Origin of the sequence: Dapis hubbardiae BLCC-M172, from assembly GCF_050016015.1 — a bacterium.
Lineage (GTDB): Bacteria > Cyanobacteriota > Cyanobacteriia > Cyanobacteriales > Microcoleaceae > Trichodesmium.
Window position 1 is genome coordinate 1 of record NZ_JBNHEQ010000141.1, and the last position, 48,727, is coordinate 48,727.

32 protein-coding genes are annotated in these 48,727 nt (G+C 39.3%); 16 read left to right on the forward strand and 16 right to left on the reverse strand.

Translation table 11 applies throughout. The annotated features are described in order from the left end of the window. Window positions 1-375: 375 nt before the first annotated feature. A complete protein-coding gene (locus ACP6PK_RS12275; RefSeq protein ID WP_426559843.1) occupies window positions 376-4,869 on the reverse strand; it encodes an nSTAND1 domain-containing NTPase in 4,494 nt (1,497 codons plus the stop codon). Window positions 4,870-5,449: 580 nt separating this feature from the next. Then, on the reverse strand, window positions 5,450-6,451 hold the full coding sequence (locus tag ACP6PK_RS12280) for a helix-turn-helix domain-containing protein (protein WP_426559844.1): 1,002 nt from the start codon (window positions 6,449-6,451) through the stop codon (window positions 5,450-5,452). A 497-nt stretch (window positions 6,452-6,948) separates the two neighbouring features. Here ACP6PK_RS12280 and ACP6PK_RS12285 point away from each other — a divergent pair, with 497 nt between their 5' ends. The 8 genes from ACP6PK_RS12285 (at window position 6,949) to ACP6PK_RS12320 (ending at window position 20,257) form a co-directional block, all read left to right on the forward strand. Continuing rightward, window positions 6,949-8,643 (forward strand): arylsulfatase, encoded by a 1,695-nt coding sequence (locus ACP6PK_RS12285; protein ID WP_426559845.1) that lies wholly within the window; start codon window positions 6,949-6,951, stop codon window positions 8,641-8,643. 252 nt (window positions 8,644-8,895) lie between these two features. Further along, entirely contained in the window at window positions 8,896-11,439 is a 2,544-nt protein-coding gene (locus tag ACP6PK_RS12290; RefSeq protein ID WP_426559846.1) for an arylsulfatase, read from the forward strand. 383 nt (window positions 11,440-11,822) lie between these two features. After that, window positions 11,823-12,566, forward strand: a complete 744-nt coding sequence (locus tag ACP6PK_RS12295; protein ID WP_426559847.1) for a class I SAM-dependent methyltransferase — start codon at window positions 11,823-11,825, stop codon at window positions 12,564-12,566. A 3-nt stretch (window positions 12,567-12,569) separates the two neighbouring features. Then, window positions 12,570-12,692, forward strand: coding sequence for a hypothetical protein (locus ACP6PK_RS12300; protein WP_426559848.1), 123 nt, complete (start codon window positions 12,570-12,572; stop codon window positions 12,690-12,692). Beyond that, entirely contained in the window at window positions 12,689-13,702 is a 1,014-nt protein-coding gene (locus tag ACP6PK_RS12305) for a formylglycine-generating enzyme family protein (RefSeq protein ID WP_426559849.1), read from the forward strand. Before ACP6PK_RS12300 ends, ACP6PK_RS12305 begins: the two co-directional genes overlap by 4 nt. Before the next feature lie 838 nt (window positions 13,703-14,540). Continuing rightward, window positions 14,541-16,373, forward strand: coding sequence for a pyridoxal phosphate-dependent decarboxylase family protein (locus ACP6PK_RS12310; RefSeq protein WP_426559868.1), 1,833 nt, complete (start codon window positions 14,541-14,543; stop codon window positions 16,371-16,373). Between the two features lie 108 nt (window positions 16,374-16,481). Continuing rightward, entirely contained in the window at window positions 16,482-17,879 is a 1,398-nt protein-coding gene (locus tag ACP6PK_RS12315) for an alpha-amylase family glycosyl hydrolase (protein WP_426559850.1), read from the forward strand. A gap of 242 nt (window positions 17,880-18,121) precedes the next feature. Beyond that, window positions 18,122-20,257: a bifunctional metallophosphatase/5'-nucleotidase gene (locus ACP6PK_RS12320; protein ID WP_426559851.1), complete on the forward strand. Its 2,136-nt coding sequence runs from the start codon at window positions 18,122-18,124 to the stop codon at window positions 20,255-20,257. An 823-nt stretch (window positions 20,258-21,080) separates the two neighbouring features. Here ACP6PK_RS12320 and ACP6PK_RS12325 read toward each other — a convergent pair. The 3 genes from ACP6PK_RS12325 to ACP6PK_RS12335 all read right to left on the reverse strand — a co-directional run bounded on the left by ACP6PK_RS12325 (window position 21,081) and on the right by ACP6PK_RS12335 (window position 25,807). Beyond that, window positions 21,081-21,239, reverse strand: a complete 159-nt coding sequence (locus ACP6PK_RS12325; RefSeq protein WP_094678002.1) for a YqaE/Pmp3 family membrane protein — start codon at window positions 21,237-21,239, stop codon at window positions 21,081-21,083. Between the two features lie 232 nt (window positions 21,240-21,471). After that, window positions 21,472-22,653, reverse strand: coding sequence for a DUF4336 domain-containing protein (locus ACP6PK_RS12330; protein ID WP_426559852.1), 1,182 nt, complete (start codon window positions 22,651-22,653; stop codon window positions 21,472-21,474). Window positions 22,654-23,431: 778 nt separating this feature from the next. Next, window positions 23,432-25,807, reverse strand: a complete 2,376-nt coding sequence (locus ACP6PK_RS12335; RefSeq protein WP_426559853.1) for a CBS domain-containing protein — start codon at window positions 25,805-25,807, stop codon at window positions 23,432-23,434. Window positions 25,808-26,323: 516 nt separating this feature from the next. Between ACP6PK_RS12335 and ACP6PK_RS12340 the strand changes: the two genes are divergently transcribed. The 3 genes from ACP6PK_RS12340 (at window position 26,324) to ACP6PK_RS12350 (ending at window position 30,103) form a co-directional block, all read left to right on the forward strand. After that, window positions 26,324-27,418, forward strand: coding sequence for a PstS family phosphate ABC transporter substrate-binding protein (locus ACP6PK_RS12340; RefSeq protein ID WP_426559854.1), 1,095 nt, complete (start codon window positions 26,324-26,326; stop codon window positions 27,416-27,418). 800 nt (window positions 27,419-28,218) lie between these two features. Then, window positions 28,219-28,413 carry a hypothetical protein gene (locus ACP6PK_RS12345; RefSeq protein ID WP_094673104.1) on the forward strand — a complete coding sequence of 65 codons (195 nt, stop codon included), beginning with the start codon at window positions 28,219-28,221 and terminating at the stop codon, window positions 28,411-28,413. A gap of 646 nt (window positions 28,414-29,059) precedes the next feature. Beyond that, window positions 29,060-30,103 carry a nitrilase-related carbon-nitrogen hydrolase gene (locus ACP6PK_RS12350; protein ID WP_426559855.1) on the forward strand — a complete coding sequence of 348 codons (1,044 nt, stop codon included), beginning with the start codon at window positions 29,060-29,062 and terminating at the stop codon, window positions 30,101-30,103. A 572-nt stretch (window positions 30,104-30,675) separates the two neighbouring features. Here ACP6PK_RS12350 and ACP6PK_RS12355 read toward each other — a convergent pair. Then, window positions 30,676-31,494, reverse strand: coding sequence for a class I SAM-dependent methyltransferase (locus ACP6PK_RS12355; protein ID WP_426559856.1), 819 nt, complete (start codon window positions 31,492-31,494; stop codon window positions 30,676-30,678). Window positions 31,495-32,175: 681 nt separating this feature from the next. Between ACP6PK_RS12355 and ACP6PK_RS12360 the strand changes: the two genes are divergently transcribed. Further along, window positions 32,176-33,591, forward strand: coding sequence for an aldehyde dehydrogenase family protein (locus tag ACP6PK_RS12360; protein ID WP_426559857.1), 1,416 nt, complete (start codon window positions 32,176-32,178; stop codon window positions 33,589-33,591). 242 nt (window positions 33,592-33,833) lie between these two features. On the opposite strand, the gene ACP6PK_RS12365 is transcribed toward ACP6PK_RS12360, so the two are convergent. The 4 genes from ACP6PK_RS12365 to ACP6PK_RS12380 form a co-directional block, all read right to left on the reverse strand. Continuing rightward, the gene (locus tag ACP6PK_RS12365; protein ID WP_426559858.1) at window positions 33,834-34,175 is read right to left on the reverse strand and encodes a XisI protein; all 342 of its coding nucleotides are present in this window, start codon (window positions 34,173-34,175) and stop codon (window positions 33,834-33,836) included. After that, window positions 34,163-34,579: a XisH family protein gene (locus ACP6PK_RS12370; RefSeq protein WP_426559859.1), complete on the reverse strand. Its 417-nt coding sequence runs from the start codon at window positions 34,577-34,579 to the stop codon at window positions 34,163-34,165. Before ACP6PK_RS12370 ends, ACP6PK_RS12365 begins: the two co-directional genes overlap by 13 nt. Before the next feature lie 378 nt (window positions 34,580-34,957). Further along, the gene (locus ACP6PK_RS12375; RefSeq protein WP_426559860.1) at window positions 34,958-36,313 is read right to left on the reverse strand and encodes an FAD-binding oxidoreductase; all 1,356 of its coding nucleotides are present in this window, start codon (window positions 36,311-36,313) and stop codon (window positions 34,958-34,960) included. Between the two features lie 573 nt (window positions 36,314-36,886). Further along, entirely contained in the window at window positions 36,887-38,215 is a 1,329-nt protein-coding gene (locus ACP6PK_RS12380) for a cytosine deaminase (protein WP_426559861.1), read from the reverse strand. A 211-nt stretch (window positions 38,216-38,426) separates the two neighbouring features. Here ACP6PK_RS12380 and ACP6PK_RS12385 point away from each other — a divergent pair, with 211 nt between their 5' ends. Next, complete coding sequence (locus ACP6PK_RS12385) at window positions 38,427-39,185, forward strand: DUF561 domain-containing protein (protein WP_426559862.1); 759 nt, start codon at window positions 38,427-38,429, stop codon at window positions 39,183-39,185. A gap of 155 nt (window positions 39,186-39,340) precedes the next feature. Here the strand turns inward: ACP6PK_RS12385 and ACP6PK_RS12390 are convergent, their stop codons facing one another. From ACP6PK_RS12390 to ACP6PK_RS12400, 3 genes are all read right to left on the reverse strand, one after another. Next, window positions 39,341-39,574, reverse strand: coding sequence for a hypothetical protein (locus tag ACP6PK_RS12390; RefSeq protein ID WP_094676187.1), 234 nt, complete (start codon window positions 39,572-39,574; stop codon window positions 39,341-39,343). Between the two features lie 144 nt (window positions 39,575-39,718). After that, entirely contained in the window at window positions 39,719-40,090 is a 372-nt protein-coding gene (locus tag ACP6PK_RS12395; RefSeq protein ID WP_094676189.1) for a hypothetical protein, read from the reverse strand. Window positions 40,091-40,436: 346 nt separating this feature from the next. Further along, window positions 40,437-41,258 (reverse strand): YaaW family protein, encoded by an 822-nt coding sequence (locus ACP6PK_RS12400; protein WP_094675355.1) that lies wholly within the window; start codon window positions 41,256-41,258, stop codon window positions 40,437-40,439. Window positions 41,259-41,388: 130 nt separating this feature from the next. Between ACP6PK_RS12400 and ACP6PK_RS12405 the strand changes: the two genes are divergently transcribed. Next, window positions 41,389-42,465 carry an NAD(P)/FAD-dependent oxidoreductase gene (locus ACP6PK_RS12405; protein WP_426559863.1) on the forward strand — a complete coding sequence of 359 codons (1,077 nt, stop codon included), beginning with the start codon at window positions 41,389-41,391 and terminating at the stop codon, window positions 42,463-42,465. 312 nt (window positions 42,466-42,777) lie between these two features. Here the strand turns inward: ACP6PK_RS12405 and ACP6PK_RS12410 are convergent, their stop codons facing one another. Beyond that, window positions 42,778-42,954 (reverse strand): Dna2/Cas4 domain-containing protein, encoded by a 177-nt coding sequence (locus ACP6PK_RS12410; RefSeq protein ID WP_426559869.1) that lies wholly within the window; start codon window positions 42,952-42,954, stop codon window positions 42,778-42,780. Window positions 42,955-42,971: 17 nt separating this feature from the next. On the opposite strand from ACP6PK_RS12410, the gene ACP6PK_RS12415 reads away from it, so the two are divergent. Then, window positions 42,972-43,124, forward strand: coding sequence for a hypothetical protein (locus ACP6PK_RS12415; RefSeq protein WP_426559864.1), 153 nt, complete (start codon window positions 42,972-42,974; stop codon window positions 43,122-43,124). A 255-nt stretch (window positions 43,125-43,379) separates the two neighbouring features. Here the strand turns inward: ACP6PK_RS12415 and ACP6PK_RS12420 are convergent, their stop codons facing one another. Further along, window positions 43,380-45,014: an aminotransferase class I/II-fold pyridoxal phosphate-dependent enzyme gene (locus ACP6PK_RS12420; protein ID WP_426559865.1), complete on the reverse strand. Its 1,635-nt coding sequence runs from the start codon at window positions 45,012-45,014 to the stop codon at window positions 43,380-43,382. Between the two features lie 811 nt (window positions 45,015-45,825). Further along, window positions 45,826-47,667 carry a fatty acyl-AMP ligase gene (locus ACP6PK_RS12425; protein WP_426559866.1) on the reverse strand — a complete coding sequence of 614 codons (1,842 nt, stop codon included), beginning with the start codon at window positions 47,665-47,667 and terminating at the stop codon, window positions 45,826-45,828. A 380-nt stretch (window positions 47,668-48,047) separates the two neighbouring features. Between ACP6PK_RS12425 and ACP6PK_RS12430 the strand changes: the two genes are divergently transcribed. Then, entirely contained in the window at window positions 48,048-48,524 is a 477-nt protein-coding gene (locus ACP6PK_RS12430; RefSeq protein ID WP_426559867.1) for an MEKHLA domain-containing protein, read from the forward strand. The last annotated feature ends 203 nt before the right edge of the window (window positions 48,525-48,727 follow it).

The window sequence follows — 48,727 nt, forward strand, 5'->3', positions numbered from 1 at the left end:
TCATAAAGAGAGTTTGGGATTTGTTTGGGCTTGAAATTTGCTAAAGTCCCGATAAATTCCAAATCATCACCTAGCTCGACGAGGTTTTGTGCGAGGGATAACATGATATTGATTACCTCCTGTAACAATTTTTCAGGACTTACGCAGAACCGCTATATTTAGTGGGGCGAATGCCATTCGCCCCTACAAATGCTGTATAATATCAAATCCGCTTGCTTTGGAGAATAAGGTTCTATCATTAGTATTGGCAAAAACTCCTAGTTTGTTGGATTTGGAGACCAAACCCCTACGGTCTTGAATTCTACCCATACTACGGGATTTGATATCACCTTCAACTTCAGTTGTCGGTACTGATAACTGATAACTGATAACTGACTAAAACCCTTCACAAATACCCCGATCGCCTTCTTTAACATCAGAACTACTCTGCAAATAATCGTGAACAACATCACAACCCCGCCCCAACAAATTCTCTAAATCAAAATTCCACAACATCCCCACCCTATCCCTACCAACAGCACCAAGCATTTTACCATCTGGACTAAAACTAACATCCATCACCCCTTCCCGAATAGCTGCTAAACTCACCAACTCTTTCCCATCAAGATTCCAAATTTTCACCGTACCGTCATCGCTACCAGTCGCAATTATTTTGCCGTCAAGAGTAAAGCTCAGACTATTCACCGCTCCCTGATGACCTCTGATAATTCCCACTACTTCACCTTTAGGAGTTAATAACTTCACCGTATTATCAGAACAAGTGGCAGCGATAATCTTCCCATCTGCACTAAAACTAATCTTTCTCACCACACTACACAACCCCTCAATCTTTTGTAATTCCTTACCCTCCAGATTCCATATTTTCAAAACTACCTGACTCTCACCACCAAAACCAGCAGCAGCGATAGCCTGACCATCAGGACGAAATGTCACTGTTCTGAGGTCATCAATACCCCCTGGAATAGTCAGCAGTTGTTGACCGCGAAGATTCCATAATTTAATCGTCTTATCCAAGCTAGCAGTAGCCAACATCTTACCATCAGGACTATAACTAATACTATAAATCTGATCCTGATGTCCGGTGAGAGTCGCATTTCCTAAACCAGCTAAATTCCAAACAATACCTGTTCCATCAGCACTTGCAGAAGCTACAGTTTCACCATCAGGACTAAAACTCAAACTAGAAATACCGCGCTGATGTCCTTTGAGAGTTGCTAACTCCTCCCCTTCCCGACTCCAAATTTTCACAGTATTATCATAACTACCAGTAGCTATCTTCTCACTATCTTTGCTCAAACTGATAGCTGTGATATAACTGGTATGTCCTCTAAGAGTAGGCAGCTTTTGTTCTTGCAGACTCCAAAGTTTAATTGTATTGTCAGCACTAGCAGAAGCAATAGTCTTGCCATCATTACTAAAACTGAGACTACTAACCCAGGTGCCATGACCTTTGAGAGTTGCTATTTCTCGACCGTAATTAGTCCATAGTTTAATCTCTCCATCAGAACTTCCTGAAGCAATAGTCTTACCATCCACACTAAAATTAACGCTGACAACCGGACTTTTATGCCCCTTCAAAGTACCTATTTCTTTGCCATCCATACCCCATACTTTAACAGTATTATCCCAACTAGCAGTAGCAATATTTTTACCATCCGGACTCACACTAACGCTCAACACTCTCTCTTTGTGACCTTTGAGAATAGCTAATTGTTTTCCTTGAGCATTCCATAACTTCACGGTTTTGTCTTCACCCGCAGATGCTAATACTTTACCATAACTAACGCTATAAATTTTATCTTGATTAGCTTTAATAGAAACAAGTTGCTTTCCCTGAATATTCCACAATTTAATCGTGCCATCAACACCACCAGAAACAATAGTCTTGTCATCCGGACTAAAATTGACACTATTAACTGCTCCCCGGTGTCCTTTAATTGTCCTCAAGAGTTTACCATCCCGACTCCAGAGTTTAATGCTACCATCTTGACTACCAGAAGCTAATACTTTACCATTATTGCTGAAACTCACACTGTAAACTGCTCCCTGATGTCCGCTCAAAGTAGCAATTTCTTCACCGTAGTTAGTCCATAGTTTGATTGTACTATCATCACTAGCAGAAGCAATAATTTCTCCATCTTTGCTCAAACTGATGCTATTAATAGGTTGTGTATGTTCTGCTATAGTTCGGCGCTTGCTCACGCCATAAACAGTTTTTTGCAGCGCTATCAAAACTCCCATTCTTACATCTGCTGCCACTTTTGAAGCATCGTGTAATTTTTTGCCAGCTTTAATAGCAGTAAGTAAAGCATCAAAACGTTGATTAGCAGTAAACTGATTTTCTGCTGACAAACTCAAGGCATTAAGTTCGGCATTTAATTTATCTTTTTCTGCCAGTCGCCAACTAATTAAGGAAAACCCACTTAAACAACCTAATACTATAATTAATCCTACTATACTTCTGATGCGAAAATTGTTTTGAAAACGTTTGCGGTTAATACTTTTTTCGAGAAATTCTTTGGCTAATACAGACACAAAAGCACTCTCAGTATCACTCTCTAATAAATTTTCAGCTAAAGTTAACTTACGCCCATTTAGCAAGTATTTATCTGATTTATCTTTTTTCAGCCATCGTTGAGCATCCGCTTCCATGCCTGGTTTTTGTTTAATTGCTTCCCTGTTTGACTCTACCCAAAAATTTAACTGATACCAATTATTAATAATTGTCTTATGAGCTAATTCTACTACTGTTACTGTTTGATTACTATTTTGATAATTTGTGAATTTAGTAATTAATATTAATCTGGCTTTGACTAATTTTTTCAGCACCTTACTGACAACTGCTAATGATTGTTGAGGTGTAATTAAATCTGTTTTCAATACTTGTTTGCAGCTTACTGTCTCTTCATTAATTTGCACAAGTTTGAGAAATATCTGCTTTGCTACCTGACGCTCTCTAGCATTAAAAGAGTGATAAATTGCATAAGCTTGTTTTTCTAGACAACCTTTGACTCCACCTAAATTAATATATTGAGTCAGACTAAACTGATCTGTTCGGCGCTGTCGCCATAGTTCTGTTAAAGTATATTGTAAGAGTGGTAAACTACCATAATTTTCCGTATCAATAATCATTTGTTCAACTAATTCTGGTTCTATTTCTATCCCTACTTGTTTTGCTGGTTCGGCGATCGCTTGTTCCAATTCTAGTCTAGTCATCGGCGTTACTGTGACTAAATGGGATTGAATTTGTCTAGCTAAACCAGAATATTCCTGTTCAAAGCATTTACCTAAAAATTCGGCTCCCATAGTAATAATTAATAGCAACCCAGTAGCGTTAGAGTTAGCTTGGTAACTTCTATCTATTGCTCCCATCAAACATTCAAAAAATTGCTGTCTTTCTATTTTGTCTGAACACAGGGTAAAAACTTCCTCAAACTGATCTACTACCATAACTATTCGAGATGCTTGAGTATTTTGCAGCACTTGTCTAAACCCACTAGCACCTTGATTAATTAATTCTTCAATTTCTATGGGGGAATGAATGACGCGCTCTATGTTAGTCTTTTCTCTTCCTTGCTCTAGGTTTTCATTGCCAGAATTTTTACTTGTTGGCGGTGGTGTTGCAGATGATTTTCTACGGGTTCGTTTGATTTTGTGTGTAGGTGGTGGAGGCGGTGGAGAAATTGATAATTTGGGCGATCGCTTTATTTGTTGTTCTTCCTGGCCAGAAGTTGATGATAATTCTGTAGTAGTAGTTGCTTCTGTTGCAAGAGTTAATAATGTCTGTAATTGATAATCTACAAATGCTGCTGCTAAATTTTTTAAAGGATGTTCTCCTGGTTTAATAATTAATATCGGCCAAGTATTACTACCTGATAATCTTTGCCCTAATTTCAGTTGATATAATAATCCGGCTTTGACAATACTTGATTTACCAATTCCACTGGCTCCAACTACTGCTAAGAAATTCCGAGAGCGAACTTTTTCTAAAAGTAGATTTACTAAAGTTTTTCTACCATAAAAATATTTGAAGTCTTTATCATTAAATTCAAATGGAGCTAATCCTTTATAAGGGCAAACTCCCGCTGTTAAATCGGTATTTTCTGTACTTTCTTTTTCCCCAGTCAAGATAATTTCATTTCCAGAATTATGAAATACTGGAGGCTGAATTGAAAGATTTAACTTTTGATTGAGATAGTCTATTAAACTATAATTTGTCACCCAACCATTAGGATTATTTTCTGGATCTAATGCTTCTAATAAATAATTTGTGAGAAAACTATGTTCTGAATTTGTTTGTATTGTAGTTGCTTCTGCCGGTTGAGAAACAAAAATAAAACATCTATCATTATCGGTTGATTCTAAATTACTCAGAGCCGTTTGTAAGAAATCAATTTCTTTTTCCTGATAGTAACAATCTAACCAGATTATTTGTTGTTTAACCGGAGATTTTTGTAATAATTGACTTAACCAATGTAGCGAAATTCCCCATTTTCCCTTTTCAGGGTTAGTATCGCTAGTGCCTAAAAATCCTTCTTGTACCCCCCCTTCTTCATCTAATAAACTATTTCCTACAAAAAATAATAAAGCAGTTTCAGGGATATTATTTGTGGGATTAAATAATTTAGAAATAGCTTCTTTTAAAAGATTTATAGAACTATTTTTAGTCTTGGGATAAGGATCTACTTGCCCATAACCCTCCATTTTAACTTCTGGAAAGCGCTGCATATTAAAATTGCCAGAAGTCTCTAATAATTGAGCGATCGCTTCTGCATCTGCTGCTGGTTTAATTAGGTGTCGGGGGTGGCCAGAGCCATCTCTGAGTAAAGGATAGTGATTGATGCCTACTACTAATGCTTCTCGGTTCATGCACGGTAGCCCATTTTAGTTAATAATTGGCCAATTTATTATAATAGCAATTTTATCAAAAAAATTGGGTCTAAAACCCCGCCAATGTTTTTGGAGAGTTACTCTAATCCCCGTGACAAAAATAACTTCTGTAGGGGCGAATGGCCATTCGCCCCTACTTCCCCTCCTGGGAGGGGTGGGGGTGGGTTGACTTCTGACTTCGTTAAGTTAGACTGCACAAAATTATCAAATTCACGATCGGGACTCTAGTTCCTTATATCAAATCCGGATAATTACTATAGCCTACGTCATTGCTACTGGAACAGAGTGGAAGGTTTGCGCAGCATTCCGGAACGGATAGCAATCTCCCAAATCAATGAGATTGCTTCCTATCGTCGCAATGACAATTGTTAAACCGGATTCTATATTACAACCTATTTAGGATTGCTATATCTAGTAGATAATATTAGCGATCGCCTCCTATGTCTTCTTTACCGAAAAATCAAGGTATAAAGCCTCTCCCCATAGGAGAAACAAAAAAAAATTTCCTTTTATTCAATCCTATCCGTTTTAGGGAGAGGTAATTATCAATTATCCATTATCAATTATTGAACAACGTCTCTGAAGGTAACTCCCCAAACATGGCTTTGTAATCTTTAGTAAAATGACTTCGATGGTAGAACCCAAATTGATTGGCGAGGGAAGCTATAACACAACTTTCTGGAGCGCTTGCTTTCAGGTGTTGTCGTACTGCATTGAGTCGTCGCACTTTGAGATAGCGCATCGGACTCATGCCAAATAAATCCTGAAAACCATAGGATAAGGCAGAAGTGCTAGACTCTAAATCTTCAGCTAGCTGTTTTAAAGTTAGCGGTTTTTCTAAGTGCGCTAACATTTTTTTCCCTGCTTGAGCAATCAATTTTTCTCTTCGAGAAGGTTTGAGGAAACCCTTGGAATTCCGCTGAATGGGAATCTGACTAATTACCAAAGGAACGAAATCATCAGCAACGAGTTTCTCAATATGAGGTTTTTGTAACCAATTTGGTTTGTATCGTGCTAACCAAAATAGTTGTTTCAGATAATCTTTAATTTCTTTCATCCCAGTTGGGAGCAAATTCACATGATTTTTACTCAGAAAATTATCGTCTAGATCGTGGCGTTGTAGTTTCTGTGCATAAGTATGAAAAGTTTTCAAAGGGATACAAACCTCTGTCATCGCTCCACCTTGAGAGGATACGAAGTCAGTTTCCTTTCCATTAAAAGCAAAAAGAGTCCTTTGAGACTCGATCGGGTGACGCAAGGCATGAACTTCCCCTTTATTCTCAGACCAGATTATGGAAAAATTGCAGTATTCTTTCAATTTCTCACCAAAAGCTTGAGTCCCTTGATTCGCATGAATATATGTGAAATATATATCACCAACCTGAATTGAGAAAAAACTAGCTTGAAGAGAACCAGGAGTGAGTTGTATTATTTCGTACCGTCGATAGGCAACAAACTCTTTTAAACCATCTACATCTGTAAAGAATTTGGAGACAATCTTCAGATTGCTTGTCCTAGGATCGTCTTTAGTTTGGGTAATTTTACTCTTGTTTATATCCATCAACAAACTCCTTTTTACTGCAAGAAAACAATCGAATAAATCATAAGTAAAACTTATTTTTTTTTTTGAATTAATTTATAAATTTATATTATTTAAAAAGTTGGAATTTTTGGTTATTCAAACATCTAGATTACTACTAAACTAATCTTCAAGTCTTCGGATTACTCCGTTGTACTACGGAGTGGGTATGACCCATCCTAAATTCGATATCAATACAAGGGTGTTTAACTAACTAAAGGTTACTCAAGCGCCAGAAAATGCTCAAAGCTGATAGCTGGCTTTTGATTCCTTTAACTGTGAAATAAGTTTTTGAAGCTAAGTAGGTTAAGTGAAAAAAATTACAAGTACGTCATTGCGACAGTCGCGGAGCGGAAGGTTTGCGGAGCATTCCGGAACGGATAGCAATCTCAAGGGTTCCAACTACTTTAACATTTTGTTACATAGTGACGTTTATTTACGCCTACCTACTTAAAAATTAATTTAAGGAGATTATTTTTGTGATTCGTTCCATGAAAATGGGCATCGCTATAGTGATGTCCCTATTGCTTATGGTGTCAGGGATATTACCTTGGTTCCCCATAAGCCCGGCTTTTGCCGTTACAGAAAAACCCAACATCCTCGTCATCATGGGTGATGACATTGGTTGGACAAATATTAGTGCCTATGAAAAAGGCATTGTGGGTTACGACACCCCTAATATTGATCGTATTGCCAACGAAGGCGTGCTGTTTACCGACTACTACGCGGAACAAAGCTGTACTGCGGGTAGGGCGGCATTTATCACCGGACAAAGTGGTTTACGGACAGGTTTGCTCAAGGTCGGGTTTGCGGGGGCACCCTTTGGCCTCCAGGACGAAGACCCCACCCTGGCAGAAATGTTAGGGGATTTGGGCTATGTCACGGCTCAATATGGTAAAAACCACCTGGGCGATGGCAACAAATACTTACCCACCGTTCACGGGTTTGATGAGTTTTTTGGTAATCTCTACCACCTTAATGCAGAGGAAGAACCCGAAAACCCAGACTATCCCGGTGGCCCTGATGGCAAGTTTGCGACGTTATTGGGACCACGGGGTGTTCTTGACTGCCAAGCGTCGGAAGCTTATTCCACAGAGCCGATTCTCGACGCCAATGGAGTGCCGTTGCCTGATGGACCCCTCAAGAAAATAGAAAAAGCCCGCTTCGGCGAATTGGGCTATCAGTCTTGCAAAGATACTGGCCCACTGAACATTGAACGGATGAAGACGGTCGATCGCGAATTCCTCAATCGTGCCAAAGAGTTCATCACCAACGCTGCCACTAACAATGAACCCTTCTTCACCTGGTTTAACTCTACCCGGATGCACTTCTATACTCACATCAGCGATGAAGTGGAAGGCATCAGTGGTCAAGGGTTCTATGCTGATGGGATGTTGGAACACGACGGCCATGTGGGTGAGTTGTTGAACTTGCTCGATACCTTGGGTATTGCTGATAACACGATTGTCATTTATACCACCGATAACGGCCCCCACTATAACCAATGGCCCGATGGAGGTCTAAGTCCCTTCCGTGGCGAGAAAAACACCAACTGGGAAGCGGGCTATCGAGTTGCCGCTATGGTTCGCTGGCCGGGACATATTCCTGCTGGAACTGTCTCCCACGAGATTTTCTCTCACCTGGATTGGGTACCTACCCTGATGGCAGCGGCCGGCGAGGATAATTACAAGATTAAACTTTTGCGGGACTGTCCCCAGGATATAGCCACAAATCGTTGCCACACCTTCCTAGATGGGTACAACCAACTGCCCTACCTCCTAGATCCAGAGAATAAACAGGGACGGCGACCCGGCTTCATTTACTTTAATGATGAGGGTCAACTGCCAGGAGTTCGGATTGGCGATTGGAAGATTGTTTACAAGGAACAACGGTCCCATTATTACGATGTCTGGTGGGAACCTTTTGTGAACTTACGTCTGCCTAAGATATTCAATCTTCGCCGTGACCCTTATGAGCGAGCAGACACCGATTCCAACAACTATCGAGACTGGTATTCTCGTCATCAGTATTTTCTGTTGCCAGCCCAAGCACTGGTGCAACAGTATCTGAAAAGCTTTGAGGAGTATCCGCCTAGTCAGCCTCCTTTTAGTACGAGTCTCGATCCTCTCATTGAAGAAATCACGAATCAAATTAACCTTGGCAGCGGTGACTAATAACTTGGTTGTTCTGTGATTGCCGATCGTTTGGTGCGTTATGGCTTCGCCTAACGCACCCGACAGAACTTGCGAGATTTTCTTAGCCCTTTGACAAACCATTGGTTAATGAACTATTGCGTTTCTAATTCAGCCAAGGCTGTAGGGTTCCAATCGAGCGATCGGGACTCTACAGCCCATCCCAAGGCTACCCAGATTGTGTTTTGGGATGTGGCCTGAGATTGTGTTAACCCCTTTTATGAGGTTTTATCTATGTTTTTCAACGGTCTTTTGCACCGAATTTTGAGAGGCGTCGTGGTTTTTGCGATGACCACCTCTCTCCTATTGGGGACCATTGCTCCCCCTGTATTAGCCCAAACTGCTGATGGCACTTCCCTACCCTTTCCTCCTGTGCCTTCCGCTAGTACCGCCAATGAGACTCTACAAGAGTCCACGCCTATGATCCGACGGGAAGAACCGAACTATTTACCCGACGATGCCCCCAATATCTTAGTTATTCTCCTGGATGATGTGGGATTTGGGCAAGCTGAAGCCTTTGGTGGTGAGATTCATGCCCCCACCATTCAACGCTTGTGGGATGACGGAATTGCCTACAACACCTTCCATACCACTTCCATCTGTTCTCCCACTCGTGCTGCCCTTTTGACCGGGCGCAATCACCACCGAGTCCACTCCGGCACCATTGCAGAACGAGCAACAGATTGGGATGGTTATTTGGGCATCATTCCCAAGACTACGGCTACACTGCCGGAAGTATTGCGGGAATATGGTTACAATACCGCAGCCTTTGGTAAATGGCACAACACACCAGCGAATGAAACAACCACTATGGGACCATTCGATCGCTGGCCAACCGGACATGGCTTTGACTATTTCTACGGCTTTGTCGCTGGAGAAACCTCCCAGTATGAGCCACGGCTGTTTGAAAATACAACCGCGATCGAACCCCCCCACTACTTCGACAAAGAGGAAACACAGCCTTATCACTTGAGTGAAGATTTGGCAAATCAGGCTGTTAGCTGGCTGCGCCAACGCCAAGCGTATACTCCCGACAAGCCCTTCTTTCTCTACTGGGCTCCTGGTGCTGCCCACGGTCCCCATCACATCTTCAGCGAGTTAGCCGATGAATATAAGGGTAAGTTTGACGATGGCTGGGATGCCTTGCGTAAGCGCACATTTAAGCGCCAGAAAAATTTAGACTGGCTTCCCCAATTATCAAAGTTTGACGTCGATACCCCTCGACCTGAAGGTATGGACTCTTGGGATGAAATTCCAGAAGAGCAAAAAGAGTTCCAAATCCGCTTGATGGAGCTTTACGCCGCCTTTGTAGAAGATGTGGATACCCAAGCAGGCAAGATCGTTGACGAACTGGAAGCCGAAGGCATTCGAGACAACACCCTAATCTTTTACATTTGGGGAGACAACGGTGCCAGTGCCGAAGGTCAAAAGGGCAGTATCAGCGAACTGCTAGCCCAGAACCAGATTCCCAATACTGTAGAAGAGCAACTCGATGCCCTCAGTCGTGATTTTGGCACTCCAGAAGATCCGTCTGGTCTCTCTGCCCTGGGGAGTGCTAAAACCGACAATATGTATAATGCAGCTTGGGCTTGGGCTGGCGATGCACCGTTCCGCTTTACCAAGCTGATTGCCTCTCACTTCGGTGGGACTCGCAATCCCCTAGTGGTTTCTTGGCCCGCTAAGATTACCCCTGACTCCACCGCCCGTTCGCAGTTCCATCACGTCAACGACATTGCGCCGACCATTTACGACATTCTGGATATTACCCCACCGGAAGAGTTCTATGGTTTTATCCAGGAACCACTTGATGGCACTAGCATGGCCTATACCTTTAACGATCCTGATGCACCAGGTGAAAAGGAGATCCAGTATTTTGAGAATAACGGCAGTCGTGGTATCTATTTCGATGGCTGGTATGCCTGCACGTTTGGTCCTCTGACTCCTTGGACTACCGGCGACAGTGAAGATTTAGAAGCCTGGGATTCTCGTAAAGATGAGTGGGAATTATACGACTTGACGAAGGACTTCACACAAAAGAAAAATCTTGCAGCCAAACAGCCAGAGATTCTGGAGATGATGAAGCAACTGTTCTTGCAAGAAGCAGAAGAAAATAAGGTCTTTCCCATTGGCGGCGGTCTCTGGACTCGCATCCATCCTGAAGATCGGATCGGAACTCCTTACACGAGTTGGACGTTTGATACCACCACGACTCGGATGCCTGAGTTTACCGCACCAGGTCTGGGGCGTCAAAGCAACTTGGTGACGATCGATGTTGATCTAAACGATAACGATTCCGGTGTACTCTATGCTCTCGGTGGTGCGAGTGGCGGTTTGACCTTGTTTATGGAGGACGGAAAGCTCAAGTACGAGTACAACATGATGTTGTTGGATCGGTACAAAGCTGAATCCGAAGAAAAGATCCCAGCCGGTTATCACACCATTAAAGTGAAAACTACCTTCACTAGCCTGGAACCTCTTGCTCCAGCCAATGTGGTGATTAAGGTTGATGGAACTAAAGTTGCTAGTACAAAGGTTAAGCGCACGGTGCCTGCTGCTTTTACCGCTAGTGAGAGCTTTGATGTTGGGACAGATTTGGGTTCTCCTGTTTCGCTGGATTACGCCGATGAAGTTCCCTTCCCCTTCACTGGCACCTTGAATAAACTGACAGTTAAGTTGCTGGAACCCGAGGAACCCGAGGAACCTGAAACCAAAGTGGGGAATCAAGAATTTTGGGACTCAATCATTCAGCAGGTTGAGAAACGTTATTCAAGCAAATAGCGAGCTTTGGATTTCAAGCTGACAGAGACTTTAATGTTGCTGTCAATTTAGAAAACTATCTGAATAAGTAGCTTGAGTTTCAAGCGATTTTAAGCCTGTGGAGAAGAAGGGACGTTGCCAAACGTCCGTACACAGACTGTGGTCAGTGGTCTTCTGTGTTAGCGTAGCTTTGCGTTAGCAAGACAGGAAGTAGGGGCGAATAGCCATTCGCTCCTACAAAGCTCATGCAATCATTCATGGGTAAGTTTGGGTCAGTTTAGTAGAAAGGAAAGGAAAGAAAAGAAAAAGTACAGCTAGTGCGGATTAAGTGACCCAATTGGGTGAGCAATGCTCACCCTAATTACTCAGAAGAATAAACCTTACAAACTAGGACTAACAAAAATATGTCAACTATGAATCAAGCTTCTTCAAATACTATTAGAAAGCAGAATGAGTACATAGAACTTGCTCAATTCTATGATTTATTGATGGAAGCAGGTTATTACGATTATCAAGCCTTTGTTAACTCACTGGCACTTATCTTAGGAAGCAGAACAAAAATCCTAGATGTGGGTGTCGGAACTGGTTTACTTACTGAACAAATGCTGAAAGTCTACTCCTACGATATCACAGGAGTAGACTTTTCTGAAGAAATGCTTGTCAAAGCTCGGCGTAGGTTGTCAGATTACAATGTCAAGTTATTAAATTTAGACATTAGAGATTATCCAGAAAATGAGTCTTTCCAATCTATCATTTCTAGTGGTGGTGCTATCTGTATTTCACACCAAGATAATCAAGAGTATCGATTATATAGTTACTGCGATGATAAGTCAGATCATCTTAGCCTACTGCGTAAACTTTACAATCTCTTAGAAGACAATGGATTACTAATTATTTCAATTCAGGGAGAACACAAGAACTATTCAAAAGCAATATCAGAAGATATTACTTACTCTCAATCAATCAACCATTCAGGTGACTATATGACAAAGTGGTATACATTTTCCAATGAGGAAAAAATACTTTCACGTCAATCTGTAAAATTGGTAGTCTTCGATGAAATAGAAATGATTAATTCATTTACTGAAGTCGGGTTTAAGTCTCTAGGGGTTGATACATCCAATAAGTTCTACGTTTTCCAAAGGTAAAAGTTGTCTCTCGTCTCTCCAGCACGGAGAGATGGTTATCGACATTTAGTATCACCTCAAATCAATGAAGTTTCTCTGCTCAAAGCTATTCTCTACCTCAGCGAAATAATTCTGCGACTCAAATGATGAATAATTCTCAAAATTATATTCAAAAATTCCTAATTGTTCTCAGTGCTTTTATTCTTGCCATTACTCTTTTTAGTCCGAGTGCATTTGCCGTACCCTCTTCAACTTGTCCCTCAAATATGGTTCTCATTCCCGGAGGAGATTTCAAAATGGGGTCCGATAAACCAGAATTTATCGAAGAATTACCTGTTGAAGATGTTAGTATCAGTTCATTTTGCATTGATTCCCACGAAATTACCAACGCCGAATTTACCAAATTTGTTGAAGATACAGGTTACGTTACCATTGCCGAACGTCCTCTATCAAAAGAACAATTTCCTGACTTACCTGATGAACAGCGATCGCCTGGTTCCCTTGTTTTTGAACCTCCCGCAGAAGGGATTCAACAAGTCGCTTATCTGAGTTGGTGGCATTGGGTTGTGGGCGCAAACTGGCAACATCCCTACGGTCTGGATAGTAATATTAAAGGGAAAGAAAAACATCCCGTTGTTCATATTGCCTACGAAGACGCCTTAGCCTACGCCAAGTGGGCAGGAAAACAACTTCCCACTGAAGCTCAATGGGAATACGCCGCCAGAGGTGGTTTAAAAGATTCTACCTACACCTGGGGTCAAGAATATTCTGCCAAAAAAGCGAACACCTGGCAAGGAATTTTTCCCTTTCTCAATACCAAAGCGGATGGCTACTTGGGAACTGCTCCTGTTGGTTCGTTCAAGGCAAATGGTTACGGTTTGTATGACATGACGGGTAACGTTTGGGAATGGACAGCCGACTGGTATCAGGTAGAACGAAAGAATATGGCTCATAGCGTTAACCCAGAAGGTCCCAGCCAAGCCGAAAGTTTTGACCCCAAAAAACCTGCCGAGGGTGCGGTACACGTCATTAAAGGTGGTTCTCACCTCTGTGCTAAAAATTATTGCAGTCGATACCGTCCGGCTGCACGGGAGTCTCAGTCACCGGATACGGGAACCACTCACATTGGTTTTCGCCTGATCAAAAATTTGGGCTAAGTAAATAATTAAGAATTAATAATGAATAATTAATAATTAAACGATTTAGCTTGGATAGTCCAGTAGGGTGCGTTAGATAAAATCCGGATAATTAATATACCCAAGTCATTGCGAGTGGAACGGAGTGGAAGATTTGCGGAGCATTCCGGAACGGATAGCAATCTCGCCTCATCCATGAGATTGCTTCCTATCGTCGCAATGACTACTTTTCAACCGGATTTTATATTAGACAGCTACAATCCTTTTACAGACTTTTAACTATCTGTCGCAGGGCACTAACCTATATCAGTCCAGTACAACAATTCTAATAGGTGGGTTACGCTAACGCTAACCTACCCTATTGTCGTGTCAATAAAGTAGATGTAGGTTGGGTTGTTCGCGTTAGCGTTGCGCAGCATGGGACGTTTGCGGAACATTTCCAAGGTCAAAACCCAACAACAATCTTTCTAATAGGTGGGTTACGCTGACGCTTTTCATGTCGGCAACTACCGAAACCCACCCTACTGGCGCTGACGTGACACAGCTAAAATAGTGGAATAGATTTTTGGCAAAAGTACAAAACTAAAATTTTTCTAAAGAATCATTTTAGCGAAACAATTCACTATATATTAATCAATATGAATTGATTCGATTCATATCAGGATTGCTCTAGCATAGATTTTCGATTTCAATCCTTCACAATATTAGGAGTCAAATAATGGTTTCCAAATTTTCTGCGTTTTGGAATAAAGATGGTAGTACCCAACCCGATGCACCCCGTTGGGCTAATTTACGCGCCGAGATGCGCAGCGCTTTCCCTACTTACTATTCCACAGGAGCCTCAGACCCCTTTGCAGATATGGTTCACCAAGCTATTCGTTATCTTGACCGACTCAAGCCACCCCAGTCTACCTCCCCTACAGGTACACCGGGCTATCTAGGAAACGATCCGACTGGTCCCCATTATGGTAGAGTGACTGAAGCGCGTCTGGGGGAAAACATGGCTTCGGTGGAAGATGTGCTTGAGGAGGCAGCAGAACTATTTCGAGGAATGCCCAACTGGAATCATCCCCTGGTAATGCCTAACGTTATTCCTCCCGCCAATACTGCTGCGATTATTGCTGCCATGATGACTCAGGTTTTCAGTCCCAATATTATTGAGGGGGAATATGCGTGGGATGTAGAAAAGACTGAAATGGAGACCTCTGCAATATTGGCCGATCTGATTGGTTGGCCGACGGATGAAGCGGGCGGTCTGTTCACTTTTGGCGGTTCTGGTTGCTATTTTTATGGCATCAAATACGCCCTGACGAGTTGTTTGGGCATGAATTCCCGTTGTAATGGCATTCGCACCGATGCCAAGGTGTTGGTGTCTCAACAGGGTCACTACTGCAAACAGAACTCCACGGACTGGACAGGTCTTGGCATGGAGAACTACATCGAAATCGACACCGATGACGTGACGAATGCGATGGATTTTGACCACCTAGAAGAAGTAGTGCGAGTCCTCCATTCCTCAGGTACACCTATCGCTGCTATTGTCTGCACAATGGGTACAACAGATGCTTTTGCGGTAGACCCCATTGACAAAGTAAGGGAATTGGTAGATGAACTATATCCCCTAGAAAAACATCCTGACGGAGTAGGACGACCCCTAATTTATGCTGATGCGGTGATTGGCTGGTCTTGGCTGATGTTCAAAGGATATGACTTTGCAGAGAATCCCTTGGGCTTTGCACCAGCAGTTTTGGCGCAGATTCAGAAAAACTATAACGCGATTAGCAAAGTTGTCCACGCTGATGCTATTGGCTGTGATTTCCACAAAACTGGTTGGTCAACCTATAATTGTAGCGTGGTTATGGTTCGCAGTTTGCATAAATTCCAAGAACTTCTAAGTCGTCCTGGTTCGGCTTATCTTCAGGCGCGTACTTGCTACAACCCCGGTCTCTACACCCTGGAAGTTTCCCGCTCCGGTTCCTATTCAATGGCAGCTTGGGCAACTCTGAAATACATGGGTTATGAAGGATTCCGCTCAGTTCTGGGAGGCATTTTGGAAATCCAACATTACCTGCGCCATGAGGTTATTGCTAACGAGCAAAGCGTGGTCTGTGTCAACACAGCAGATTCAGGTTTCGTGACTCTGTTCCGGGTTTACAAAAAGGGAGTGGATGCTAAAGCTCAATACGAAAAAGAACTGAACGATCCGGCAGCTAAGGAAGAACTGGAAGCCAATAATGAATTGCAGAAAAATATAGCCGATATGCTGTGGCAGTGGCATCGCGACGGTCAGTTGCACGAGGGAGGTTATGCACCTTACATTAGCTATACCAGTGGTTTCCGGCCAACAGATTATGACAATGATGAAATAGAACCTGGTTTCATTTATGCTGTAAAAGCCTATCCGATGAATGTCAACATTACCCCGGAAGTGATGGATGAACTGATTCGGTTGGTATTGGTGGCGCGGGATGCCATTGAAGCAGGCACAGTTCCCGAACCCAAGGATGATGCCGGAAATTGTCCGTTGCCTTACTCTGACTTCTCGAATATTAAACCTCTTGTATGTGCTTCCGATGAAGAAGATGCTGGTGGTTCCACCTCAGACAATCTTCTCTCTGGTATTGGGCGTCAGTCTCGCAAGGCGTTGAAGCGACTCTGGAAACGCCGTCGTAACAAAAAGTGTGATTCTTAATCGTAATCAAAGTTAAGTTTTGATGCTGGAGACGAAATTGTTCTCCACCTTAAATTTGGACTACTTGTGGCTTCACTTAATCAAAAGTAGAAAAACGAATCAAACGTTATGAGTACAAAAAAACCTTTGGCTTTCAGTTCTCTTGTTACCTTGTTTTGTACCTGCTTCCTAGCAGTAATTATTGGACTAACCTCCAATGCTGCTCCTGCCAAAGCAGATGTTATCTACCATGCTTTCGACGAATGTTTTGCCAACGTCACAGCAAAACTGCCTGAAGTTGAAGCAGCAGGATATAACTATATTCAAATTTCCCCTCCCAATCAAACACCAGGACGGGAAGATGATGCCTGCACTTCAGACAAATATTGGTACTTTCAGTATCAGCCATTTGATTACGTTCTAGAGGGAAATCTAGGTTCGGAGCAAGATTTAAAGGATTTGATTGACGCTGCTCACGAACGGGGAATTAAAGTTATTGCTGATGTGGTATTTAATCACATGGCTAATTATCGTTTCTATAAAGATGTTGCACCTTTCCCTGAAGCATATCCGCTCTACCCAAAAAAGGAATATTTCCGCGAGGCAAAATGTATCGGCGACTATAATAATCCCTACGAAGTTGAAAATAATTGGTTATGCAGTCCTAATGATCAGGAAGGATTGCCAGATTTGAGGACAGACTTACCTTATGTGCAACAGCAACAGCATGAGTATATGCAAAAACTGATGGATATGGGAATTGACGGTTTCCGCTTTGATGCTGTCAAACATATTTCTGTTGAAGATTTAGAGAAGATCGTCGAAGTTATCCCTGAAGATAAGTTTTACTATGGTGAAGCTATTGGGCGCAACTATGACGAAAGCATGAAATATATTCCAGTGTTTCCCAAAGTAACAGATTTTCAACTGGTTAATACCTTGAAAGATGCTTTTAGTTATGGAGGAGACTTACGTTCTTTAGTTAATCCAGCAGATAGTCAACGTGCATTACCAGGTGATGATGCTGTCACATTTGCTCGGAACCATGATACCTGGGCACCAAGACAGTTTGATAATTGGAAATTTGACAAGGACGATTTAGTTTTAGCAACAGCTTACGTTTTAGGGAGAAAAGAAGGAACCCCCTTGATTTTAACTTTTGATGCTTTTGAACCTACAATTGTTGCTGGCACAAAATTTCACGAAGAAATGATAGCAGAACCACAATATTATCGCAATGGTAAGGAAATTGCTGACAGTGCAGATAGTCCGAATTTACTATTTGTTGAGCGTGGAGACAAAGGTTTAGCCATTATTAATAAAGCTGGCGAAACATTTGATGTTACAGCAGCCAAAATGCCAGGTTTAGGAGTAGGTTGTTACAACGAGCTACAATACGACTTTGAAATGTGTGTAGACTACGGTGATGACGGTCAAAAGTACATTAACAAATGGGGTTCTCCTAATCGCGGTGGGATTGAAATCGGTCCCCGTACCGCATTATTTTTTGTCAAAAATGAGGCTTAAGGAACTTCTGGTGCGTTAAGCTTTAAATAGTTATAATTAAACTTCGTAGAATTGCTCTAGCAATTTCTATAGCTCGGGCTAGAGCAATTCTACAAACAAAAACTTTAGATTAGTCCAGAAAGTGAGCGATCGCCTCCGGCACCAGCGGAGCCGATCGCTTCCTAACTAGAGGCCATCGCCAAAAAACTAAACCTCTGGACGATATTTCCAGAGTTCATGTTCTTATTTAGAGGTTTTTCTCAATGATTTTGAATCGTATTTGGAAGCATTTGTGGAATAAGGTAGTGGCTGTTACGATCGCCACCGCTTTCTTTTTGAGTGTCGCTGTCCCTCCGGCGACAGCATGGAGCCTATCCGACCTATTCAAAGGCTTTGGTTGGTTTAACAAATCCGAACCTGCTGCTACAACCTTTAGCCTACAACTACTCCACGCCTCAGACTTTGAAGCTGGCCTGGAAGCCTTGGAGGACGCGCCCCGTTTTTCTGCTGTGCTTAATGCGCTCAAAGATGACTACCCCAATACCCTTTTCCTTTCCTCTGGGGATAACTACATCCCCAGTCCGTTTCTGTTTGCAGGTGGCGACCCAAGCCTGAGCGACACCCCCGTGGGCAAAGCTGGCATCGGCCACGCCAATATCGAAATCCACAACCAACTGGGCGTCCAAGCCTCCACTTTTGGCAACCACGATTTCGATCTGGGCACGAAAGAAGTTAGCAATATCATTCAACCTTCCGGCGAATACCGTGGGGCGTTATTTCCTTATCTGAGCGCGAACTTAAATTTCGGTACAGATGCAGACTTGGCGGACAAGGTGACGGAAAACGGACAAGAGATTAGCACGCTTTCAGCCGGACAATTAGCAGGGACAGCGATCGCTGCCCTTGGCGACGAAAAGATCGGTATCGTTGGTGCAACCACACCTTTATTGCCAGTGATAGCTTCCTCCGGCGACGTTACCGTACTCCCAGCAAATGAGAATGACTACGACGCCTTGGCTGCTGACATTCAGAATGCTGTAGACGAGCTGACGGCAACAGGCATCAACAAAGTAATTCTTTTAGCCCACATGCAACAGTTGAATATTGAGCGCGACGAACTTGCTCCTCGCCTGCGAAATGTGGATATCATCGTTGCGGGCGGTTCCCATACGTTGCTCTCTGATGAAACAGACCGCCTCCGCGCTGGAGATACCAGTGCTGGTCCCTATCCCATCCTCAAAACCGATGCCGACGGAAACCCAATTGCCGTAGTCAACACCAAAGCCAACTACACTTATGTCGCTCGTCTGGTGGTAGACTTCGATGGCGATGGTATCCTCGTCCCCGAAAGCATCGATTCAAGTGTCAGCGGAGCTTACGCTACTGACGAAGAAGGGGTTGCAGCTATTGGTGGTACTCCAGATCCAGAAATTGTTGCTATTACTGATGCTCTCAATGGGGTTATCGCAAGTCAGGATGGTAACGTTTTTGGTAATACAACAGTTTTCCTCCGGGGCGATCGCTCATTTGTCCGCACCGAAGAAACCAACCTGGGCAATCTGACCTCCGATGCAGACCTGGCTTATGCCAAAACGATAGACCCCACAACACGGATTGCTTTGAAAAATGGGGGCAGCATCCGTTCTAACATCGGCATCATTAACGCTGCTAGTGGTAGCACCAACCCCAATGACTTTGAACTGTTGCCCCCAGAAGCAAATCCGGAGGCAGGTAAAACAGAAGGACAAGTTTCAGAACTGGACATCAACAACTCTCTCCGCTTCAACAACGGACTCACCCTGATTACCCTAACAGCAGAACAACTCTTACAGACTATTGAACATGGGGTTTCAGGGACGGCTCCCGGTGCAACGCCCGGTCAATTCCCCCAAGTAGGCGGTCTGAAGTTTAGCTTCGATTACGAACGTCCTGCTGGCGATCGGGTAATCTCTTTAGTCGTTTTGGGCGATGGCGAATCTGATGTGGTTGCTCAAGATGGCGAAGTTGTTGGAGATCCCAGTCGCACTTTCCGGGCAATTACCGTTAACTATCTCGCTGATGGTGGCGACAGCTATCCTTACCCCAGTTTTTTGAGTGCCGATCCGGTTTTGTTTAATCGTGTCGATCTCTTGGGCGAACCGGATAGCGATGGAGACGGGGATTTTGAACCCGAAGAAGACCTCAACAAAAATGGGGTGAGGGATGAGGCTATTGCAGAACCTTTCGATGGGGTTGCCGACTTTGCTCCTTTCGGTACTGAGCAGGATTCACTGGCAGAATACTTCCATCAAGTTTTTCCTACAGCAGACATGGCTTTTCAGCAAGCGGACGGAAATCCTGCCTCTGATGAGCGTATTCAGAACCTGGCATTTCGGGAAGATACGGTGATTTCTCAATAGAGGAATTTTTGCGGGATCTTATACTAAATCCGGTTTATAGAGTACCCTTTTGTGGAGATGGGGAGATGGGGAGATGGGGGGATGTTAGAGAGGATTTTGAAAAAGGTACTTTTAATAACCGGATTTGGTATTACAGTGCTTTTCCTGCAAGATAGACCAAAAAGTAGGGAAGTTGCATACAAATTCCCTACAGGGTTTTGGTAATGACGATGTGGTTTATTGATATGAAAACTGCTTTCATTAATTGATAATTGATAATTACCTCTGGTTAAAACCGCTACGGAATTGAAGATAAGGAAATATTATTTCTTCTCAAGGGGAGATTGGATATGGCGAGGTCTCCCGAAGAGTGCAGAGCCGCGTTTCATGTCGCGCAGCCTTTCATGTCGGCTCAAGCGCCGAAAACGCAATTCAAGTCGCTCCGCGTTAACGAAGTTTTGCGTAAGCTAAACGCCATCCCATCCTAAGGTCATGCTGCCTCTGAAAGAGGAACTGCCTCTGAAAGAGGAGCTTCGCTAACGCTAACGCTAACGACCGCTTTTTTCCCCTATCCAAGGGGAGGCTTTAAACCATAATTATTTAATTATTAATTATTAATTATTAATTATTAATAATTCGGTAATAAACTGGGTTTATGGAAAATAAATGTCAGTGTAGTAATAAATTTCATATAAACCCGGTTTCTATCGTTTATTTAAACGATACTACTAGATTTAATATGTATCTCGTCTAAAGCCCAACTACTAACCTAATTATAAGTATTCAAACGAACATGATATAAAGCAGAAATACCTGAATATTACACCTTATACATAATAACTATTTATCTTTTAGCAATAACCCAAACAGCATGAACAATTCCTGGGATATAACCTAGTAAAGTCAAAAGAATATTCAACCAAAATTGACCGCCAAAACCTACTTGTAGAAATACGCCAAGCGGTGGTAAAAAAATCGCACAAATTAAACGAACAATATCCATGTTAATCTCCTTAAGAAAATGTTTCTATAGTATACTATTATATAGCACAGAACCATCCTGGTAAGGTAAAAAATTTCTTAGTTTTACGGAGTAGGCAGTAGGGAGTAAAGAGTAGTAATATCAAATCAGCTTAATTCGGTATAAAAAATGTTCCATCTTTGACATAGCTCCAAATCTTTCTCAATCTCCCCATTTCCCCACACTCCCAGTTTGATTCCATGCTACAACTTTTTTAACGCAAAATCCCTCTTTTCTTCAATCCTTCATCTAATTGTCTCAAAAACTGTAAATCTCTCTCTGGTAAATACCCGCCACTATCCTTTTCTAAAAAACTAAACGCTTGCCTAAACTCATACCCACTTGTCTGAATAGGTGCATCAAAATGACAGGAAATAATCTGGCGAAAATTCCAACTTGCCACCTTTTCAACCCACTCCATCACCTGCTGTGGATCGCGATTTAAAATCAGAGTTTGCAATATAGGCGCTACTAACAACCGCCCCTCCTGTCGTAATTCTGTAAAAGAACGCTGCCAGTAAGACTTCCACCGCCACGGTAACAAACCAAAATATGCACGCTTCGAGCGATCGCCTGCTTTCCCCACATTCTTCAAAACTTCCCCTGTAGGAACTACATCTAAAGCATCCACCTGAAAATACAATGCAAACAAACATATTTTTTGCCACCCAATACGTCTATTTGTGGGAGTATCTTCTACCAGATCAAACACATCATCTTTAGCATGAAATAATAAAGGATAGGGATCTAAATTCAAAATCTCCGGGGGTTCAGCAGGTACAGATAAAACAGTATCAACCGCCAGTAAAGTTTGGGATGGACTATGCCAAAATGCTACTTCTGCAAAAGGTCTGAAACCAATATCAAGGGGTCCGAGAGTCGCGTAGTCAAATTCTGCTGCAAAAGGTGCATCTGCACTATTAGTCGGGAGTAGGTAGGTACGGTTTCTTGGTAAACCCAACCAACTCAGGGGTAAATTTAGAGGAAAACTCCATTGGTTGGGTGTGACAAAAACTTCCGCCGTGGGAAATTTTCTCGCAAAGGGTCCTACATATACTTTATGTTCTAAGCCAGAAATAGTTGGTAAAATAATGCAGCGAACTTCTCCATATTTTTCTACCAATTCATTGACAAGTCTGACACATTCTCGTGTTGGTGCTATTGGGGCATAGACAAACAAACCACCTCCAATCATTCTGACTATTGTCATCCTAATTGGCACAGTGACATAGAAGATACCCTGGAGTTGGTCAAAAGTCCAGATTGTATCTTTAACTATTTCTTTTCTTAATGTCCGTCGTTGACCATAAGGGTATAAGGGTAAAATTGGCCATAGTGGCCATGACCAATCCCTGGAGTTAGAATTCTGCTGTTGTATTTGTTTGTCTGAACGCACCTTTTATGCAGTTATTTACTACATTTATTGACATACCCCCGACGTTGCCCTTACGGGACAACGCGGGATTCTTCAGTCTGGGAAACCCTGACCGCTGTTTACGCTGTTTAGACAGAGGTGATGTCCTCCCCCTGCGTGTGATCATGCTAGATATTATAATGGCTGTGTATATAATTGTCAATGGTGATAGCAACTAGGACTATAGGAAAACCGTAAACCCTAGCCCGGCTTTCCCATACGACGCTCCCCTACGGGAGAGCGCGGGACTTCCCGCCGGGGAAGTTAATTTATCAAGACTTAGGCATCCAAACAAGAAATTGGGTTTAGTACGCAAAGAAACCGGGTTTTTAGGATAAATCGTTGCTTTTATAGAAGCCCTAACAGTATCTCCAGAAAATAGGTTCAATTCGAGAAGGAATTGATAAAAAATGGGTAATAATTGATTTGATGATGGAATGAGTGGCAGATATCTAATACACCCCATCTCCCCATCTCCCCCACTCCCCCGCTCCCCTACTCCCCTAGTCTCAATCTATAATTTTAAATAGATCCCAAATGGGTTCTATAGGCGCTACGCATTAAGGCTCTTGACATTTCTAAATCTTGTTTGCGCAGCATGACCTAGGAAAACCCTTTGACAGTTTACTATTCCCTATTCCCTATTCCCGACTCAAGTAGCGCTATAACAATAAACATTGAGGAAAAAACCCGGTTTCTGGGTTCGCCTGCGTAAGTCCTGAAATTCTTACTTTTGACTTTTGACTTTTGACTTTTGACTTCATATAGGCATTTCTACTGTAAAAGTTGTCCAACCATTAGTGCTAGTGACAAATAAATTGCCATTTAACTGTTCTACTAATTTTTTGACTAGAGCTAAACCTAAACCTGTACCACCTTGTTTCCAAGGATCGGCATTAGGAACTCGATAAAATTTATTGAAGATTTTAGGTAACTCGGATTCGGGAATTTTTGATGGATTACTAACTATAAATTTGATGGGAGTTGGAGTTTCTGAGAGGCTTTTTTTGTTGTTTTTTTTCTGATTAAATTCTATTGAAAATTTGATTTCTCCACCATCTTCAGTATATTTGCAAGCATTATTCAGAAGTTCTGCTAAAATCCTGGCCAAACTATTATTATTAGAACGGATTTTAGGTAGTTGTTTAGGATATTTAGTCTTGAGAATTTGTTGCCTTTCTTTTACCCGCGATTTAAAAGGTTCCATAATCGAAGGCAGCCAAGTTGTTAAGTCTATTGTATCTAAAGCAATAGATTCAGAACCTGCTTCTAGGCGCTGTAAATCTAATAAATCGGTGATTAATTCAATTTCTCTTTTGCACTCTGTATCTAAAACATTCAAATATCTTTCACCCTTTTCTGGGAGAGGAAATACTTTCAGCAGATGAATAGCCATTTTCATATTTGAGAGAGGTGTTCTCAATTCGTGGGAAACGGTGCTTAAAAAATCATCTTTGAGAATATTAAGTTGCTGTAATTCTTTGACTTTTTGTTCCAATTCAGCAGTACGCTCTTGTACTTGTCTTTCTAAGTCTGTGTTGAGGGTTTGTACTTGTTGATAAAGTTGAGCTTGTTGGATCGCGATCGCTAACTTGGTTGCTAATTGCTGCAATAAATCAATTTCAGATGGTTGCCACTCTCGAATTCCAGAATATTCTTGGGTACACATAATTCCCCATAATTGCCTATCTTGAGAAATGGGTACTATCAAGAAAGATTTTACCTGCTTTTGCTGCAAACTTGTAATTTGTTCTATAGCTAAATCTGTTTGCTCAATATCTGCAACTGCCTGAATCTTATTTTTATTTACTTTTAATTTTGACATTAAACATTCAGATGAAGCTCGATCGCCCATCCAAGAATTGCAATTACGATCTATTGACTCAGCAACTATCTTGGTGACTTTTGCGGATTTTACTTGAAATAAAACTACTCGATCTGCTTTCAAAAATTGTTGCACTTCTGTAACTGCTGCATTAATTATTTCATTGAGATTTAGAGATTGATGAATCCTGAGAGCAATTTTTGCCAGGAGGCGATCGCGCTCCAACTGTTCCTGTATTTCTGCTGTTCGTGCCTGAACTTCTTTTTCTAATTCTGTGTTTCGATTATGTAACAGATTAAATTTTTCGGCTTGTAGTTGATTAACGTCTTTTCGTAATTCTCTGACTAACCCAAACATTACTGTGGGGTCTAATACTTGTAGTAAACTTGTCTGATTCACTGTTCCCAGTAACTCTCCTTGTTGGCTGCACACTATCAAGATTTGCACTTGTGCTTGCAACATTTTTTTATGAGCATTCCATAGAGAATCAGTTGGTTGCAGAAAATTAATTTGAGTTTTCATTACCTTTTTTACAGGTATTTTTGCCAAATCTATATCCAGAAAATATGCTTGGGCAATCTCATCATTAGCAATTATACCAATCGGTTTTTCGATACTTTGTCCTTGAACTTTTTTCTTCTGTGTAATAATTACACTATTCACTTTATTTTCTGCCATCAATTGACTTACTTTCAACAATGATGCTGTTCCTGAGATTGTCACTGTAACACTATCATTTTTGACTTCATTTACTCGTTTTAATCTCAGAATGTTAGAAGGTTGCAGAACCTGACGAATTTTTTCTGGTGTAACAACACCAACTATTTGACCTTGACTATCTAGCACTGGTAGATGACTAACTTTATGTTTTCGGAACAAAGACAAAGCTGTAAATAAATCTTCATCGTCTGATTCTTTGAGAGTAATAACATTAGATGTCATTACCTCGCCTATCTGCACATCTTCTGATAAATTTTGTAGATTCTTAAGTTTATCGGCAGCAATTAATTTGACAAGATCGCTGGCAGTAAATATGCCTAATAAAGAAGGTTTTGAATTATGCTTTTGTTCTTCCTCAACAGGTATATTTTTTACTACTAAAACACTTGTTGCTTTTTCTTGGTTTAATAATATTGATTGCTCGACCTGCTCATTTTCAGATGTATTCACATTGGGCAAAGCAGAACTCTTATGTAACTTACTCATTAGTTTTAGTACATTTACCAGAGGAGTTTCTGGAGTCACTGTTAAGGGATGACGGTCAATAGCTTGTTGTAGAGGTGATGAATACATACTAGATTGAGCAATCATAATTATATTTCCTAATTTTCTTAGCTAAGAGTCACTTACCAATGGATAATGGATAATTAATCAATCCTACTTTATTCCCTCTCCTGTTCAATGGATAATTGATATAAGAAGAGAGTTTTTATGATCTACTCTCCATTATCCATTCTTCAATTATCCATTATCAATTAATGAAAATATCATCTAGATTTTTTTAGGTAAATTTAGAATTTCGGCCTTGGTGATGCGTGGCTATGATTTTTCTACAAACCTAGAAACCGGGTTTGTATTAGATGCCGATACATACTGACACCTGTCTCGAACAAACCCGGTTTCTTAGCAACATCCTCTAGATTTCATAGCTCAGTTCACCAACACCAGAATTTCTTATCTTTAGCAGTTGTATGACAATAGTAGTTATTACCTAAAATTAAAAATTAATGTAAATTATAGCACAAAATTCATTTTTTATCAATATTTGTAAGTGATAAAATTATAGATTGTATTGTTCAATCAAAACCACCATTATCAAAAAAATCTATGAACTTGGGAATTAAATTAAGATACCAGTATCTTAATTATTTTACATTAGCCTTACTTCTGCTAGTAACTGCCTGTGGAGGTGGAGAGAAAAAAACAGAACCTATTGAGACTCCCTCAGCTACAGTAACTCCAGAAGAAGAAGAGATAAGAAGCTATGTTCTAGTTGATGGTTCAAGTACCATTTTTCCCATCTCCGATACAATGGCTCAAAATTTTATGCAGGATAATCCTGATATTCAGGTAATTGTAGGCATATCTAGTTCTGGTTCTGGACTGAAAAAGTTCTGTATTGGGGACACGGATATATCAAATGCTTCCCGTCCCATTAAAAAGTCTGAGATCGATCTGTGTCGGGCAAACGGAATAGAATTTGTGGAAATTCCCATTGCCTTTGATGCTATTTCTATTATTGCCAATCAGTACAATGACTGGTCAGACTGTCTAACTATAGAAGAATTAAAAAAAGTTTGGCAACCTGATGATGCTGATAAAATTACCAACTGGAAGCAAATTCGTGATAATTTTCCCGAAGAACCCCTGCGTCTTTATGCCCCTGACACTGACTCTGGTACTTATGATTACTTCACTGATGCTGTTGTTGGAGCAGCAGGTAAAAGCCGAAAGGACTTCAAGGCTAGCGAGGATGATAATATAATTATTCAAGGCATCCAATCTGACTGGGGTAGTTTGGGCTTCCTCAGTCTTGCCTACTATGAAAATAATAAGGATATTTTGAAGTTAATCGCTATTGACAATGGAAGTGGTCAATGTATTGAACCAAGTCAGGAGGCGATCGCTAATGGTACTTATACTCCTCTATCTCGTCCATTATTCTTATATGTGAATAAAAATTCTCTAGAAACAATGCCTTTTGTTAAAGCTTTTGTTGATTACCAAATAGATGTTACTAACAAGGAGGTAATTTCTGAAGTGGGTTATGTCCCAATATCAGGAATTATACAAGTAAAAGTAAAGAAGCGTCTTGAAGAACTCACTACTGGGTCAGTTTTTGAAGGAGAATCTGCCGTTGGTGCTAAACTTACTGATAAATATTTGTCCGAAAAAGAAAGAAAGCAGATGGGTGGCAGTTAAACAGGGGAGTAGGGTAGTAGGGGAGTAGGGGAGTGTGGGGACTGTGAGGACTGTGGGAAGTGTGGGGACTGTGGGAAGTGTGGAAAAAAAATATATATTCTCACGCTTCTCAAATCTAGTCACAGCAATATAGCAGTTTTCACGCTGGATAGGCCACAGTTGATATGCACCGGAGAGGATGATGGAATATTTGTTGATGTCAGAAGTTGAGGAGCGAGAACTTTGAAACTAGCCTTTGACTCCTGTACGGGCGTTTTCCTGCGGAACATGTAAAACGAAGTTGTGCGTAGCTAATGGCCATTAGCTAGCGAACAACTTTCCTATCGGAATGCTCCGCAAACGTTTTATACCAATTACTAAAAGTAATGCTATACTTAGCTAACACTTCAGTTATTAAGTAGTTAACACCGATATTTTAATATTTTTGCTAATTTTAGCACTTGTTAATGTTAATTATTCTTATCTTTACTTCTCTGTAGGGACGCCCTTATGCAACGTCCCTACCACTCCCCTACTCCCCTGCTTAATCAAATGTAGAAAACTTTTTGAGAAATGGTATTACATGTTCCGTAGGAAAACGCCCCTAAGACTCCTGACTCCTGACTCCTACAGTAGTTTTGTGGTTTACTCAACTGAAAAGCGCTGTAATTTAATTTCTGTATATCAGGAATTTGATGGCTCTTCCTCCTATCTAACCTCTGACTTCTAACTTCTAACTTCTCAATTCAGGTGATTATTCTTTACTATTCCAGAATTTTTGTTTCAAAATATTAAGTAAGGATGAGTTGAGAGTATTGTCCATGTTTCCATTCTTTACTAAGTCCTGCTGTGGTTGGGACTTTTTTCAACCAGAATCTCGTAAGGCCCAACAGGAGAATAAACTTAAATTCCTCAAGTGGATGCGAGATGACCTAGAAACTAGATTGGCTGGACTTAATGCGGCCATTCAGACTATAGAACGACAAATCAATCAAGAGCAAGATTCAGCTTCCTAAGCTATCTTGAGTAAACTATTTTTCGTTCTTACACTTTAACTACAGTTATATATTTTGCTGGGGCGTAATATTTTGCGCCCCTTTTTATCAGTTATCAGTTATCAGTTATTAGTTATCAGTTATCAGTTATTAGTTATTCAGTGCCTAGAAAAAATTAATTACCGAAATATTGTGGTTTAAAGCCTCCCCTTAAAAGGGGATAATAAATAAAAATTTTCCTGTTCGTCAATCCTATCCGTTTTCAAGGAGAGGTAATTCGCGCATTCTAAATTCTAAATTCTTGAACTAATTTTCTTCCCTGTAATTTTTACAAAATTAGGCTATTGAGTATCCAGAGTATGTGTAATTAATTTTCCATAACTACTTATTGTTAAGGGAAAAATTTTAATTTTCTCCTATTACCCAACCAACCTATTTCCTACCTACTAGAAAAAGTTAATATAGCAATATTTTTTGAAATTGGTATTAAGTAGCAATTAAATGTAGGGGTTTGGTGACCAAACCCCTACCAAACTGATGCTAGAATCTTATTCTCCAAAGCAAGTGGATTTGATATTACTCCTGTGCTAGGCATTTCTTATTCCTACACACCATTAATATGCAAGACTACCAACTTTTAACTTTCGTGAAACGGTATTAGCAAAATATGATCGAAGCTATTCATCAAATACCCCCTTTCCAAGCTTTGGCCCTCCAAGTCAAGGCTGAGGCCGTAAATCTGGCCAATGACCGCTCAGAAGCGCGATCGCTCATCGAACAAACTATTAACCGCATCGGCCAACAAATAGCTCCCAGTAAAGCATTTATTGGGCCTAACTGTAAATTGGTCCTCTTACCAGAATATTTCCTCACAGGTTTTCCGATGGCGGAGTCTTTGACAGGTTGGGCAGAAAAAGCTTGTTTAGAAATGAATGACCCACTTTACGATCGCCTGGGAGAAATTGCCCAAAAAAATGCTATTTTTCTGGCGGGCAATGCTTATGAACTTGACCCCAACTTTCCCGAATTATATTTTCAAAATTGCTTTGTTTTTGACCCCACTGGCAATATGGTATTACGCTACCGCCGTCTGAACTCGATGTTTGCTCCTACCCCCCATGATGTTTGGGATAAATATCTTGACTGTTACGGTTTAGAGGGTGTGTTTCCTGTTGCTAAAACAGCGATCGGTAATCTTGCTGCTGTTGCTTCTGATGAAATTTTATTCCCAGAAGTGACGCGATGTTTGGCGATGCGGGGGGCAGAAATTTTACTCCATCCTACCTCTGAAGTTTATGGACAAGCGCGATCGCCTAAAGAAGCTGCTAAAGTTTCTCGTGCTGTGGAAAATATGATGTATGTTGTGTCTGCTAATACTGCTGGTATTGCGAATACTCCTATTGCTGAAGCTTCGGTTGATGGGGGTTCCAAAATTCTCGACTATAGAGGTTTAGTATTAGCAGAAACTGGGCAGGGGGAAAGTATGGCAGCTTATGCAGAAATTGATATTACTGCTCTGCGCAACTATCGCCGTCAAGTGGGAATGAAAAATTTGTTAGCAAGACAACGGTGGGATGCTTATGCAGAAAGTTATAGTCAATTTCATGGTTATCCTGGTAATACTATGGATAGTGGAGTTGTGGAACGAAAACATTTTATTGAAACTCAAGTTGCAACTATTGAAGAGTTGGCGAAACAAGATATTATCTAATAGACATCTCCAGAAAAGAGGGAACAGGGAACAGGGAACAGGGAACAGTAATTGATAATTTATGGATAATAATTGATTTGATTTTTCATTTTTGGAGAAGTCTAATAGCAAGTCTGGTAGCATCATTCTTCTAAGGTAAGGTTCAATAATTAATAATTAATAATTAATAGTTAATAATTAAGAATTAAGAGTTGATAGTCAATTAATTATTCATTCAACAATTCACGCCTTGAAGCCTCCCATTCTAATTAATAAAATAATTTACCAAAAAATGAGGTCTAAAACCTCCCCTTGGATAGGGGATGAAAAAATATTTAACTCAGTATTTCAAGCCTCCGACTAAGGTCTGAGGTTCACTGATAAATGTTTTGCTGACGCAAAGCTCCGCTTTATATGTCGGCGACAGCCGAAGTGCGTAATTAGGAGCATTCCGTCAGGAAAGTTGTGCGCCAGCAAAACGCTGCGCGACATGGAAAGCGGAGCATTCCCTATACGAAAAAGCGCAGCTCCTCCGCAGGAGGCTAACTGAAATGACCCAATCAAATTTTGATCTCAAAATCCTGCCAAATTCGTCATAATTTTGTTCCTGATGCTACTAAAGCAGACATAGGTAAAACCAATTTATTTGTATCAAAATAAGGTTGTGAGGTTTGACGAATAGCAGTCCTAATATCTGCAATATTTTCCTCGGTTTGATTGCGAAGTAAACCACCTGTTCTTGCCGTACCTTTATAAAAAGTATCAAACAAGAAATCAGCATTTGCTAATTCCCAAGTCAAAGAAAATTTACTTACCAAAGGATGAGAAAAACCTGCATTTTGTAACGCTGAAATACAGTTTTGTTCTTCACTAAAATAAAAAAATGGAGGTCCTTCAGGAAGCTCTACTTCTAAATTACCATAAGCTTGAATTGCTTCATAAACTAACTTAATCCCAATACATTTATCTATTACATCCCAGACAGTAAAAGCAAATTTTCCTGGATGACGCAGCACTCGAAATGCTTCATTAATTGCTTTTTGAGGTTCAGCCAAATGTAACATCCCAAAATTCATTACAACAGCATCAAATTCTTCATTTTCAAAAGGTAAATATTCGGCTTCTCCTTGAATAAATTCTAGGTCAGGATTAAGTTGTTTAGCCTTTTTTAACATGGCATCAGAAAAATCTAAGCCAATCACTTGACATTGAAGTTTAGCAGCACCCGCAGCTACATAACCAGGCCCAGTAGCAATATCAAGTATTTTAGTTCCTGATTGGGAGTTTACAGCATTCAAAAGTGGTGGAATCATTTGATTAGTTAGAGAACCAAAAGAATTATCATATTGGTCTACAGATTGTTGCCACGCATTATATTCAAATTCTCTAAATTCTTGGGCTAAATTAGTCATTTATTTTATCTGATTTGGACAGTTTTTTTTACTCTATCATACTAAGTTCATTAATTAATAATGAATAATGAATAATTGATAATTACCTCTTTAACAATTGATAATTAAGAATAGATAATGGATAATTATTTTTGTTTTCGGCTGTCGCCGATATGTTTGCGGAGCATTACATTAGGAAAAAGCTGCGCGAGATGAATGAGGAGTATGACAAAGTTCAAGCTTTGCGGAGCGCAAAAACAATTACCAATTATCCATTTAAAAGGAGAGGATTTAAACTTTTATGGATTAATTATCCATTAGTAATTATTAATTATTAGTTATTAAACTATACTATAGTATATACCAATTTAGTAAATACTTGCTGATACATGATAAAGGTTTTTTTATCAACCTTAGTATCATACTAATTTAGTAGATACTTGCTTACAACTGATAACTGAAATGCTATACTCTGTTTCTAATAAGCACTTTTTTGTCAGATTGTTTGATGTAATTGGTATATAGCAATCCTAAATAGGTCGTGATAAATTAAAAAGTAGATAAAAAACTTGAAACTTCGGTCTGTTCCCTGTTCCCTATTCCCTAAAAAGGAGTAAGATTTTTGCCACGAATAAAATAGGATTGCTATAATATACTCGTAATTCCTAAAATTCACTAAATCAAAAAAAAGAAGCACGCTTTATGGTTAGTCAAATCCAAGTGCGTAACCCACGTTCCGGCAAAATAGATTATTTTATTACTCCTCCAACAGCAGCAGAAATTGCTGCTAAATGTATCAGCTTACGCACAGCACAAATTGAGTGGCAACAGTTAGGAATAGAAAAACGAGTTGAGGTAATGCAAAAGTGGAAAAAATCAATTTTGTCTGACCAAGAAAAGTTAACTAAAGCATTAGTAAATGACACAGGTAGAATCATAGAATCAAGAATAGAAATTGACTCTGTAATTAATAGTATAGATAGATGGTGTAACTTAGCGCCAGACCTCTTAGCAACTGGGGAAACAAAAACTACAACAATTCCATTTATTCAACTGCAAAATCATTTAATTTCTTATCAGTTAGTTGGTATTATTAGTCCCTGGAATTTCCCCCTATTGTTATCTTTAATAGATGCAATTCCGGCTCTACTTGCTGGTTGTGCTGTTATAGTTAAACCTAGTGAAATTACTCCTAGATTTATTCAACCTTTGTTAGAAACTATAGCTACTGTTCCATTTTTGCAGGATATTTTTACTGTTATTGAAGGAGCTGGAGAAACTGGTGCAAATTTAATCGAATATGTAGACTTTATTTGTTTTACTGGTAGTGTTGCCACAGGTAAAAAAATTGCTGAGGAAACAGCAAAAAAGTTGATTCCAGCTTGTCTAGAATTGGGAGGAAAAGATCCAGCAATAGTCCTTGATTCAGCAGATTTAGAGTTAGCAACATCGGCACTTTTATGGGGTTCGGTTGTTAATGCAGGGCAGTCATGTTTATCTATTGAACGTATTTATGTAGCCGAGTCAATTTTTACAGAATTTATTACTAAAATTACTGAAAAAGCCAAAAGTCTGAAGTTAAATTATCCTAATATTGAATCTGGAGAAATAGGACCAATTATTTCGGCTCAACAGGCAGAGATTATTACCGAACATTTACAAGATGCAGTGAGTAAAGGTGCAGTTATTCATTGTGGAGGAAATGTAGAAAAATTAGATGGTGGTTTCTGGTGTTTACCTACGGTTTTAAGTCAAGTAAATCATACTATGAAAATAATGACTGAGGAAACTTTTGGACCAATAAAACCAGTTATGTCTTTTGCTACTGTCGAAGAAGCAATTAGGTTAGCAAATGATACGATTTATGGTTTAAGTGCTGCTGTATTTGCAGGTTCTGAAACTGAAGCTTTAGCAGTTGCTAGTCATATAAATGCTGGTGGAATTAGTATTAATGATGCAGGTTTAACAGCCTTAATAAATGAAGGAGAAAAAAATTCTTTTAAGTTTTCTGGTTTAGGTAATTCCCGAATGGGTGCTGATGGTATGAAAAGATTTCTGCGGAAAAAAGCGATTTTAACTAAAGTAAATTCTGTTCCTAATCCTTGGTGGTTTGATTAAATCCTAAAATTATATTAGCAAAGCTTTAGGATAGATGAAACAGTTCAGTAGGGTGCATTAATGAAATATAATGCACCGTCTATCCTAGTAATTATCTCTATGGATGGTGCGTTACGCGATCGCTAACGCACCCTACTTTTCACTTTTTACTTTCTTTCCAAGCTTTCTTTTTTCCCGGATTTAATAAACCATAAGTTGATGAAATGTAACGCACCAACTGATACTAAATAAAATCCTATAATTTAAACAACAGCAAACTCAGTTAACTTGCGAGTTTCAGGATCGTGGAAAGCTAAAACAATATCTTCTTTAGGTACATTTTCCCTTAATAATTCATTAGCAATTCCTTCCTCAGTCCAATCTTCCTCAATATAAATCTTCTCATTTTTAATCCGAATATAAACAGAAATCGCTTTAATTCGCCTATCATTTTTCCAGCCAATATTAAACCAAAGATATTGACTTCTTTGGTCGTCAAACATTAATATCTCATCTATATCAGGATCGGGAACCTGTGCTGATATTCTTTGATAATTCGTTAAAATTTGTTTGATTATCTTCTGATAATGAATTAGCTTATCCATTTAATAATCTCCTCTTTTTTAATGTCAATCACTAATAGTAAAACTTGATATTTTTGCAGAATTAATTTAATTGCAACTTGTGCAAAAAACTTTTCATAAATTTTATTACCAACTGCTAAATAAACTTTAAAATCGGGATGTGTAAGAGAAAGAAATGTTTGATAAATTAAATATTGTCCTAATGCTGTTTCAAATTCATGCATCGGAGAACGACTCAGAAAACTTTTAATTTCAATCACAATTTGTTGCCCTTCCCTTGTGGCAGAAATTGTTTTTTCACCAGCTAGATCGGCAAATAATTTAACTTCTTCATATTTAATAGGATAAGGGTCAAAAGTAATTGTCCAACCATCTTTAATTAAAGCATTTTTAACAGCTTGATGATAAGTATCTCTTGCTGGCATTATTTCCTTGTAATAATTGGAACTTGCTGATTAAATCTCAAAGTATTTACAGATAAATTTTTGAGCAATTTTATACCCTGAAAAATTTGGATCTTTTCGGAATGATAGCTGAAAAAGTAAGCATTTTGAGGTAACGATGACAGAAAAATCACTTTGAGTATTATGAACGACCATCTTCGTCTATAACTCTTATTTCTAACTCTGTAGGGACGTTGCATACAACGGCCCTAACCTAACTCAACAAAAGGATTTTTTTTCTCCATGAATTGAGAGACTTTATACCTTAATTTTTCGATAATTATTAATTATCTTGGATGAAAACCATCGTATTGAAGCAAGTGCATAAATCTTGTTTCTTTAATTATCCATTATTAATTATTAATTATCCAACCAAGCTTTCATTTTTCCCGGATTTAATAATCCATAAGGATCTACCTTTTGCTTAAATTCTAACTGTTCAAAGTCTGTAGTTTTCATTCCCCCATCTTCCAAAATATAGGTATGAGGATTAAAAATCATTACCCCATTTTCCTCGTGATATTCAATAATTTCATTTAGTCGTTCTTCTGAACTATAACGGACAATTTGTAATCCTACTGGTGTAGTTTTACCATCCATTTTCATAAACTCTAAGTGCATGATTACTTCATCACCAAAATGCCGATACATTTTTTCTACAAGTGCCAAATTTCTATCGCTTGGAAAACCACTTTGTAAATAAGTCAAATTTGTATCTACACTCCGAGCGTGTAATGTTGTATGGTTCCAAGTAAACTCATATATAGGTGTACCTTTACTTGCCTCTTGAGCAGTTTTTTCATAACAAATTTCACCGTTAAATTCTTTAAGCAAATCCTGAAAAGATGCCAAACTATATTCAGACACCATCAAAAAAGCACAATGTTTTCCTTCAGGAATTGAATTTTTTAAGCCAGCAAAAAAACTAGGTATCGGCCACCCAAAAACAGTAATTAATTTTTTGACAATTCCATCAGCATCTCCTAATGCTTGAGCGAATTTTGCACAGGTCATAAAATTATCAAAAGTTACTATTAATTCTGCCCAAGGATAAGTAGGAGCTAGAGGTATTTCTAATTGAGTAATAATTCCATTTGTTCCATAAGCATGATTAACTTTTTGTACATCATCACCCCGCAATTCTATAACCCTTGGTTCCTCCTCCATAGTAACAACTCGGACAGCAGAAACATTACCTCTATCTCTCAATCCACCATAATTAATTGAACCAATTCCACTACTACCACCACCGATAAAACCGCCAATTGTAGCAGTACGATAAGTTGAAGGAAACATCCTAATTTCCCAACCAATTTCTTTTGCTTTTTTATCTAAATTTACTAATTTTACTCCTGGTTCAACACAAGATAAACTAGGTTTAATCCAATTAATATTATTCATTTTTGTAGTGTCGAGAACCACCCCTCCCTCTAAAGGAATACATTGCCCATAATTACCAGTTCCAGCACCTCTAATTGTTAAAGGTGCTTGATATTTAACGCAAGTTTTAGCTATTTGTAAAACTTCGGATTCGTTGGTAGGGCGAACAATTAAATTAGCTCTTTTGTCTTTCAGTTTAGATTCTAAAACAGGGCTGAAATGATAATAGTCTAAGGAGAGTTTAACGACTTGATTTGGGTCAGTAATAATTTCAATATTTGTTAGTTCTGATACTAGGGCATCCCAATTTATTTGTTTTGTTTTAGTTGTTGTCATTAGTATTTTGAGTAAAAGATTATTTTAACATTATTAGGACTTACGCAGAACCCCCATACATAGTAGGGGCGAATGGCATTCGCCCCCTACAGATAGGGTATTGTCTAAGAATTTGCTTAAGTCCTGATTATTATATAGAATTCAGCTAAAAATTAGTCATTGCGACGATTGTTGCAATCTCTGGGGTGGCGCGAGATTGCTTCCTTTAAACAGAATTAAATCGGCAGACAACCCAACTCTAATTCTACCAATATTAGGCAAACTAATTAAGTCCGCAGGAGTCTTAGTTGAGTTGTAGCGTGCTCAAGTTTGTAGTAGATTGAGACATATTAAATGGTGCGTTACGACGGATTTTTCAATGCCTTTCATAGTCTAAATTTTAGCCGTCTAACGCACCCTACTGGACTGTTTCATCTTAAATGGTGCAATAGGCTTTTTCTCCCTTACCACCTTGTCTTCCTTGTCCCCCTTGTCTTCCTTGTCTTCCCACAACCTAAAATCTAATGCACAGTTTTAGCTGGAACATTCCACTACTGGTGTTTGTTTTAAAATCAACTCCCGTAAATTTTCCTCCTATTCAAATAAACTATCTAATTCACAATAATCAGGTAAAGTTGTATCAATAACTCGACCATTTCTCAATAGCACCCTATCATGTTGAGACCGTGATAAAAGTTCGCTAAAATTCCTACCTTTAAACAGAATTAAATCAGCATCCAATCCAACTCTAATTCTACCAATATTAGGCAAACCAATTAAATCCGCAGGAGTCTTAGTCACAGCATTCGGCCAATCCCCATAAGGCATATCTAAATGAGCAATTCTCACCGACATATTAAACACTTCCAAAACATCATGGTCGCCAAATCCAAAAAACGGGTCGCGACAATTATCACTGGCAATAGCAACAGAAATTCCTTGTTTTTTTAACTCATGTAATAAAGTCACACCCCGCCATCTCGGAGTATAATTATCTTGCCGATTTTGGAGATAAAGATTACACATTGGTAGACTCACAATACTAATACCAGCTTCCTTAACTAACTCCAGAGTTTCTGTTACTTTTTCCGGAGTTTGTACAGCCAAACTACAACAATGTCCGCAGATAATTTTGCCAGAAAATTGATGACTAATTGCCTTCTTAGCAACCTTGTGTAAAACCCTAGAATTAGGGTCTCCATTTTCATCAGTATGTAAGTCTAAATCTAATTGTCTTTCCTTCGCCAAACTAAATAATTTATCTAATTCATTATCCACATCTGAACTCATAAAAGGAACCGCCCCTAATATCCCACCAATATCGGCAATTTTATCCGCTAATTTTTCTCCAGCTTCAGTAAGATAATAATCACCACTAACCAAAGAAACAGGTTGTAATATTAATCTACCTTCCCACTCTTTTTGTAATGTTTGAAATACCTCCAAACCAATATTTACCTCTTCTCCAAAACAGTCAAGATGAGTCCGAATAGCTTTTGTACCATGAGCATAACTACATTTAAGACCAAATTCCATCCGACGATAAATATCTTCAGCATTCCAATATTTTCCCGCATCCCTAGCACCCGCATCCAAAGCACCATTAAAACTACCATCTAAGTTAGGCGATCGCTCCCAAATATGTCCTTTATCTAAATGAGTGTGCATATCCACAAAACATGGCCACACCATACCACCTTGCAAGTCAACAGTAGGAATGTCCCCAGTTGAAGGTAAGCCTTTTGAGGAATGGACAATTTGTGTGATGACTCCCTCTCTAATTTCTATATTTACTAAAGACAAACCTTCCCTAGTTTGACTTGATATCTCTGAGTCAGTTTCTATAAGACATACAGGTACATGAGCATTTTTTAACCAATAGTTAGAAGTATCAGAGATTACTGAAAATTTTTGATTGTTCATAATTTATTTTATCGGTAAATTTCATTAAGACCTCTCCCCCAACCCCTCTCCTACAAGGAGAGGGGCAAATATTCCCCCCCTTCCCTTGCAGGGAAGGGGGTTGGGGGGTTAGGTTTTTTTACCCACAATTTTAGTCTAGACACGCTACTACAGGGACTATCTCCGTGGCACAATAATGTAGAGAAAATTATCGGCAAAAGGATTAATTTCAATGATGACTGAATCTAGATTACAGACTGCATTAAAAAATGGCCAAGCTCTAAAAGTTATTAGTGGTTTGACTAATTTCGACAAAGATAGAGTCGCAGCAACCGTTAAAGCTGCAACTTTAGGTGGAGCAACCTTCCTTGATATTGCTGCCGATCCTAATTTAGTAGAGATGGCACGCAGTTTAACTAATTTACCTATTTGTGTTTCTGCTATTGAACCTGCTAAATTTGTACCAGCAGTAGAAGCGGGTGCTGACTTAATTGAAATTGGTAACTATGAGGCATTCTACGCTCAAGGAATGCGTTTTGAAGCAGAGGAAGTTTTACAGTTAACTCAAGAAACTCGCAAACTTTTACCTAATATTACTCTTTCTGTAACTGTTCCTCATCTTTTAGAATTAGATCGGCAAGTACAACTAGCTACTGAGTTAGTAACAGCAGGTGCTGATATTATTCAAACTGAAGGTGCTGTCATTGCTAAACCAACTCATCCCGGAACTTTGGGTTTAATTGAAAAAGCAGCTCCTACTATCGCAGCAGCTTATGAAATTTCTCGTGCTGTCACTATACCTGTGTTGTGTGCTTCTGGTATTTCTAATGTTACTGCTCCATTAGCGATCGCTGCTGGTGCTGCTGGCGTTGGTGTGGGTAGTGCTATTAACAAACTGAATGATGAAGTAGCGATGATCGCTGCTGTTCGTAGTTTGGTGGAAGCTTTGGCAACTGTTAGTCATGTGAAAGCAGATGCAATGTCTGTTTAATTTGCTTGACTTGGAGAGTTTTCAGGTTAATGAACTACGTTAAAAAATGATAACCCTGTAGGGACGTTCGCATTTTTGTTATACAACGTCCCTACTCAAATCAAAAAGTCTGTCAGAAAATGACAGAAATATCTTATTTTGAAGTCCTAATAAATTTAAGTAATTAAGGTACTTTGTTCAACATTTATCATCCTTGCATAGAGAATTTGCTCATTAATTTCTAGATTATTGATTAAGCTTAAGCAAATTACAATACCATCACCTATTAATTCTCCTTCTATCTCTCCATACTCGACCTGTAAAATAATATTATCTGCCCGTGAATCATTAGAAACACTATCCGGATCTTGCCAGTTTCCCAAACCACTAATTTCTGTTGTTGCCTTCATAAAATTTAATGATTCAGATTTGAACCTAGGTACAGTTAATGTTAATAATTCCTGTTCAATTCTAGCAAATTTAACATGATTACTTTCTTCTCCAAATAATAGTGCAAAAAGTATATCTTTAGCTAGAATAAGTAATTCGTTACCCTAATTACTCCGATATTTTTCTGTTACTAAGTCAGTTCCTTTTTCTGGAGGATTATTAATTAAATAGCCATCTTCTATTAATTTACTCCGATCTCTTTTATCATACTTTTTGATAAAATCATTTAATTTTTCTCTATCCAGTGCCATGTCTTTGAGGCGTTCTATTCTTGAAAGCCGCTCTTGAGCTTTTTGTTCTTGAATAGCTTTAATATCTTTCTTTTTTATATATAAAGAATCTAAAGTTAAACGTATAATTTGCTCAATTAACCATTCTCGGTCTTGTTGTACTAAATAACTGCGTAATTTTTCCTCGAACTGAGGAGCTAGCTCTTCTTTAACAGAACTAACTATACCTTGAATATTCAGACTCATTTCTGTTCTCCTAAAAATTGGTCATTAAAATAATAGATATGTTTAATTTATTGCTCATTGTGTAATATAAAGCAACTTTATAGATATTCGTTAAGAATCTAGATTTTATTCTACAGAGCTTTATAGAACCCCTGAAGGTATTTATTTTTTTATACATGATGGGGGTGGGGAGTTTGGGGAGGGTGGGGAGATGGGAGCATTTTTCTACCTTTTTCTTTATTTCTTAATCTCCTGACTTCTGACTCCTGAGGACTGACTCCTGAACCAAAAACTCGCAACTTTGCCAAGATACAGTTAGGGCTTCTATATAACTCTAGACTAAAACTTAGCTCTTAACCAATTCTTGCTAATTCAACAACCGAATTTGGGCTAAAACAAACACAGCCGGAATCACACGACCATAATTTGTAGCGATCGCTCTCCAACCCAAATCGGCCAAAAACCAAGTCCACAACATCGGCCCTAAAAATCCTAAAGCTGTCCGTACTGTCCCGTAACGAGCAGCACTAAGAGCCATCCCTCGATTAGCCATTTGCATAGTGACGTGACTTTGAAACTGAGCTGCTGCTGTTGCTCCGCCTTTTACTAATGCTGCTTTTGCCACTTCATATTTAGCAAAATGAATCGCAAATTGACGAGCTAACTGTTTTAGTAATATTGGTTTTAATACCGAACTCACAGCAAAAGCGGTACTACCTTTAAATAATAAACTTAATGGATTTTTTTGTATTGATATTGGTAGGGGCTGAGGAAAGTTACATTCAGCCAGGGAATTTTGTATATTTTGGGCTAAGACATCTTGTTGGGATCGAGGCAAACGTTTCCAGGTTCGACCTAAAACATGGAGAAACACCTCTGCTTCTAAATCTGTGGTTGAAAGTTCTTGAGAATAGGAAATCTTGAGATAACTACAGACCTTAATTAAAGCTTGCCGATAACTTACTTTCTGGGTATGTCCCCGTAATACCGTCATACCATCTGCTGCCAGATAACGAAATCTCTGGTCTAGGGCATCTAACCAAGCATCGCGATCGCGACTTTGTACATCTATTGGTAGAGGAGTCTGGAAATAATCCAAAGGATTGATCCCGCGCCCAAACAAAAGTCCTGTTAATTGTTGTAACTCCTCTTCTGTTGCTAATTCCAGTGCTGCTCTTAATTCATCCAACTTCTTATTTCCTCCACGCCCACAAAGCACTATGATTATACTTCAATTGAGTTTTACTAGGCTAACAACCAAATTAACCTTAACCAACTTATCATTATAACATAAGATATTTATTCTAATATTAAAAATTATGAACAACTCGCAAAAATTTGATATTGCCGTCATTGGTGCAGGTATGGCTGGTTTAGTCTGCGCTCAAGAATTACAGAAAGCTGGTTATTCGGTGGTGGTGCTGGAAAAATCTAGGGGAGTCGGGGGTCGCATGGCAACTCGCCGAGTCTCAGGAAGTCGCGCCGATCATGGAGTACGTTACCTGGAACCGACAGGTAAATTTTTGCAACAATTAATTAATAATCTCAAAAGTCAAAAAAATAGCCCCGATACCGAACCAATTCTGCAACTTTGGACAGATAAAATTTATGAACTAACTCAACCCCAAGGACTACTACTCCCTATTCCTAAAAATTGTTATATTGCGCCCCAGGGAATGAACTCTGTGGGAAAATTTCTTGCCCAAGGTTTAGACATTTGGTTTAGTCGGCGAGTACAAACTATGCAACCAATAGCGGAAAAAAATTGGTGTTTGACTCTGGAAATTACTAATGATGCTGCTACAGAAAAACCAATAGAAGTAATGGCGAAAGCTGTAGTTTTAGCTATTCCTGCACCCCAAGCTTTAATAATTTTGGAAAAACCTGTTGCCGAAATACAGCCAGAATTTCTCAAGCATCTGCGTTTTGTAGAATACGATCCTTGTATTACTGTGATGGCAGGATATTCTCCAGAACTAGAGGAGAATTTACCAGAATGGGGAGCGATCGCTTTCCCGAATGATGACTATCTGGACTGGGTAGGTGTTGATAGTAGCAAAAGACCCCATCCGACTCAACCTGTATTTGTGATTCAAAGTAGCGCCAAGTTTGCTACTACCCATCTTGATACCCCGGACTTACAACCAGTCGGGAAAGAATTATTAGAATATACAGCACAACAGTTGTTACCGTGGTTAAGTAACCCAGAATGGTTGCAAGTTCACCGATGGCGTTATGCTTTCTGTCGTCAAGCTTTGAATGTTTCTTGTTTGACTACAGAAATGCCATTGCCATTAGTAGGTGCTGGTGACTGGTGTGGTGGAAATAATATTGAAGGTGCTTTTGCTTCTGGGTTAGCTGCAGCAAATTGGTTGAGTCAGATGGGAGTAGAGTGATTAATGGAGGTATTAATAGCAGTCTTCAGATAATTATAAAAATTCCTACTACCCAAATTAATTATGCTGCAAAATTATCATCATTTTTAGTTTGAGCAGGGCAATTATTATCAGAAACTTTGCAGTAACGACATTCCCAAATACTAGGAGTTAGTTTAGGCATTTTAGTGCTACAAATTATCGCAAGTAATTCTTGGAGATGCTGTTTAAATTTTTGATTAACTTCCCATGTAGGAATTTCCCAAATATTATCTGGATCAACAATACGTCCGTGAGGTATTTGTTGGTGACAAAGTTCTTGAGTTTCTGATGCTAAGGGCAGTAAAACATATAGAGTAAAACTTGCATTTTGTGAGAATTTTTGCGCCTACCTGTTTTAATATCCTCAACAATAACCCAATTATCTTTTGTGGCAATAATATCGGGTTTACCAGAAACACATATCGGGAATTTTTTACTATAAGCTTTGAATGAATTGTCATCCTCAATATAAACTGTAAATCCTTATGAATGTTACTGTTGGAGAGTTGCAAAAAAGTAAATTAAGTCGTGATATTTTAGCAGAATTAAAGTTAGGAAAAGAGCTGGAAATTGACAGTAAACCATTAGCTCATCCTTATTTTTGGGGAGCGTGGATATGTCAGGGAGAAAGAGAATAGGAAGTGTAGGGAGTGTGAGGAGTGTGGGAAGGGTGGGGACATAGGGAAATAGAGATATAGGTAGTAGTAGATTATAATGGTTGTGGTATTATCATTATTACACACTCGCTTCTGACTTCTGACTTTGTTAACGTAGGGGTTTGGTCTCCAAACCCAATCCCAAAATGCAGAACAAAGTGGAAATCGTACAACAGAATATCGTAGGGACGTTGCATAACAAAAATGCGAACGTCTCTACTTGTGTTTTACTAGCTCTTAAACACCCATTAAACTAAGCTCTTCTGCTAGAGCATCTATAGTGAAGCGAATTTGCTCCTCTGTATGATTACAAGTGATAAAAAAGCGTAGTCTGGCTGCATTGTGTGGTACAGATGGGTAAAACATAAATGGTACATTAATCCCTCGCTTAAATAAATTTTGGGATAACATTACCGACTTAATAGATTCACCTACAATAATAGGTATAACCGGAGAATCTTTACTCATTCCAGTATTTAACCCTCGTTCGCGAGCGCACTCCAAAAATAGTCGAGACATTTCTTGTAGTCGTGCCACTCTTTCCGGTTCCCTCCTTAATAACCGAATAGCAGCTAATACTGACGCTGTATCTGGAGGAGAAATACCTACACTATAAACAAATCCTGGAGAAGTATATTTAAGATATTCTACTAATGCTTTACTACCAGCAATGTAACCACCGCAACTAGCAAAAGACTTACTCAGAGTACCCATCCATAAATCAACATTATTAGGGTTAATCCCAAAATACTCACTAATACCACGACCATGTTTGCCAATAGTACCAATGGAGTGAGCTTCATCTACCATTAAAAAAGTTTTGTAATGTTTTTTAATCTCAATAAATTTTGGTAAATCTGGAATATCACCATCTGTACTATATACACCTTCTATAGCAATAAGTACCCGCTTATAACGATGACGGCGATCGCGCAGTAACTTATCTAAAGCTTCCCAGTCATTGTGAGGGAAAGCAATAATAGTTGCTCCTGATAATAAACAACCTTGGAAAATACTATTGTGACTTAAAGAGTCATGGAGAATTAAATCATTTTGCCCAAACAAATGACTAATAGTAGTTACATTAGTAGCATGACCACCAACATAAAGAATACTATCTTCTACACCAATAAAATCAGCAATTTCTTTTTCTAATTCCTGATGTAATGGCTTTTCTCCTGATAATAACCTACTAGCAGAAACGGAAGTTCCATAATGATTAATAGCTTCTTTTGCAGCATTAGATACGACAGGATCTCCACACATACCTAAATAATTATAGGTAGCATAATTCACCAGTTCCCTACCACCAATAACTGTAGTATTATTATTAATTCGTTCTTGAGGTATAAAGAAAGGATTACCAATACCAGTAGAATTAATATCTGCTAATTTATTTTGCAGTTGTAGATATTCTGGATAGAGGTCAAAGTTATAATACTCTAAAGGAATTTCTTCAGTTTCCGTAGTTGGATTAGAAGTTGAGACCTCAACCTCATCTTCTAATTTTTTGTGAATACTTGGCCTCGTATCCTCGGAGGTATCCTCTACTAAATATTCAGCCAAGGACTCAATTGTGGGATAATCTAACAAAAGGGTAGGAGGTAGTCGCCGACCCAGAAGATTTTCTAGTTCTCCAGAGAGATTGACCACTTCAATTGAGTTAAGACCATAATCAGTAAAATCCCGCTCAATATCTATTTCACTGGTGTCAACTTCTAGCCGTTCAGCTAATTGGGAGACTAACCAGGATTTAATATTATCTCTGACTGGAGATGATTTTGGGACTTGCAAGGCAGGGTCTGGATCATTTTTCACTAAAGACAGATGTTGGCTGTCTTGCTCATTCATAAGCTGGTTCAACAGTTTCATTGTTCACTCCTGCACCACATTAAAATTGCTTGTCACTCAGTTTTTTCTAGTAGCTTATATGCAATAGCACATAATTGGGGAAAAATGTCCCTCTGGAAAATCAGAAATTTGGCTTCTGATTCATTGGGGGCAACTTTTAACTTGTGACAATTACCTGAAATAGCTAACTATTTCAACTGATTGACCTTCCCAAAAAACACTGGGGAAGGCATGATGGTTATTGTGCCACGATCTTATACAAAGTAGAAAGGAAGAAGGAAGAAGAAAGAAGAAAGAAGGGAGAAGGAAGAAGTCCAGTAGGTTGGGTTTCACTTCGTTCTACCCAATAAAACTTTATAGTTCACTCCAGTCCAGTAGCGCCGTAACGCACCGTTTTTGCAATAAATTAGCTGTGTAGTTCACTACTGGACTTACACTGATGCAATGGTGCGTTACGACAGATAGCTGAGTCCATTTCATAGTCTAAATTTAAGCCGTCTAACGCACCCTACTGGACTACTGGACCTGATTCATTGGGGGCAACTATGACTATACCTTTCATTAATTGATAATGGATAATTACCTATTTAACAAAGGAAGAAGGAAGAAGAAAGAAGGAAGAAGGGAACAGTTAGAAGTCATTAGAATTTAGAATTCAGAAGTTAAATTATTGCTGTGACTATACCTGTAATCAAACTGTTTACTTAAAAATCAAGGTATAAAGCCTCTCCATTCATGGATAAAAAAGAAAAACAAATCCTTTTAGTCAATCCTATTCTTAGAAAGAAGAGGTAATTATTAATTATTAATTATTAATTGTTGAACTTCTTCCTTATTCAAATATCTGTAGAGTTCCAGTCAAAAAGCCTTCGCGACAAGCATAACGCTGAACCTTTCCACTAGAAGTTTTGGGAATAGCTCCTGGTTTGAGCAACAATATCTGATAAATTTGTAAATCGTGATTTCTTGACACAGACCGTTGGATAGATTTAATTAAGTCCTGAGAATTATCAAAATTTTCTGTCCCACACTTGCCATTACGCTGACTAAAAAAATCAACCCCTATTGAGCTAACAGATTTATTAGTATGGTCATAATTTTGAGTTGTGACTTGTAACTTTTGACTTCCACGAAGGAGTTGACGAAAATTACGTTCTACCTCAGCTACTATTACTAAACGTTCTTCTCCTGCCACTTCTACAGAAAAGCTAGCAATACAACCTGGTCGAATTAAAGGATGACTTTGTTCGACTGTCCATTCAATATCTTGAGGATAATGATTCCGACCATTTATAATAATCACATCCTTGAGACGACCTGTCACAAATAGTTCCCCTGCCTTGAGAAAGCCTAAATCTCCAGTTCTCATAAATGGCTCTTGGGGTGCTTCAGCTAAATAAGCTGCAAAAGTCTGCTTTGTTTCTTCTGGTTTGTGCCAATAACCCTGAGCAATACTTGGTCCAGATACCCAAATTTCTCCTACTTCTCCCTCAGCACAAAGAGTTAATTTTTCTGGATGAACAATTTTAATCTGTTGCTCTGGCAAAGTTTGCCCACAACCTACTAATCTTTTTGTTCCTTCTATTTCAGAAACTAAGACGATCTGGTTTTTCTCTAATGCGCTAGTCGCAATAGTAGTTTCCACTGGTGGAGAAAGTTTATTACCCCCAGAAATAATTAGGGTGGCCTCTGCCATGCCATAGCAAGGATAAAAAGCTTCCCGGCGAAAACCACAAACAGAAAAGGTATTAGTAAACCTTTCTAAAACTTCAGCACTAATAGGTTCGGCACCATTAAAAGCTACTTCCCAACTACTTAAATCTAAAGTTTGTATCTGTTCCGGTTTAATTTTACGGACACACAAATCATAAGCAAAATTTGGCCCACCACTGGTAGTGCCTCGGTATCGAGAAATAGCTTGTAACCAGCGCACCGGACTTTGGAGGAACATTAAGGGAGACATGAGCATCACAGGAAAGCCTCCATATAAAGGTTGTAATATTCCACCAATTAAACCCATATCGTGATAGGGAGGTAGCCAGATTATTCCTTTACTTTGGGGAGAATGTCCAAAACATTGATGAATCAGACCGGAATTATGTAAAAGATTCTGATGAGTAATCATTACGCCTTTTGGTGTGGCCGTGGAACCAGAGGTATATTGCAGGAAGGCGGTGGTATCCTCATTAATATTGGGTTCTTGCCATTTCTCGGCAAAATTGTCAGGAATATGGTCAGTGGCTAACCAACCTAAACTATCTAATTCTGGGGTTTCTGAGGCGCGACGTTCTAGGCTCAAAACGATAGAATGAGTTGTTAAAGCTATTTTGGCCTTGCTATCTCTAATAATTGTTTGGATGCGCTCTAGGGAACGATTTGGTCTAGGAGGATAAGCGGGAACTGCTATAACCCCTGCATAGAGACATCCAAAAAAAGCAGTAATATATTCTAGTCCCGGTTGATAGAGGAGTAGGGCAACTTCTCCTGGTGGACATACAGATTGGAGATAGGCAGCGATCGCCCGTGAACGTTGTTCTAGTTGTTGATAGGTAAGGCTAATTGTGTCTGTTTCTCCATCTATTAAGAAGCTATAACCTATTTGTTCGGGGTTTTGGATAGCTCTGTTTTTTAATAAGTCTACTAATGTTTTAAATTTTTTATCTAAACTATTCATTTTATTTTTGATAGAAAAAGATAAGGATAATAAGAAATGTACGAGAGGAATTTTAACGCAGATGTAGGGATGATTAAGTAACCAAGCATAATTAAATGTCAAATAAATTATTTTTTTCTTGTTCTGATTGAAATTTTGTTGTTCTTAACCATTTTTTTGAGTGATTTATAGAGAGTAAATTTGGCAAGATAATACCAGCAAAATTAACATCTAAAAAAACGGATCAATTTTTAATACTGAAATATAGCTTAGTTTGATGTTCAAATCTCCCTTTGCTTTTTTCAAAATATGATTGATGAGATAAAATGAAACATCCCTCCCTTTTCAAAGGTAAAAAGTCAAGATAGAATTCTTGATAATTAACTATTGAAAAATCATCAATGACTGAAAATATCTTATATCCCTGGAAACAAGAAACTATAATTCACCATACTCAAAGGTTGTTATGGAGCTATAAATATTGGACTGGTGAATCTCTACTGGATCTAGATGGAACACCAGAAGCAATAGCTCAAGCATTGTGGGAAGCTCCATTTGTTGTTCTTTCTCACGGTATGGAAGAAAACCCTATCTTTAATTATGGTAATCAGCAAGCGTTAGATTTATGGGAAATGAGTTGGGAGCAGTTGACTAATACCCCTTCTCGTCAGACAGCAGAACTTTCAGAGCAGGAAGATCGCCAGCTATTACTGACTCAAACAAAAACTCAAGGCTATATTAGTGGTTATCGGGGGATTCGTATTTCCAGCAAAGGTAAACGGTTTTGGATTTCAAATGTTACCATCTGGAATCTTCTAGATGAAAATCAACAGCAATGTGGTCAAGCTTCTACTTATCAGGAGTGGGAGTATATTTAGTAGTAGTAAATTGTGATTATCTAGGTAAGAAAATACTAGGTGTTTGAAACTCCATTTTCTGTATAATTATTTATCATTAAGAGGCTGGAATAATAGAATCTTAATTGATAATTTTTTTGAAATTTTTATCTAATCAAACTACTATAGCAATCACCGAATGAGATGTGATAAAAAACTGTAGGGGTTTGGTCTCCAAACCCGAT

Coding starts and splice junctions, on each gene's coding strand:
- ACP6PK_RS12405 (WP_426559863.1), top strand. CDS start 41,389: ATGAACAACTCGCAAAAATTTGATATTGCCGTCATTGGTGCAGGTATG.
- ACP6PK_RS12325 (WP_094678002.1), bottom strand. CDS start 21,239: ATGGATATTGTTCGTTTAATTTGTGCGATTTTTTTACCACCGCTTGGC.
- ACP6PK_RS12335 (WP_426559853.1), bottom strand. CDS start 25,807: ATGATTGCTCAATCTAGTATGTATTCATCACCTCTACAACAAGCTATT.
- ACP6PK_RS12365 (WP_426559858.1), bottom strand. CDS start 34,175: ATGGATAAGCTAATTCATTATCAGAAGATAATCAAACAAATTTTAACG.
- ACP6PK_RS12290 (WP_426559846.1), top strand. CDS start 8,896: ATGTTTTTCAACGGTCTTTTGCACCGAATTTTGAGAGGCGTCGTGGTT.
- ACP6PK_RS12385 (WP_426559862.1), top strand. CDS start 38,427: ATGATGACTGAATCTAGATTACAGACTGCATTAAAAAATGGCCAAGCT.
- ACP6PK_RS12415 (WP_426559864.1), top strand. CDS start 42,972: ATGAATGTTACTGTTGGAGAGTTGCAAAAAAGTAAATTAAGTCGTGAT.
- ACP6PK_RS12345 (WP_094673104.1), top strand. CDS start 28,219: ATGTTTCCATTCTTTACTAAGTCCTGCTGTGGTTGGGACTTTTTTCAA.
- ACP6PK_RS12305 (WP_426559849.1), top strand. CDS start 12,689: ATGATGAATAATTCTCAAAATTATATTCAAAAATTCCTAATTGTTCTC.
- ACP6PK_RS12310 (WP_426559868.1), top strand. CDS start 14,541: ATGGTTCACCAAGCTATTCGTTATCTTGACCGACTCAAGCCACCCCAG.
- ACP6PK_RS12340 (WP_426559854.1), top strand. CDS start 26,324: ATGAACTTGGGAATTAAATTAAGATACCAGTATCTTAATTATTTTACA.
- ACP6PK_RS12360 (WP_426559857.1), top strand. CDS start 32,176: ATGGTTAGTCAAATCCAAGTGCGTAACCCACGTTCCGGCAAAATAGAT.
- ACP6PK_RS12355 (WP_426559856.1), bottom strand. CDS start 31,494: ATGACTAATTTAGCCCAAGAATTTAGAGAATTTGAATATAATGCGTGG.
- ACP6PK_RS12395 (WP_094676189.1), bottom strand. CDS start 40,090: ATGAGTCTGAATATTCAAGGTATAGTTAGTTCTGTTAAAGAAGAGCTA.
- ACP6PK_RS12390 (WP_094676187.1), bottom strand. CDS start 39,574: ATGAAGGCAACAACAGAAATTAGTGGTTTGGGAAACTGGCAAGATCCG.
- ACP6PK_RS12430 (WP_426559867.1), top strand. CDS start 48,048: ATGACTGAAAATATCTTATATCCCTGGAAACAAGAAACTATAATTCAC.
- ACP6PK_RS12420 (WP_426559865.1), bottom strand. CDS start 45,014: ATGAAACTGTTGAACCAGCTTATGAATGAGCAAGACAGCCAACATCTG.
- ACP6PK_RS12375 (WP_426559860.1), bottom strand. CDS start 36,313: ATGACAACAACTAAAACAAAACAAATAAATTGGGATGCCCTAGTATCA.
- ACP6PK_RS12280 (WP_426559844.1), bottom strand. CDS start 6,451: ATGGATATAAACAAGAGTAAAATTACCCAAACTAAAGACGATCCTAGG.
- ACP6PK_RS12425 (WP_426559866.1), bottom strand. CDS start 47,667: ATGAATAGTTTAGATAAAAAATTTAAAACATTAGTAGACTTATTAAAA.
- ACP6PK_RS12315 (WP_426559850.1), top strand. CDS start 16,482: ATGAGTACAAAAAAACCTTTGGCTTTCAGTTCTCTTGTTACCTTGTTT.
- ACP6PK_RS12320 (WP_426559851.1), top strand. CDS start 18,122: ATGATTTTGAATCGTATTTGGAAGCATTTGTGGAATAAGGTAGTGGCT.
- ACP6PK_RS12370 (WP_426559859.1), bottom strand. CDS start 34,579: ATGCCAGCAAGAGATACTTATCATCAAGCTGTTAAAAATGCTTTAATT.
- ACP6PK_RS12275 (WP_426559843.1), bottom strand. CDS start 4,869: ATGAACCGAGAAGCATTAGTAGTAGGCATCAATCACTATCCTTTACTC.
- ACP6PK_RS12380 (WP_426559861.1), bottom strand. CDS start 38,215: ATGAACAATCAAAAATTTTCAGTAATCTCTGATACTTCTAACTATTGG.
- ACP6PK_RS12350 (WP_426559855.1), top strand. CDS start 29,060: ATGATCGAAGCTATTCATCAAATACCCCCTTTCCAAGCTTTGGCCCTC.
- ACP6PK_RS12295 (WP_426559847.1), top strand. CDS start 11,823: ATGTCAACTATGAATCAAGCTTCTTCAAATACTATTAGAAAGCAGAAT.